This is a genomic window from Ramlibacter sp., from assembly GCF_035548915.1.
GTDB lineage: Bacteria > Pseudomonadota > Gammaproteobacteria > Burkholderiales > Burkholderiaceae_C > Ramlibacter.
Genome location: NZ_DASZSE010000018.1, coordinates 57,672 through 114,128, shown reverse-complemented (window position 1 = coordinate 114,128; position 56,457 = coordinate 57,672). Strand labels below are relative to the sequence as shown.

Here is a 56,457-nt window from a genome sequence, read left to right as displayed (position 1 = left end):
CGCAGCAGCGCCTCCCACCGGGCCTTGCGCACGCCGTTCGGCAGCGACTTGTCGCCCGTGTGATGGTTGTATCCGCTCGGCCGTTGCCTGTGGCCGGGAAGCTTCTTCGTCTTGCTCGATGCGTCTTCGGGCGCACACTTCGCCTCGCCGGCGGCAGCCGCAGGCTCTGCCGCGCCTGCGGCCTCGGCCCGTCGCAGCTTGTTCCTCTTGTACTCGTCCCACTTCAAGCGCCATGCCTGCGGCGAGTACGAGGCATCGGGCTCGGCCGCCGCCGGCACGTCCGTCGCCCGCCCCGCCCCCGCCTTGCTCGCCTCGCGGACCGGTTCGTCTCCAGCCGGCATGTCCTCGTTTCGCGCGGGCCCCGCAGCTTCGACGTCACCGCACGTCAGCGCGCGCGGCGCCGTGTCCGGCGGAAGACCCTCCACTCCCAGGCCCGGGCGCACCGGAACAAACCAGTCGAGCAGGTCCTCGAGCGGTTCCCCGGAGAAGTCGAAGCCGCACGTTGCCTCCAGTTCGACCAGCCGCTCCAGCCGCTCGGCGTTGGCCAGCAGCACCGGCAATGACGCGGTCAGCCACCGGCCGACGATTTGTCCCCGCGCGGTGCCCAGGTCTCTTAGGGCAAGGCGTCCGAACAGGTTCGAGAAGCGGTCGACGTCCGCGGTCTGCTGGATCGCCTGCATTTCCTGCATCGCTTGCGGGTCGCTCTCGCCCGACATGCCGATCAGCACGAGCGCCTGTTCGCCGAGCCAGACCACCTGCTGCCGGGTCAGCATCCATCGCTCCAGATGCGCCACAGGCAGGCTCAGCAGCATCCCCGCTGCCACCGCGTCGATCTGTTCCACGTATTCGCTGAAGTTCGCCACGAGCCACTGGGCACGATCCATCGCCGGCCCGGAAAGGGAAGGCTTTTCACGCAAGGCTCGCAGCAACCCCACGACCTCGGCGGGAGCCGCGACTCTCCTGAACAACATTCGCGCAATGCAAGCATCCATCTCCCGGACACTGCGCACCGGCGCGGCAACGGGTCCACCGCCCGCGAGGCAGTGCACGCCAGCAGCGAAGTGGTCGCAAAGATCCACCGCGGCGCTCGTGCGAGCCAGGACGAGTGAGGCGGCGTGCGAGTGGACCGGGCCCGGCAATCGCTGCACTTCGAGGTCCAGCACGATCGCGGGCAGTCCCTTCAGCGGCTTCAATCTTCCCAGCGCCGTCAGCATTTCGGCGGCGGTGAGGGCCCCGAGTCCCTTCCGTGCCTCGTCCGCGGCCGTGAGACCGGCATTGACTTTGGCGCAATACGCCATGGCACTGTCCCAGAAGGCCAGCCGCTGCGGCAGCGTCGCTGCCGGCGGCTGGGCCATGTCGAGTTCACTCGCGAGCGCCTGCGTGGTCCAGACGAAATCGTCCCTCGTTCCGCGATCGGAACTCAGGAAGAGTCCTCCGTCCAGCGAATAGCGGACATACAGCCGGGCGAGATCTTCCCTGGCCAGGCCTTTGATGCAGGCGGCAAGCGCGATCGCGATCCCGGGTGCATGACCGGCGCCAAGCCCGAGCGGCGGCAAGCCGGCCTGCCGGGACTGCGGGCAAGGCGATTCGAGCTGTGCCGCGGCTGCCGGTACGGAGGAACGCGCCTCCACCCGGACTTTGCCGTCGCAATGCGAGCACTCGTTGGCACGGAGTGGCATGCCCTTCGGCGAAGTGGATTGCATGCCACTCAGTAACGGCTGCGCTCGCGGCGTTCCGCCCGCGCCGCGCGTCGGCTCGATTCCAGTCGATGTCTTCCCGCGCCGGGAGGCGGTCTCCTCCCGAGGAAGGCCGGCCCCTACTTCGGTATCGCCTTCGCCGCGCTCGCGTGCAGGCAGATCGCGGCCGCGGCCGCGACATTCAGCGATTCTTCGCCACCGGGCTGTGCGATGCGCACGCATCCGGTGGCGCGCTCAGCCACCGCACGGCTCACGCCCCGCCCTTCGTGGCCGAACACCCAGGCACACGGCCACGGCAGCCTCGCCTCATGAAGCAGCTCGCCCTCATGCGAGCTGGTGGCCAGCAGCGGCACGCCCAGCGTGGAGAGCGCGCCGGCGTCGAAGCCTTCCAGCAGCGAGAGCGCGAAGTGCGCTCCCATGCCCGCGCGCAGCACTTTCGGACTCCACAGCGCCGCCGTGCCCTTCATCGCGACCACCTGCGCGAAGCCGAACGCCGCCGCGCAACGCAGGATCGAACCGACGTTGCCCGCGTCCTGCACGCCGTCGAGCAGAACCGTGGCGACGCCTGCCCGCATCTGCGCGGGTGAAGGCATGTCGAGGACGAAAGCCATCTTCGCCGGCGAATCGAGCGCGCTCAATCCCGCGAAGATCGCATCGGGCACGACCACGAGGCGTTCGGCCGCGCTTTCCCACTGCGGGTCGAACGCGCTTTCGGCGAACACCGCGATCGCGGCTTTCACGCCGCGCTGCGCGGCCGCGCGGCAGAGATGATCGCCTTCGAGCCACACGCGCTGCTGCCGGCGATAGGCCGTGCTGTCCTGCGAGAGCCGGCGCAAATCCTTCATCAGCGCGTTGTCGCGCGAGGTGACGTGCTGGACCGCGGATGCGCTCACCGGGCCGCGCTCACTCGGGCGCGAAGTCCGCGTCGACCGGCTCACCCATCATCGTGCGCACCGCCACCGGCGCGAAGAACTTGCGATGATGCACGCACGGCCCGTGCACGCGCAGCGCCTCCAGATGTTCGGGCGTGCCGTAGCCTTTGTGCGAGGCAAAGCCGTAAAGCGGGAATTCCTCGTGCAACTGCTTGAGCATGCGGTCGCGCGTCACCTTCGCGACGATGGACGCGGCGGAAATCGACTTCACGATCGCGTCGCCGCCCACCACCGCTTCGCACAGCACGTCGATCTTCGGCAGGCGGTTGCCGTCCACGAGCACCTTGGCGGGCTTCAGCCTCAGGCCGTCCACGGCGCGCTTCATCGCGAGCATCGTCGCGTGGAGGATGTTCAGGTCGTCGATCTCGGCCACGCTCGCCTCGCCCACCGCGCAGCACAGGGACTTCTCGCAGATCTGCTCGAAGAGGCGGTCGCGCTGCAGCGGCGTGAGCACCTTGGAGTCGGCCAGCCCGCGGATGCGCTTGGTGTCGTCCAGGATCACCGCGGCCGCCACGACGGGACCCGCGAGCGGGCCGCGCCCGGCCTCGTCCACGCCCGCCATGAGACCGATCGGGTCCCACTCGAGGCGGCCCTGGCGCGCCCTAGTCCTGGCGGATGGTTTCTTCGATGGCATCGGTCGCCAGCTTCGCGGTGTCGCGCCGCAGTTGGAGATGCAGCGCGCGGAACTCCTCCTGTACGGCCGCCATTCTGTCAGGAGCCGCGAGCCAATCCAACAACGCTCGTACAAGACGCTCGGGTTTTGCGTCCTGTTGCAGCAGCTCCGGCACGACGAAGTCCCCCGCCAGGATGTTCGGCAGGCCCACCCACGGCTGAAGCTTGCGCGGGCGCATGAGCACCCACGAGAACCAGTGCACGCTGTAGGCGATCACCATCGGCCGCTTGAAGAGCGCGGCTTCCAGCGTCGCCGTGCCGCTCGCCACCAGCGCCACGTCGCATGCGGCCAGCACGGTGTGCGACTGGCCGGTCACGATCGTGAGATGGCGCTGCAGACCGGCCGCGCGCGCCGCGGCTTCGATGCGCGCCTTCATCGAAGGCACGGCAGGGACCACGAAGTGCACGCCGCTGCGAAGCTGCGCGAGCTGCAATGCAGCGCGGAAGAACCGTTCGGCGAGATGCTTCACTTCCGAGCCGCGGCTGCCCGGCAGGATCGCAACCACTTCCGCGTCGCCCGGCAGGCCGAGTGCCGCGCGCGCCGCCGACTTGTCGGGATCGAGCGGGATGGCATTGGCAAGCGGGTGCCCGACGTAGGTCGCCGCGATGCCATGCTTTTCGAGCAGCGGCGGCTCGAAGGGAAAGAGGCACAGCACGCGATCGCAGCTCGCCTTGATCTTGTGCACGCGATCGGCGCGCCACGCCCAGATCGACGGGCAGACGTAGTGCACCGTGCGGATGCCGCGCGCCTTCAGCGCGCCTTCGAGGTCGAGGTTGAAGTCCGGCGCGTCGATGCCGATGAAGGCCCGCGGCGGGCTCGCGATCAGCCGCTCGCGCAGTCGCGCGCGGATGCCCACGAGCTCGCGATAGCGCACGAGCGCTTCCGCATAGCCGTGCAATGCCAGCGTTTCGGCGGGCCACCAAGCCTCGAAGCCGCGCTCGATCATCCGCGGGCCGCCGATGCCGTGCGCCGTCGTCCGCGGCCAGCGTGCGAGGAGGCCGTCCATGAGCGTCGCGCCCAGCAGATCGCCGGACGCTTCGCCCGCGACCATCGCGAAGGGCATTTCGCCGTCATTCCCGCGAAGGCGGAAATCCAGGGCGCCACCGGAACGGTGGCGTGCGTCGCCCTGCTCCTTGCCCCACCCTGCGGGGTCTGCGGAGTCCATGAATCAGCGAACGATGCCGCGCTGCGCCACGCCGCGCAGAAAGCCCACCATCATCTCGACGTCGGGCGTGGCTTCGGGCGTCTGGCTCGCGAGGGCGGCGATGCGCTCGGTCGCCTGTTCGAGCGTCAGGCCGTCGCGATAGAGCAGCTTGTGCATCGCCTTCACCGCGCCGATGCGCTCGGGCGAGAATCCGCGGCGGCGCAGGCCTTCGAAATTCATCGAACGCGCCTGGGCCGGATCGCCCTGGCTCATCACGAAAGGCGGCTGGTCGGCGAGCAACACCGAGGAAAGGGCCGTCATGCCGTGCGCGCCGATGCGCACGAACTGGTGCACGGTGGTGAAGCCGCCGAGGATCACCCAGTCGCCGATTTCCACGTGGCCCGCGAGCTGCGCGTTGTTGGCGAAGATCACGTTGTTGCCCACCACGCAGTCGTGCGCGAGGTGCGTGTAGGCCATCATCCAGTTGTCGTTGCCGAGGCGCGTGACGCCGCCGCCTTGGACGGTGCCGATGTTGTACGTGCTGAATTCGCGAATCACGTTGCGCTCGCCGATCACGAGTTCGCACGGCTCGCCTCTGTACTTCTTGTCCTGCGGCGGGCCGCCGAGCGATACGAAGGGCGAGATCACGTTGTCCTCGCCGATCGTCGTGCGGCCGTCGATCACGGTGTGGGCGCCGACGGTCGTGCGCGCGCCGATCTTCACGTGCGAGCCGATCACCGCATACGGGCCGACTTCGACGCCGCTGTCGAGTTCCGCGGCCGGGTCGACGATGGCGGTCGGATGGATGCTCACCGGCGCGCCTTCAATTCCAATGTCCGGTCGGACGCGGACGAGCCGCGGCCGTCATTCTCGCGGAAGCGGGAATCCAGGGCGACGGCAAGCCTCTGGATCCCCGCGTTCGCGGGGATGACACGGCTTGCCGACGACGCGACGATGGCTCGATGCCGCCTCATTTCAGCCCACGCGCCGCATCGTGCACATCAGCTCGGCTTCGACCGCGACTTCGTCGCCCACCCGCGCCACGGCCTTGTACTTGTAGATGCCCGCCTTCGCGCGTTCCAGCGTCACTTCCATCCGAAGCTGATCGCCCGGCTCCACGGGGCGCTTGAAGCGCGCCGAATCGATGCCCGCGAAATAGTAGACCGTCTTCTCATCCGGCTGCACCTCCGCCGCATCGAACGACAGCAACGCTGCCGTCTGCGCCAGCGCTTCGAGCATCATCACGCCCGGCATCACGGGCCGGTGCGGAAAATGCCCCGCGAAGAACGGCTCGTTCATCGTCACGTTCTTGATCGCCTGGATGCGCTTGCCCCTCTCCAGCAGCGTCACCCGGTCCACCAGCAAAATGGGATATCGATGCGGCAGCTGCCGCATGATCTGATGGATGTCCATCGTCTTGATGTCTGATGTCACTCTCTCTTCTCCAGCGCCTTGATGCGCTCGCGCAGGCGGTAGAGCTGCCTCACCGCCGCCGCGTTCTTTTCCCAGTTCGCATTCTCGTCCATGGGAAAGATCCCGGTGTAATGCCCGGGCTGGAGAATGGAGCGGCCGACGAAGGTGCCGGCCGAGACGAAGGTCCGGTCCACGATCGTGATGTGCCCGTGAATCATCGCCGCGCCGCCGATCGTGCAGTGCGCGCCGATGTCGGCGCTGCCCGCGATGCCGGTGCACGCGGCAATCGCCGTGTGCGCGCCGATGCGCACGTTGTGCGCGATCTGGATCAGGTTGTCGAGCTTCACGCCGTCTTCGATCACGGTGTCGCCGAGCGCGCCGCGATCGATGCAGGTGTTGGCGCCGATCTCCACGTCGTTGCCGATGCGCACGGCCCCGAGCTGCTCGATCTTCACCCACACGCCCCGGTCCTGCGCGAAACCGAATCCGTCCGCGCCGATCACGACCCCCGCATGCACGATGCAGCGCTCACCGATCACACAGCCCTCGCCCACGGTCACCCGCGACTTGAGCACCGTGCCCGCTCCGATGCGCGCGCCGCGCTCCAGCACGCAAAGCGGGCCGATCGTCGCCGTCGGGTCGATCTCGGCCGTGGGATGAATCGACGCACTCGGATGCACGCGCAAGCCGTCGGCGCTCGCATGCCTCGACTTCCAGAGCTGCGTGAGCCGCGCGAAATAAAGATACGGATCGGCCGCCACGATGCACGTGCCGCGCGCGAGCGCTTCGGCCTTCATGGCCTCGGCGACGATCACGCAGCCCGCGCGCGAACTCGCGAGCTGCGGCCGATAGCGCGGATTCGAAAGGAAGCTCAGCTCCGACGGGCCCGCCGACTCGAGCGGAGCGAGCCGTTCGATCTCGAGCCCCGAGTCGCCGCACAGTTCGCCGCCGAGCGCCGCGACGATCTCGGCCAGCATCAGGCTCACGGCGCGCCCTTCCCCGCTCGTCCTACTTCGCGCCCGACGCGTTCAGCGCCTTGATCACCTTGTCGGTGATGTCGTACTTCGGGTTGATGTAGACCGCCTCCTGCAGGATGAGGTCGTACTTTTCCTGCTCGGCCACCTGCCGCACCACGCGGTTGGCGCGGTCGAGGACCTGCTGCAGTTCCTCGTTCTTGCGGGCATTCAGGTCTTCCTGGAATTCACGGCGCTTGCGCTGGAACTCGCGGTCCTGGTCGACCAGCCCCTTCTGGCGCTGCTGCCGCTGCGACTCGGCAAGCGTCGGCGCTTCGCGCTCGAACTTCTCCGAAGCCGCCTTCAGGGCGTTGCCCATGTCGTTGAGTTCCTTCTCGCGCCTGGAGAACTCCTGCTCCAGCTTGGCCTGCGCCGCCTTGGCGGTGCTCGCTTCGCGGAAGATGCGGTCGGTGTTCACGAAGCCCACGCGAAAGTCCTCGGCGTGCGCGGGCGCGGCCATCGCCAGCGCTGCGGCCGAGGCGAAGAGAGCGGCGAAGACGGCGGCGAGGCCACGGTGCGACAAATGCTTCATCAGAAGTTGGTTCCGATCTGGAATTGCAGTTTCTGGATTCTATCGCCCGGGAACTTGCGCACCGGCCGGGCAGCCGCGATGCGCAGCGGCCCGATCGGCGAGATCCACGAGATGCCGAGACCCACCGAGGCCCGCAGTTCCTGCGCGCTGAATTTCTCGTTGTCGCCGAACACGTTGCCGGCATCGGCGAAGGCGAACCAGCGCAGCGACTTGTCCTTGCCCGCGCCGGGGAACGGCGCGATGAGCTCCGCGTTCAGCGTGATCTTCTTCGGCCCGCCGATCGAGGAGCCCGTCACGTCGCGCGGGCCGAGCGTGCCCTGCTCGAAGCCGCGCACCGATCCCAGGCCGCCCGAATAGAAGTTCTTGAAGACCGGGAACGGATCGCCCGAGAGCCCCTTGCCCCAGCCGAGCTCGCCGTTCAGCCCGATGGTGAACGTGCGGTTGAGCGGGATGTATTCCTGGTACTGGTAGTTGCCGCGGATGTAGTGCACGTTGCCGAACGCGCCCCATTCGGCCGCGACGCGCTGCATGCGGCCGCGCGTGGGCGTCACGACGCTGTCGCGATCGTCGCGCGCCCAGCCGAGCGTGAGCGGCAGCAGCGTGCTCGTGTTGCCGAAGCGCACGGCGTAGTCGAGGTAGGCCGCGGGAATGTTCGTGCCCGGCTTGATGGTGGTGCGCTCGAGCGCGCCGCCCAGGTAGACCGTGTCGACTTCGCTGAACGGCACGCCGAAGCGCAGCCCCGCGCCCTGCGTCACGAGTTCGTAGTTGCCGCCCTGGTCCTGGTACGGCCTGGAGGCGCGATGATAGAGATCGATGCCGCGCGAGATGCCGTCGGCCGTGAAGTAGGGATCGACCCAGTTGAGGACGAGCGTGCGGTTGTACTTGCTCGTGTTCACTTCCACGCCCATGAAGTTGCCGGAGCCGAACGCGTTTTCCTGGCGCACCGAAAACGAGAGCGACAGCTTCTCCGCGCTCGAAAATCCCGCGCCCACCTGCAGGCTTCCGGTGGGCTTTTCCTCCACCTTCACGTTCAGGTCGACCTGGTCAGGGGCGCCCGGCACGTCGCTCGTCTCCAGGTTCACTTCCTTGAAGAAGCCGAGGCGGTCCACGCGGTCGCGCGAGAGCTTGATCTTTTCCGCGTCGTACCAGCTCGATTCGAACTGGCGGAATTCCCTTCGGATCACTTCGTCGCGCGTGCGGTTGTTGCCCGAGATGTTCACGCGCCGCACGTAGGCCCGGCGCGACGGGTCGGCAAGCAGCACGAGCGCCACGCGGTTGTTCGCGCGGTCGATCTGCGGCCGCGCCTCCACCTGCGCGAACGCATAGCCGAAGTTGCCGAAGTAGTCCGTGAAGGCCTTCGTGGTCTCGGTCACCTGCTCGGCGTTGTAGGGCTCGCCCGGCTTGATCTTCACGAGCGTCTTGAACTCGTCCTCCTTGCCGAGGTAGTTGCCCTCCAGCCGCACGCCCGTGACGACGTACCGGTCGCCCTCGGTGATGTTGATCGTGATCGAGATGTCCTGCTTGTCCGGCGAGATCGCGACTTGCGTGGAGTCGACCCGGAATTCGAGGAAGCCGCGGTTCAGGTAGTAGGACCGCAGGGATTCGAGGTCGGCGTTGAGCTTGGCGCGCGCATAGCGGTCGGACTTCGTGTACCAGCTGAACCAGTTGCCCGGCTCGAGCTCCATCAGCCCCTTCAGCGTCGATTCGCTGAAGGTCTTCGCCCCCACGATGTGGATTTCCTTGATGCGCGCGGGCTGGCCCTCCGTCACGGTGAAGGTGAGGTTCACGCGATTGCGCTCCACGGGCGTCACCGTGGTCACGACTTCGGCGCCGTAGAGGCTCCTGTTGATGTACTGGCGCTTCAGTTCCTGCTCGGCGCGGTCGGCCAGGGCCTGGTCGTACGGCCGCCCCTCGGTGAGGCCGATCTCGCGCAGCGCCTTCTTGAGCGTGTCCTTGTCGAATTCCTTGATGCCCGCGAAATCGACTTCGGCGATCGAGGGGCGCTCCTCGACGATCACGACGAGCACGTCGTCCTGCACCTCGAGCCGCACGTCCTTGAAGAGGCCGAGCGCGAAGAGGGCCCGGATCGCGGCCGAGCCCTTCTCGTCGTTGTACTGATCGCCCACCCGAAACGGCAGCGACGCGAACACGGTGCCGGGCTCCACGCGCTGCAGGCCTTCGAGGCGGATGTCGCGCACCGTGAACGGCTCGACGGCCCACGCGTTGACCGCGAATGCCATCGCCACCACGGCCGAAATGCTGCGGGCGCGGAAGCGCTTGAGATGTTTCTTCATCGAATTCGAGTTATGGCGCGCCCGGCCCCGTCGTGGCGGGACCTCGGGCTGGTTGCAAGATTATCCAAAGAGGCGTGTGACGTCGTTGAAGAGCGCGATCGACATCATCGCCAGCAGCACCGCCACGCCACCGCGCTGCAGGCGCTCCATCCACGCGTCGGAGACGCTGCGGCCGGTCGCGGCCTCCCAAAGATAATACATCAGGTGCCCTCCATCCAATACGGGCAGAGGCAGCAGGTTCAGCACGCCGAGGCTCACGCTGATGAGGGCGAGAAAGAGCATGTACTGCGCAAGCCCGAGGCTCGCGGACTTGCCCGCGTAGTCGGCGATCGTGAGCGGCCCGCTCAGGTTCTTGAGCGACGCTTGTCCGATCACCATGCGGCCCATCATGCGAAGCGTGAGCTCCGACACTTCCCACGTGCGCACCACGCCGCTCGCAAGGCCCTCGAGGGGGCCCTTGCGCACCGTGACGAATTCGGGGGGCGCACCGACATAGGCGCCGATCTTGCCCTTCACAACGCCGGTTTCACCCACCACCGCTTCGGGCGTGACCCGCAGCGCGACCTCGGTGCCGCCGCGCTGGACGCGCCACTCCATCGTGCGGGCCTTGCCGCCTTGCACCGTGCCGCGGATGCGTTCGCGAAGCTGCTGCGCATCGACGATCCGCTCGCCGTCGGCCGTGAGCACCACGTCGTCCTTCGCGAGCCCCGCGCGCTGCGCGGGGCTGCCTTCGAGAATGTCGCCCACCACGGGCTTCGTCCAGGGCCCGACGATGCCGATGCGGCGAAAGAGCTGCGCGTCGGCCTCGCTCACCTTCGTGCCCGCCAGGTGCAGTAGCACGTCGCGTCCGCCGCCCGGGCTCGAAGGCGCGAGCCGCAGGCGCACGTCGCGCCCGTCCAGCGCGCCGCGCGTGAGGAGCCAGCGCACCTCCTCGAACGACGCCATAGGCTTCAGCGCCTCGCCCTCGAAGCCCGCCGCCGCGACGGTTTCACCGCCCACGAGGCCCGCTTTCTGCGCGATGGAGCCCGCCACGGGGCTCGCGAGCACGGGCACGGGCTCCTGCACGCCGTACCAGCCGACGCACGCGTAGAGCAGCACCGCGAGCAGCAGGTTGGCCGCGGGCCCGGCCGCGACGATCAGCGCGCGCGCACCGAGCGGGCGCGTATTGAAGGCGCGGTCGCGTTCCTCGGCGGCCACGGGGCCTTCGCGCTCGTCCAGCATCTTCACGAAGCCGCCGAGCGGGAAAGCGCCGATCACGAACTCGGTGTCCTGCCCCGGGCGCGGTCGGCGCGCCTTCCACTTCGCGAGCGGCCGGCCGAAGCCGATCGAAAATCGCAGCACCTTCACGCCGCACGCGACGGCCACGCGGTAGTGGCCGTATTCGTGGACCGCGATGAGCAGGCCCAGCGCGATGATGAAGGCAACGACGGTGAGCATGGTCCGGCTTTGGCGCCTCAGGTGCCCAGGCGGGCCGCGGCCGAATGCGCCGCCTCGCGCGATTGTGCGTCCAACTCGATCAGATCCTGAAGCGCATGCGGCTTGGAAGGCGCTACGGCCTCCAAAGTTGCAAGATTTACCGAGTGGATATGGTCGAAGCGGATGCGGCCCGCGAGGAAGGCCTCGACCGCGACTTCGTTGGCCGCGTTGAGCACGGCCGTCGTGCCGGGGGCCGCGCGCAGACTGTCCCAGGCGAGCCCGAGACCCGGGAACCGATCGCGGTGGCCGTGGCTGTCCATCGATTCGAAGGTCATGTCGGCCAGTGTGGCGAAGTCGAGCGCGGCGGCGCCCGACGTCACGCGGTCGGGCCAGGCGAGCCCGTAGGCGATCGGCACGCGCATGTCGGGCGTGCCGAGCTGCGCGATCACCGAGGCATCGCGGTACTGCACCATCGAGTGGATCACGCTCTGGGGATGGATCACGACTTCCAGCCGTTCGGGTGCCAGGCCGAAGAGGTGTCGCGCCTCGATCACCTCGAGCGCCTTGTTCATCATCGTGGCCGAGTCCACCGAGATCTTGCGGCCCATCACCCAGTTGGGATGCGCGCAAGCCTCCTCGGGCTTCACGTCGCGCAGCGAGGCCGGGTCGCGCCTGCGAAACGGCCCGCCCGAGGCGGTGAGGACGATCTTCTCCACGCGGTCGGCCCACGTGGCGGGGTCTTGCGGCAGCGACTGGAAGATCGCCGAGTGCTCGCTGTCGATCGGCAGCAGCGTGGCGCCGCCTTGCCGAACCGCCTCCATGAACAGTTCCCCGCCGACCACCAGCGCTTCCTTGTTGGCGAGCAGCAGCCGCTTGCCCGCGCGCGCGGCGGCGAGGCACGAAGCGAGGCCCGCCGCGCCGACGATCGCGGCCATCACGGTGTCGACTTCTTCGTGCGAGGCGATCCGCTCGAGCGCATCCGCGCCCCACAGCACGTGCGTCGGCAGGCGTTCGGCTTCGACGCGCTCGGCAAGCGCCCGGCCCGCGGCTTCCCCCGCCATCACCGCGAATACGGGACGGAACCGGGCGCACTGCTCGAGCATCGGATCGACCCGGCTCGCAGCGCTCAGCGCGAAGACTTCGAAGCGCTCCGGATGGCGGGCGACCACGTCGAGCGTGTTCACGCCGATCGAGCCGGTGGAGCCGAGGACGGCGACTCTCTGTTTCATCGCGCTGCCAGTGTGACCATCATCATCGCCAAAGGCAAGACGGGCAGCAGGGCGTCCACACGGTCCAGCACGCCGCCGTGGCCGGGCAAGAGCCCGCTGGAATCCTTCATGCCCGCCGCGCGCTTCACGAGCGACTCCACGAGGTCGCCCACGACGCTCATCGCGGCGAGGAAGATCGCCGCTGCCACGAGCACGGGCCAGCCGAGCCCCGCGAGGACCGTATAGAGGCTCGGCGCATTGCCGCCGTGGGCGCGGTCGGCGAGCGTCCAGGCGACGGCCAGCACGAGCACGCCGATCATGCCGCCCGCGACGCCTTCCCAGCTCTTGCCGGGGCTGATGGAGGGGGCGAGCTTGCGCTTCACGAATTTCGTGCCGAAAGCGCGACCCGCGAAGTACGCGAAGATGTCCGCGACCCACACGAGAACGAGCACCGACAGGAGGAAGTTGATGCCCAGCATCCGCGCATCGGCCACCGCGAGCCAGGCGACCCACAGCGCGAGCACGCCGCCCACGAGGCGCACGGGCCGCGCGATGCGCGGCCAGCCCGGGACACCTGTGGCGATGAGCGATGCGCCGCCGATCACCCAGGCGACGGCCGCGACGCTCCATAGCAGCGGGCGCGGCTGCGCGAGCGCGCCGCCCGCCCACGCCGCGGCACAGAGCACAAGCAGCACGACGGCGCATGCGATGCTGGCCGGGGACCCGAGCTGGTTCAGCCGCCCCCATTCCCAGCCCGCGGCCGTGAGCAGCACGAGCGTCACGGCCATGAAAGGCTCGGGCGTCTCCCAGAAGAGCGCCGGCAGCAGGATGGCCAGGAGCACGATGGCGGTGATGATGCGCTGCTTGAGCATGGGAGCCCGATCCCTCTCGGTTGTGTCGGCGAGCCCTGGACCTATGCGACCTTGCGGTGCACGGGCGCGAGCTGTTCGGACGTGCGGCCGAAGCGCCGCTCGCGCCTGGCGTAGTCGGCCAGGGCCTCATCGAGTGCCGCATCCCCGAAGTCGGGCCAGAGCGTATCGGTGAAATAGAGCTCGCTGTAGGCGCACTGCCACAAGACGAAGTTGCTGAGGCGCTCCTCGCCGCCGGTGCGGATCAGCAGATCCGGGTCGGGCACGTGCGCGAGCGCGAGCGCGCGGCCGAGCGACTCCTCGGTCGGCGTTTCGCCTTGCTGCGCGAGCTTCGCCGCCGCCTGCGCGATGTCCCATCGGCCGCCGTAGTTGAAGCAGACGTTGAAGACGAGGCGCGTGTTGGCGGCCGTGGCCGCCTCGGCCTGCACGAGCCCCGCGCGGACTTTGTCCGAAAGGCCGGCGCGTTCGCCGACGAAATGCAGGCGCACGCCTTCGGCCTGCAGCTGCGGCACTTCGCGCGCGAGGGCCCCCGCGAGCAGTTCCATGAGGCCAGAGACTTCGTCGGCGGGCCGCTTCCAGTTCTCGGAGGAGAACGCGAAGACGGTGAGCACTTTCACGCCGGTCTCGCCGCAGTGCCGCACGCACTGCCTGAGCGCGTCGAGCCCCTTCTTGTGCCCGGCGACCCGCGGCAGCAGCCGGCGCGTGGCCCAGCGGCCGTTGCCGTCCATGACGATGGCGATGTGGTGGGGAATGCGTCCCGTCATGCCGGTTCAGTGTGGATCGATGGCGTTGAGCGCCGCCGGGCCGCCCCAAGGCGCGAAGGCTCCCTCGGGGGGGCAGCGGACCTCGCGAAGCGGGCAAGCGCGGGGGCTCGTCAAACGGCCATGATCTCCTTTTCCTTCGATTGCACGAGCGCGTCGATGTCCGCGATGTGCCGGTCCGTGACCTTCTGGATCTCGCCTTCCGAACGCTTCAGCTCGTCTTCGGACGCATGCTTGTCCTTCACGAGCTTCTTCAGATGCTCGTTGGCGTCGCGGCGCAGGTTGCGGATCGCGATCTTCGTGTTCTCGCCCTCGTGGCGAACGATCTTGGTCATCTCCTTGCGCCGCTCCTCGCTCATGGGGGGCATCGGCACGCGGATCAGGTCGCCCATCGAGGCGGGGTTCACTCCGAGGTCGCTGTCGCGGATCGCCTTTTCGATCTTGGCGCCCATGCCCTTTTCGAACGGCTGCACCGACAGCGTGCGCGGATCGAGCACCGAGATGTTCGCGACCTGCGAGAGCGGCACCACGGTGCCGTAGTACTCGATGTGCACGGTGTCGAGCAGGCCCGGATTGGCGCGGCCGGTGCGGATGTGGCTGAGCGTCGTCTTCAGCGCGGCGATGGACGCGTCCATCTTGTGCTGTGCCTGCTGCTTGATGTCGGCAATGGTCGTGGCTTGGGCCATCGTCATCTCTCCTCTTTGTGGTTCAGGCGGACACGAGGGTTCCCTCGTCTTCACCGAGCACCACGCGCTTCAGCGCGCCGTGCTTGAAGATCGAGAACACCTTGATCGGCAGCTTCTGGTCGCGGCAGAGCGCGAACGCCGTGGCGTCCATGATGCCCAGGTTGCGCACCATCGCCTCATCGAACGAGATGCGCGTGTAGCGCGTGGCCGACGGGTCCTTGGCGGGATCGGCGGAATAGACGCCGTCGACCTTCGTCGCTTTCAGCACCACTTCCGCGCCGATCTCGGCGCCGCGCAGCGCCGCTGCCGTGTCGGTGGTGAAGAACGGATTGCCCGTGCCCGCGGCGAAGATCACCACCTTCTTTTCTTCGAGGTACTGCAGCGCCTTCGGCCGGATGTAGGGCTCGACCACCTGCTCGATGTTGATCGCCGACATCACGCGCGCGACGAGCCCTTGCTTGTTCATCGCATCGGCAAGCGCGAGCGCGTTCATCACGGTGGCGAGCATGCCCATGTAGTCGGCGGTGGCGCGGTCCATGCCGACCGAGCCGCCCGCCACGCCGCGGAAGATGTTGCCGCCGCCGATCACCACCGCCACCTCGACGCCCATACCCACGACTTCGGCCACTTCCTCCACCATCCGCACGATCGTCGCCCGGTTGATGCCGAACGGATCGTCTCCCATCAAGGCCTCACCGGACAGCTTGAGCAGGATGCGCTTGTGCGCGGGCTGGACGGGCATGGGCGACTTCTCCTGGTCTTGCGAAGCGAAGTGTAGCAATCGGGCGGCGCCCGTCCGGTGGTCGGTCAGGCGTTCTGCTTGGCGGCCGCGACCTGCGCGGCCACTTCGGCGGCGAAGTCGTCGGCCCGCTTCTCGATGCCCTCGCCCACCACGAAGAGCGTGAAGCCCTTGATGGTCGTGTTCGCGCCCTTCAGCATGGCTTGCACCGTCTGCTTGTCGTTCTTCACGAACGGCTGGTTCAGCAGCGACACTTCCTTCAGGTACTTCTGCACCGAGCCTTCGACCATCTTCGAGACGATGTCGGCGGGCTTGCCCGATTCGGCGGCCTTCTGCTGGGCGATCGAGCGCTCCCGCTCGATGAGTTCCTGCGGCACGTCCCCACTCGCCAGCGCGACCGGCTTCATGGCCGCCACGTGCATCGCCACGTCTTTGGCGGCGACGTCGTCGCCTTCGAACTCCACGACCACGCCGATGCGCGTTCCGTGCAGGTAGTGCGCGAGCTTCGCGCCCCCGCCGAAGCGCTTGAAGCGCCGGAAGGTCATGTTCTCACCGATCTTGCCGACGAGCCCCTTGCGGACGTCTTCGAGCGTCGGGCCGAAGCCGTCCTGGCTGTAAGGCAGCGCGCCGAGCGCGGCGACGTCGGCGGGGCCGTGCTTCGCGATGAGTTCTGCGGCGGCCTGCGCCATCCGGATGAAGCTCTCGTTCTTCGTCACGAAGTCGGTTTCGCAGTTGACTTCGACCATGGCGCCGGACGTGCCGTCGCGGTAGGCGGCCACCACGCCCTCGGCGGTGATGCGCGAAGCGGCCTTGCCCGCTTTGTTGCCGAGCTTCACGCGGAGGATCTCTTCGGCGCGGTCCATGTTGCCTTCGGCCTCGGTGAGCGCCTTCTTGCACTCCATCATCGGGGCGTCGGTCTTGGCGCGCAGTTCGGCGACCATGCTTGCGGTGATTGCAGCCATATTGCTGTGACCTCTCTCAGTTTTCGTATCTGTTCAGTTGGTGTTCCTGTGCAAAGGGGGCTCGAGAGCCCCCTTTTCGTCGCGCTGACCGATTCGCTCGCTTCGCGCTGTCCGGCGGGGGCCGCTCAGCTCGCGGCGCCTTCCTCGACCTCGACGAACTCGTCGCCGCCGCCTTCGCGCACGGCGCGCTGCACGTCGGTCACGGCGTTGGCCTTGCCCTCGAGCACGGCGTCGGCGATGCCGCGCACGTACAGGGCCACGGCCTTGGCGGAGTCGTCATTGCCCGGGATCACGTAGTCGATGCCTTCGGGCGAATGGTTGGAGTCGACCACGCCGATGATCGGGATGCCGAGCTTCTTCGCCTCGGCGACGGCGATCTTGTGGTAGCCCACGTCGACCACGAAGAGCGCGTCGGGAAGGCTGCCCATGTCCTGGATGCCGCCGATGTCCTTCTCGAGCTTGGCCATCTCGCGCGTGAACATGAGCTGCTCTTTCTTCGACATGGACTCCAGGCCGGCTTCCTGCTGGGCCTTCATGTCCTTCAGGCGCTTCAGCGACGTCTTCACGGTCTTGAAGTTGGTGAGCATGCCGCCGAGCCAGCGCTGGTCGACGAAGGGCATGCCCGCGCGCTGCGCTTCGGAGGAGACGAGTTCGCGCGCCTGGCGCTTGGTGCCGACCATCAGGATGGTGCCGCGGTTGGCCGAGAGCTGGCGCGCGAACTTCATCGCGTCCTGGAACATCGGCAGCGTCTTTTCCAGGTTGATGATGTGGATCTTGTTGCGGTGCCCGAAGATGTAGGGTGCCATCTTGGGGTTCCAGAAGCGCGTCTGGTGTCCGAAATGGACACCGGCTTCCAGCATCTGACGCATGGAGACGGTCATGAGAAACTTTCGAAGGTTGGGTCTAGAATCCGCACCGAAAATCGCTGCGCCCGATGGAGCCCTGGAGGGTTCCCACCGCGCCTGGCGACACCTCGAGAGGGCGGATTCGCGTTTCGCTTCGCTGACAGCGCCGGCACATCTTGTGCGAGCACCCAGCGAAACCCAAAGAGTATAGCACGAAGCCCCATGCATCCCGACCTCCACGACACTCGACAGCGCATTCGCGAAGGCGCTACGCGCGCCACCGATGAGCTCGAGCGGGCGCAGGCGGCCGCCCAGTCGCCGGCGTGCCGCCACGCGTTCCTGAAGACCTCGTTCGACTCGGCGCGCGAGGTGGCGAGCAATGCCGCCCTGGCCGCGCGGCCGCTCGCGGGCCTCGCGGTGTCGGTGAAGGACCTCTTCGATGTCGAAGGCGAAGTGACCGCCGCCGGATCGCGCGCGCTTGCCGACAGGCCTGCCGCGGAGCGCGACTGTCCCGCCGTCGCGCGGCTGAAGGCGGCGGGCGCGGCGATCGTGGGCCGCACGAACATGACGGAGTTCGCATTCTCGGGCGTGGGCGTCAATCCGCATTTCGGCACACCCGTGAACCCTTGCGATCCGGCGGTGGAACGCATCCCCGGCGGCTCGTCCTCGGGCGCGGCCGTGTCGGTGGCCACCGGCGCGGCGTTCATCGGGCTCGGCTCGGACACGGGCGGCTCCATCCGCATCCCGGCGGCGCTCACGGGCCTCGTCGGCTTCAAGAACACGGCACGGCTCGTGCCGGCCGACGGCGCGATCCCGCTTTCGACCACGCTCGATACGGTCTGCGCCATGACGCGCTCGGTGCGCGACGCGATCCTCGCGCATGAAGTCCTCGCCGGGCGCGTCGTGACGCGCGCGGTCGTGCCGATGTCGGCCTATCGCCTCGCCATCGCGAAGACGCAGATGCAAGACGGCCTCGATGCGACCGTCGCCCGCGCGTTCGAGCGCGCCGTGAAGCGCCTCGCCGAAGCCGGCGCGCGCATCGAGGAGATCGCGCTGGACGAAATCCGCGACCTCGGCACGCTCCAGGCGACGGGCGGCTTCTCCGCCGCCGAGAGCTTCGCCTGGCACCGGCAGCTTCTCGCGGACCGGGGCGACTCGTACGACCCGCGCGTGCGGCATCGCATCGAACGCGGCGCGGACATGTTGGCCCACGAGTACATCGAGCTCGTTCACGCGCGCGCCTCGTGGATCGCGCGGGTTGCGCAGGCGCTGCGAGGCTTCGACGCGGTGCTGTCGCCAACGCTTCCGATCGTGGCCGCGCCGATCGCGCAGGTCGCGCCCGGCGCCGAACGCGACGAAGCGTTCTTCCGCATCAACGCACAGCTGCTGCGCAACACGAGCGTCGTGAACATGCTCGATGGCTGCGCGATCTCGCTGCCCTGCCACGCGGCCGGCGAGCTGCCCGTCGGCATGATGCTTTGGCACGGGCCGCTGCATGACGATACGATCCTCAACATCGCCCTTCGCGCCGAGCCGCTTGTGAAGAGCTGACGCCCACGCCCCATCGACCCCTCGCCCTCATCGACACGCCCGCCCGAACCGCTCAACCGAACGCAGCCTTTTCGACAACAACAATGAGAATCGCCATCGTGGGCGCCGGCATCGTCGGCGTCACCACCGCCTGGGAGCTGGCCGCGGACGGGCATGAAGTGACCGTGTTCGAACGTCGCGGCGCCGCGGCGCTGGAGACGAGCTTCGCGAACGCCGGCGTGGTCGCTCCGGGCTACGTCACGCCGTGGGCCGCGCCCGGCATGGTCGCCAAGATCGGCCGCTATGTGCTGAGCCGCCACGCGCCCGTGCGTTTCGCCTGGCCGATCACGATGCGCGAGCTCGCGTGGATGTGGGCGTGGCGGCGCGCCTGCCGGCTCGAGACCTACCTCGCGAACCGCGCGCGGATGCAGCGGCTTGCGTTCTACAGCCGCGAACGCCTGCACGCGGTGACGGAGCGGCTGCAGCTGGAATACGACCGGAGCGCGGGTTACATGGTGATGCTGCGAACCGAGCGCGACCGCCGGCTCGCGCAGCCAGGGCTGCAGGTGCTGCGCGACGCGGGGGTGAGGTTTCGCGAGATCGAAGCGGACGAGGCCCGCGCGATCGAGCCCGCGATCAATCCCGACACGCCGTTTTCCGGTGCGATCCATCTGCCGGACGACGAAGTCGCCAATTGCCGGCAGTTCGCGCTGCTGCTGAAGAACCAGGCGCAGGCGCGGGGCGCGCGCTTCGAGTTCAACGTGACGGTGGCGCCGCTGTCGGCGGCCGAACCGACATCGCTCGTGTTCACGTCGAACGACACGGGTGCGACGGGTGCGCATCGCTTCGATGCGGTTGTCGTGTGCGGCGGCCTCGATGCGGCGCAGATGGTGCGCCCGCTCGGCCTGCGCATTCCGCTTGCGGCCGTGCACGGCTATTCGATCAGCGCGCCGATTCGCGATCGGCTGAACGCGCCGCGCAGCGGCATCATGGACGAGCGCTACAAGGTCGCGATCTCGCGTCTGGGCAATCGCGTGCGCGTGGCGGGCAGCGCCGAGATCGGCGGCCGCCCGGATGTGAAGCGCGCATCGGCGATCCAGACCCTCTACAAGGTGCTGCACGACTGGTTTCCCGGCGCGGCGCAGCTTGCCAACACCGGTGCGGCGGTGCAGGAGTGGAAGGGTGCGCGGCCGATGATGCCGGACGGGCCGCCCGTGATCGGCGCGACGGGCGTGCGGGGGGTGTGGCTGAACCTCGGGCATGGGTCGAGCGGCTGGGCGCTTTCGTGCGGCAGCGCGCGGGTGGTGGCGGATCTGATCTCGGGGCGTGCGCCGGAAGTGGACATCGAGGGGCTGGGAGTCGAGCGGCTGGGTTGACAGACGCATCGGCCCGCCGGGCTCTCACCGCCACCCCGCGCGCAAGCCGCATCGAGCGATGCCAGAATGCACGCATGCAGCGCATCACGCCCGAGCGCGCCTGGCCGCTCTTCGACATCGCCGCCCTGCGCGGCTTCGAAGCCAGCGCCGCGGCGCGCCTGCCACCGCACACCTTGATGCAGCGAGCGGGCTTCGCCACGGCACGGCTCGCGGCCGCGATCGCTCCGCACGCCCGCGCGATCTGGATCGCCTGCGGCCCCGGCAACAACGGCGGCGACGGCCTCGCCGCGGCGGTCTACCTGAAGCAGTGGGGACGCAGCCCGCTCGTCACCTGGCTCGGCAACGAACGCAAGACACCGCACGACGCCATGGCGGCGCTCGAGCTCGCGCGGGAAGCCGGCGTCGAATTCATCGAGCATCCACCCACGCAATGGGACCTCGGCATCGATGCGCTCCTGGGCATCGGCGGCACGCGCGCGCCCGAAGGCCGCGTACTCGGCGCGGCCGACTGGCTCAACCGCGGTGCCGCGCCCGTGCTCGCGATCGACATCCCCACGGGCCTCATGGCCGACACCGGCGCCGGCATGCACGTCCGCGCCGCCCACACCCTCACGATGATCGGCCTGAAGCCGGGACTCTTCACGGCGCAAGGCCGCGACGCGGCAGGCGTCGTGTGGCTCGACGACCTCGGTGTGGAGACGCCATCGGGGATGTGCGCGATGCTCTCCGGCCCGCCCACCGTGCCGCGCCGCCTCCATGCCTCGCACAAGGGCAGCTTCGGCGACGTGGCCGTGATCGGCGGCGCGCCCGGCATGACGGGGGCGGCCCTGCTCGCGGCAACCTCGGCGCTGCATTCGGGTGCGGGGCGCGTCTACGTGTGCCCGCTCGACGACGCCGCACCGCGAGTCGACATCGCGCAGCCCGACCTCATGTTCCGCGCATGGGACTCGCTCGATCTGGCATCGATGGCGGTCGCGGCCGGTTGCGGCGGCGGCGACGCGGTGCGCGGCGCGCTGCCGAAGGTGCTGTCCACCGCGAAGTCGCTCGTGCTCGATGCGGACGCGCTCAACGCGATCGCGGCAGACCCGCAGCTGCAGTCACTGCTGCGCGCACGCGCTCAGCGCGCGCAGCCGACCGTTCTCACCCCGCATCCGCTGGAAGCCGCTCGCCTGCTCGAGACCGGGACCGAGGACGTGCAGTCGCGCCGGCTCGCCTGCGCACGCGAGCTCGCGCAGCGCTGGGGCTGCGTCGTCGTCTTGAAGGGGTCGGGCACGGTGATCGCCGCGAACGGGCAGATCCCGCGCATCAATCCCACCGGCAACGCGCGGCTCGCGACGGCCGGCACGGGCGACGTGCTCGCGGGAATGGTCGTGGCACGGCTTGCGCAGGCGGCCGCCGACCCGTTCGAGGCGGCCTGCGCGGCCGTGCGCGATCACGGCTCGGCCGCCGACGCGTGGCCCCGCGATCGCACGCTCACGGCGAGCGCACTGGCGAGCTCACTCGCGGGCTCACTGATGGGGCACTGATCCCTCGCCCGCTCGCTTCGGGACCGCGCTGCCCGCTCGCGGGGCCGCACTTCCTCGCCGCGCCGGAAGGGAGCGGGCCCGTGCCGGTGGCAGTTGTCCGATCGGGTCCTTCGAGTGCTGATCGATCAGCGATGTCAGTGTGGCGGTGAGATCGGAGTACATGGGCATCGCGAGTTCTCCTCTGAGTCTGTCCACCATCTTCCGGTGAAGCTCGGCGCCCAGCACGGCATCCGACGCATGCACGGCGTGGATGTCGGCCATGACGCGGGCGCAGCACAGGCGAAGCATTTCCACGCGCCGCGCGCACTGCGTGGTCATGTCTTTGCCCACCTCGATCTCGGGAATCACGGACATGAAGCGCCGGATGCGCTGGGACAGGACGCTCTTCAGATAAGCCTGCTCGTGGCTTTGCCGGAAAGCAGCGCTTCGGTCCGCGAACAGCTCCTGCACGCCCGGAGGAATCCTGCCTGCGCCGACGCACGCCGCCATCAGATGCAAATCCGCTTCACGGTACTTCTCACCCATCGCGTCGGGCGTGGCGAGACGCGAGAAGTGCCTGAGCCACGCGTCTCTGCGCTCCTGGGTCATCACAGCCGACAGCGCGCGCGAGCGAAACCGTTCGATCCTTCCGAGCAGATCGGCTCTTCGCACCGTCACAAGCGGATTGGCCGGCTGCAAGGCGCTCACTGCCTTCGCGAGGCCGCCATCCAGCACATCCGCGGCGAACGCCATGCGGCCTTCGGCATCCGCGTCGGTCGGGCCCGGCGCGATGAGTCCATCGACCAGCCGTCCCAAGCGGTCGATCCTGTATTCATTCGAAGGCTGGTGGGCGATCCGGCCGATCACGGTGCGGAAGTCGCCGAGCAAGTCCGCCGGCCATGGGGCCTTGCGGTGCGAAGCGAACCGCTGCAGGCAAGCGTCGACCATCCGATCGAGCGTCGCAAGCACCGAACCATCTTGACCGGATGGCTCGGGAATGACCGCCGTGCCTCCGATCGAGGCACGCGGGGACGTCGTGAGCGCGACCTGCATCGCGAGGGCCGCGTCCGACGCAACCGCGGCCTCCGCATCCGGCGATGCGGCCGCGTGCGCTGTCGGGTCGGGTGCAAGTTCGACTGCAGGTTCGACTGCAGGTTCGACTGCAGGTTCGACTACCGGTTCGGCTACTTGGTGCGCGGTGTCCGCGACCTGCTCGGAAGGCATAGCGCCCACAGGCACATCGCACGCGGATTGAAGACGGCAATGCCCGCCGGAAGCGACAGCGGCTGGAAACATGGAATCCCTTTTCTTCTTCTTGAATTCGATGGGCTCGCCTGCCGGCGAGCCCCCATCGGCATCTACGCGCAGGCCATCACCCGCGGCCCACGAAGGGCATCTTGGTCGCCATCACCGTGTGAAAGAGCACGTTCGCCTCCAGCGGGAGGCTCGCCATGTAGAGCACCGAACGTCCGACGACGTCCACGTCCATCAGCGGCTCCGCTTTCGTTTCGCCATTGGCCTGCAGCGCGCCCACGCCGAGCCTCGCGGCCAGTTCGGTCGCCGCGTTGCCGACGTCGATCTGGCCGACCGCGATGTCGTACTTGCGCCCGTCGAGCGCGGCGGTCTTCGTGAGGCCCGTCACCGCGTGCTTCGTCGCCGTGTAGGCGATCGAGTTCGGCCGCGGCGCATACGCCGAGATCGATCCGTTGTTGATGATGCGCCCGCCCCGCGGCGACTGCGCCTTCATCGCGCGGAAGGCTTCGCGCAGGCAATAGAACATGCCGTTCAGGTTGGTGTCGACGACGCTCTTCCAGTCCTCGATCGCGAAGTCCTCGATGGGCGCGCCGATCGAGACTCCCGCATTGTTGAAAAGCAGATCGACGCGGCCCCACCGCTGGGTCACCTGCGCGAAAAGCGCCTCGACGGACGCGGGATCGGTCACGTCGGTCGCGATCGGCAGGCCGCGCTCGGCGGCGCCCGATTCACCGATCGCGTCGCGCAGCGGCTCGATGCGCCGCCCCGCGAGCGCCACGCGCCAGCCCGCACCGAGCAGCGCGAGCGCCGCGGATTTGCCGATGCCCGTGCCCCCGCCGGTCACGATCGCCACCTTGCCTTCGTTGCCTGCCGTCATGTCGATTTCCTTTCATCGCCGAGTCTTGCGCGCCTTCGCTTTCGCACCGGCCTTCTTCGCCGCCGGCTTGAGCGAGGCAAGCGGCGACTTGACCCCGCGCGTGCCGGGCTTGCGCGCCGTGCCCTTCGGTTTCTTCGCCGCGCCCCGCTCGCCCTCGGCCACGCCCTTGTCCTTCATCGCGCGCGCCGCGAGATCGTCGCCTTCGCGCACGAGACGGAAATCGATCTTTCGCCCGTCGAGATCGACGCGGCTCACCTGCACGCGCAGCCGCGTGCCGATCGCGTAGCGGATGCCCGTGCGCTCGCCGCGCAGTTCCTGCCGCGCCTCGTCGAACTTGAAGTATTCGCCGCCGAGCTCCGTGATGTGCACGAGGCCTTCCACGTACATCGCATCGAGCGTGACGAAGATGCCGAACGTGGTCGCGGCGGTGACGACGCCGCCGTATTCCTCGCCGAGGTGGTCGCGCATGTACTTGCACTTGAGCCAGGCCTCGACGTCGCGGCTCGCTTCGTCGGCGCGGCGTTCGTTGGCGCTGCAGTGCAGGCCCGCGGCCTCCCATGCCTGCACTTCGCGGCTGAGCACCGGGGCGGGCTTGCGGGTGCGAAGCCCGGGCGGCGCCACGCGAGCGGCGAGCCTGCGCGCGAGCTTCTCGTGCGCCTCGCCGGGCGTGGGCAGCGCGGGCAACTCGTAGCGTTCGTTCGCGAGGATCGCCTTGATCACGCGGTGCACGAGCAAGTCGGGGTAGCGGCGGATCGGGCTCGTGAAATGCGTGTATGCCTCGAACGCGAGCCCGAAATGGCCGCTGTTGACCGGGGTGTAGATCGCCTGCTGCATCGAGCGCAGCAGCATCGTGTGGATCTGCTGCGCGTCCGGCCGCTCCTTCGTCGCCTCGGCGATCTTCTGGAAGTCACGCGGCGACGGGTCCTCGCCGATGCTCGCGTTCACGCCCATCGCCTTCAGGTAGTTGCGCAGGATCTCCTTTTTCTCCGGCGTCGGCCCCTCGTGCACGCGATAGAGCCCCGGGTGGCCGCTTTGCTGGATGAATTGCGCCGCGCAGACGTTGGCGGCGAGCATCGACTCCTCGATGAGGCGGTGCGCGTCGGTGCGCACGCGCGGCACGATCTGCTCGATGCGGCCGTTGTCGTCGCAGACGATCTGCGTCTCCACGGTCTCCAGATCGAGCGCCCCGCGCGCGTTGCGCTCCTTCAGGAGCGCGCGATAGACGTCGTGCAGGTTCAGCAGGTGCGCAACGAGATCCCTGCGGCGCGTGGCTTCGGGCCCGCGCGTGTTGGCGAGTATCGCGGCCACTTGCGTGTAGGTGAGCCGCGCGTGGCTGTACATCACCGCCGGGAAGAATTGGTACGCATGTATCTCGCCCGACGCGCCGATCAGCATGTCGCACACCATGCACAGGCGATCCACTTCGGGGTTGAGCGAGCACAGGCCGTTGGACAGTTTTTCCGGCAGCATCGGAATCACGCGCCGCGGAAAGTACACGCTCGTCGCGCGGTCGTACGCGTCGACGTCGATCGCGTGGCCGGTCTCGACGTACGAGCTCACATCCGCGATCGCCACGAGCAGCCGCCAGCCCTTGCCGCGGCCCACGCGCGCGGGCTCGCAATACACGGCGTCGTCGAAATCGCGCGCATCTTCGCCGTCGATGGTGACGAGCGGAATGTCCGTGAGGTCCACGCGGTGCTTGCGATCCTGCGGCCGCACCTTGTCCGGCAGCGACCGCGCCTCTCCGATGCACGCGTCGGAGAACTCGTGCGGCACACCGTACTTGCGCACGGCGATCTCGATTTCCATCCCCGGGTCGTCGATCTCGCCGAGCACTTCCTTCACGCGTCCCACGGGCTGGCCGTAGAGGCTCGGCGGCTCGGTGAGTTCGACGACGACGACCTGGCCCGCCTTCGCGAGGCCCGTGGCGCCTTTGGGGATCAGGACGTCCTGGCCGAAGCGCTTGTCTTCCGGCGCGACGAGCCACACGCCGCTTTCGTGCAGCAGCCGTCCGATGATGGGCTGCACGGGCCGTTCGATGATTTCGACGACGCGGCCCTCGGGGCGGCCCTTGCGGTCGTAGCGGACGATGCGCGCCTTCACGCGGTCGCGATGCAGCACCGCGCGCATTTCGTTGGGGGGAAGATAGATGTCGGTTTGGCCGTCGTCCCGCACCACGTAGCCGTGGCCGTCGCGATGGCCCTGGATCACGCCTTCGATCTCATCGAGGAGGCCCGTGGTCCGTTCGAAATTATTTTTGATATACAATCCTTGGTTCCTGAAAGCCCAGGTGGCGGAATTGGTAGACGCACTAGTTTCAGGTACTAGCGACGAGAGTCGTGGGGGTTCGAGTCCCTTCCTGGGCACCAGATGCGAATGATAAGCCGGAGCAATCGAGAGATTGGCCGGCTTTGTTGTTTGTGCCGGGGTTGCCGTTGTTGCCGTTGTTGCCGTGCCGGCGCGATGGGTGGCGGGCCCTTCGGTGAGCCCGGCTTGTCACACCGGCATCCCGATGAGGTCATGCCCCTCGGCCGCGACGATTCTCGCCTGCGTGAACTCCCCCGCCCGCAGCTGCTTGCTCGGCTTTCCAGGCGGCAGCAGCTTCACTGTCCCATCGATTTCCGGCGCGTCGGCATAGCTGCGTCCCACGCCGCCTTTTCGGCCGAGCGACGGCGCTGAATCCACGAGGACTTGCATCGTCGAGCCGATGCGCTCGCGCAGCTTGCCGGCCGAGACTTCCTCCGCCACGGCCATGAAGCGCGCGCGGCGTTCCTCGCGCAGTTCGGGCGCCACCCCGCCCGCCAGCTCGTTGGCGGCCGCGCCTTCGACCGGGCTGTACGCGAAGCACCCCGCGCGATCGATGCGCGCCTCGCGCATGAAGTCGAGCAGGTGCTCGAACTCTTCATCCGTCTCGCCGGGAAAGCCCGCGATGAAGGTGCTGCGGATCACGATCTCGGGACACGCTTCGCGCCAGCGGCGGATGCGCTCGAGGTTTTTCTCGCCGCTCGCCGGCCGCTTCATGCGCTTCAGCACGTCGGGGTGACTGTGCTGGAACGGCACGTCGAGGTATGGCAGCACCCTCCCCGCGGCCATGAGCGGGATCACTTCGTCCACGCTCGGATACGGATACACGTAGTGCAATCGCACCCACGCGCCGTAGGGCTCGGCGAGGTCGCCGAGCTGCCGCACGAGTTCGAGCATGCGAGTCTTCACCGGACGCCCGTCGAAGAAGCCGGTGCGGTACTTCACGTCGACGCCGTAGGCCGACGTGTCCTGGCTGATCACGAGGAGTTCCTTCACGCCGCCTTCGAAGAGCGCTCGCGCTTCCTTCAGCACGTCGCCGATGGGCCTGCTCACCAGATCGCCGCGCATCGAGGGGATGATGCAGAACGTGCAGCGGTGGTTGCACCCTTCGCTGATCTTGAGGTAGGCGTAGTGCTTCGGCGTGAGCTTCACGCCCGCCGCGGGCACGAGATCGGTGAAGGGGTCGTGCGGCTTCGGCAGGTGAGCGTGCACCGCATCCATCACTTCCTGCGTCGCATGCGGCCCCGTCACCGCGAGCACGGAGGGATGCATCTCCTTCACGAGGTTGCCGCCCGCACGGCCCGCCTTCGCGCCGAGGCAGCCGGTGACGATCACCCGGCCGTTGGCGTTCAGCGCCTCGCCGATGGTGTCGAGGCTTTCGGCCACGGCGTCGTCGATGAAGCCGCACGTGTTGACGATGACGAGGTCCGCGCCCTCGAAGGTCCTCGCGGTCGCGTAGCCTTCGGCGCTCAGCTGCGTGATGATGAGTTCGGAGTCCGTGAGCGCCTTCGGACAGCCGAGGCTCACGAAACCGACCTTGGGGGCGTCATTGCTCATGGGACCACCCTACGAGACGATCCAGAGCAGCGCAAGCCCGATCGCGATGCTCGCGAGTCCGAAGAACCTGAGCTGCCCGTCCTTCAGCTGCAGCAGCCGCGTGAAGGTCTGGCGCCACGCACCGGGGGCGAGGAAGGGAAACGCACCCTCCAATACCAGCATCAGGGCCAGTGCGGCCCAGAACACGTCGCTGTCCAAAGCCGTTACTTCTTTCCTGGTGCAGCCGTGGCGCCGCTGCCGCGGAACGCCTTGAAGAATTCGGAGCCTTGCGGGTCCACCACCAGCACGTCGCTCTTGCGGTTGAAGCTTGCGCGATACGCCTCCAGGCTGCGATAGAACTGAGCGAACTGCGGGTCCCGCCCGAACGCTTCCGCATAAATCGCGGCGGCCTGCGCATCGCCCTCACCCTTGGCCTTCTGCGCGTCGCGGTAGGCGTTGGCCACCGTGATCTCGCGCTGCCGCTCGGCGTCGGCGCGGATCTTCTCGCCCTCGGCGCCGCCGGTCGAGCGCAGTTCGTTGGCCACGCGCTTGCGCTCGGCCTCCATGCGGCGATAGACGGATTCGGTGATCGCCTCCACATAGTCGGCGCGCGTGATGCGCACGTCGACCACGTCGATGCCCCAAGGCTTTTCACCTTTCACGGCGCTCGTCACTTCGCGCTTCACGTCGGCCATGAGCTGCTCGCGCTTGGTCGACAGCAGCTCGCGCACGGTGAAGCGGTTGATCTCTTCCTGAAACGAGTTGCGCAGCACGCGGTTCAACTGGTTGGCGCCCGCGGCCTCGTCGAGGCCGACGTTGCGGATGTACTGCGACGGGTCGGCGATGCGCCAGCGCACGTACCAGTCGATCACGACGCGTTGCTTTTCCGCCGTGAGCATCGACTCCGTGTCCGCGCTTTCGAGCGTGAGCAGGCGCTTGTCGATGTAGGTCACGTTCTGAAAGGGCGGCGGCAGCTTGAAGTGCAGCCCGGGCTCGGTGATCACTTCCTTGATCTGTCCGAGCGAATAGACCACGCCGAACTGCCGCTGGTCCACCACGAACAGCGTGGAGCTGAGCAGCGCGAGCGCGATGAGCAGCGTGGAGACGATGAATCCGATCCTGTTCATGTCCGCTTCCTCACCGGGATTCCCGATCGCGGCTGCGCGCGTTGTCGCGCGTTCGCGAGTCGCTCGTGGCGCCGCCGGGCGCCATCGCCGAAGACGACGACGTGTCGGGCGCCGTCGTGGCGGCCGCGGGCGCGGCGGGCGCGGCCACGCCGGCTTGCGACACCTGCTGCAATATCTTGTCGAGCGGCAGGAAGAGCAGGTTCGAGCCCTGCCGCGACTCCACCATCACCTTCGTGACGTTGGAATACACCTGCTGCATCGTTTCGAGGTACATGCGGTCGCGCGTCACCTGCGGCGCCCGCTGGTATTCGGTGAGCACCTGCTTGAAGCGCTGCGCGTCGCCTTGCGCCTGCGCGACCACGCGGCCCTTGTAGCCTTCGGCTTCCTCGGCCAGGCGCGCGGCCGCGCCGCGCGCGCGCGGAATCACGTCGTTCGCATAGGCCTGCGCCTCGTTCTTCGCGCGCTCGCGTTCCTGTCCGGCCTTCAGCACATCGTCGAACGCAGCCTGCACCTGCTCGGGCGGGCGCACGCCGCCTTGCTGCAGGTTCACCGAGACCACTTCCACGCCGACTTTGTAGCGGTCGAGGATCGTCTGCATCAGCTGTCGCACGCGCGGTGCGATCTGGTCGCGTTCCTCGGCGAGCGCCGAATCCATCCGCATCTTGCCCACCACTTCGCGCACGGCCGATTCGGCCGCCTGCACCACGGCTTCGCCGGGGTTCTTGCTTTCGAAGAGCCACGCGCGAGCGTCGTTCAGGCGGTACTGCACGGCGAACTTGATCTCGACGATGTTCTCGTCCTCCGTGAGCATCGCCGACTCCTTGAGTCCCGTCGCGCGGATCACCGCGTCGCGCCCGACGTCCACCGAGCGGATCTGCGTCACGTACACCACTTCATGGCGCTGGATCGGATAAGGCAGCCGCCAGTTGAAGCCCGCGCCCACGGTCGCCTTGTAGCGGCCGAACTGCGTGATCACGGCCTGCTGGCCTTCCTGCACGATGAAAAAGCCCGTGCCGAGCCAGATCAGCACCACCACGGCCGCGATCAGGCCGGCGCCGACGCCGGCGCTGCGCATGTCGGGCTGGAAGTTGCCGCCATTGCCGCCACCCCCGCCGCCGCCGAAGCCGCCACCGCCGCGCCGCCGGCCGCCGAAGAGACCACCGAGCTTGCGGTTGAAATCGCGCCACAGCTCGTCGAGGTCGGGCGGACCCTGGTTCGGTCCGCGGCCATTGCCGTCGCTTTCACGGTCGGGACGGTCGGGACGGTCGGGCCGGTCCGGGCGGTCGGGCCGGTTGCCCCCTTCGGGCGGCTTGCCGTCGTCGCCCCGGCCCCAGCGCGGATCGTTCAGGTTGAACATGCCCCGGATGCGGCCTTTCAGCCGCGCCCAGGACATGCTGCGGAGTGGGAGGTTCATGCGCGTTGCGTTGTTTTCTTCGTCTTGAGGCGCATTGTGCCCAATCACGCGGGCAGGAGCGGACGCTCGCGCGCGGCGGCCTCCGCCAGCTTGCCGCGCAGCACGTCGAGCCCGAGTCCCGCCCGAGCGCTCACGAAAAGACGCGGCACCTGCACGCCATCCAGCTCGAAGGTGTCGCTCGCGTTGCGCGGCTGCCGGCCGGGCGCGAGTGCATCGATCTTGTTGAAGACGAGCAGCCGCGGCACGCCCGCGGCGCCGATTTCTTCCAGCACGCGTTCGACTTCGCCGATCTGCTCCAGGTGGTGCGGGTTGGCGACATCGACCACGTGCAACAGCAAGTCGGCATCGGCCGCCTCCTGCAAGGTCGCCTCGAAGGCGTCGATCAGCGTGTGCGGCAGGTCGCGGATGAATCCGACCGTATCCGACAGCGAAATCGATCGGCCCGCCGCCTGCAGGTACAGCTCCCGCGTGGTGGTGTCGAGCGTCGCGAAGAGCTGGTCGGCCGCGTAGGCGCGAGCCTTCACGAGCGCGTTGAAAAGCGTCGTCTTGCCCGCGTTCGTGTAGCCCACCAGCGACACCTTGAAGCTCTCGCGGCGCTCGCGCTGGCGGCGCTGCGTCTGCCGCTGCCGCTTCACTTTTTCCAGGCGCTCGCGCGTGCGCTTGATCGCTTCGCCGATCATGCGGCGGTCCAGCTCGATCTGCGTTTCGCCCGGGCCGCCGCGCGAGCCGATGCCGCCGCGCTGGCGTTCCAGGTGCGACCAGCGCCTCACGAGCCGCGTGCTCAGGTACTGCAGCCGGGCCAGCTCGACTTGCAGCTTGCCTTCGTGGCTGCGCGCGCGCTGCGCGAAGATTTCGAGGATGAGGAGCGTTCGATCGTTGACGGGCAGCTCGAGGTGCTTTTCCAGGTTGCGCTGCTGCGCGGGCGAGAGCGACTGGTCGAAGAGGATTTCGGTGGCGCCCGTTTCTTCGGCGAGCGCCTTGATCTCGTCGGCCTTGCCGCGACCCACGAAGAGCGCCGCATCGGGCGCGCGCCGCTTCGCCGTGACGCGTGCCACGGGCTGCATCCCGGCCGTCTCGGCCAGCTGGCCAAGCTCCTCGAGCTCGGAATCGAAATGGGGCAGGCCCAAGTCCACCCCCACGAGGATCGTAGCGGCGGCAGGGCGTCGGGAAGTGGAACTCAAATTCGGATGGGGAGCGGTTCGCGTCGCGCCGCTGCCTGCAAGGCAGCTGAAGGCTTCGAATGAATCGGCCGGATCAGCTTCCGGCCGCCTCGCCTTCCTGGGCCGGCGAGAAATTCACCGCCCGGCCGGGCACGATGGTCGAGATGGCGTGCTTGTACACCATCTGCGTCACCGTGTTGCGCAGCAGCACGACGTACTGGTCGAAGGATTCGATCTGGCCCTGCAGCTTGATGCCGTTGACCAGGTAGATCGAAACCGGTACGTGCTCGCGGCGCAGGGTGTTCAGGAACGGGTCTTGTAGTAGCTGCCCTTTGTTGCTCACGATATTCTCCGTGTTCTGGAATGTTGTTGGAGCTTGCACATTACCACAGCAGGGGGGCAGCGCAAGTAGGCCGAAGCGGCCTGCCGAGCTCATTTGGAGCGGTTTCGGGTTCTTTTCAAGGTCTTGTCCCGCGCTTGCGTGTTGCCGGGTTGGCGGGTGGCCGCCCTACTCTTTTTGCGCGTACGGATTCTTCGACGTGCGCATCTCGATCCTGAGCGGCGTGCCGGCCAGGTGGAATTCCTTCCTGAAGCGGCCCTCGAGGAAGCGCTTGTACGCATCGGTGACGTGTTCGAGCGAATTGCCGTGCACGACGACCACGGGCGGGTTCATCCCACCCTGATGCGCGTAGCGCAGCTTCGGCCGGAACATGCCCGATCGCTTGGGCTGCTGGAACTGCACGGCTTCGTGCAGCAGCCGCGTGAGCACCGGCGTGCTCATCTTCACCATCGCCGACTTGTAGGCCTGGGTGATCGAGCTCCAGAGCGGTGCGATGCCCTGGCGCTTCTTCGCCGAGATGAAGTGCAGGTCGGCGAACTTCAGGAAGGCGAGGCGCCCCTCCACCTGCCGGCGCACCAGTTCGCGCTGGTAGTCGTCCACCGCGTCCCACTTGTTGATGGCCAGCACGACCGCGCGGCCCGATTCGAGGATGTAGCCCGCGATGTGCGCATCCTGCTCGGTCACGCCCTGCGTCGCATCCAGCAGCAGCAGCACGACGTTGGCCGACTCGATCGCCTGCAGCGTCTTCACGACCGAGAACTTCTCGATCGCCTCGAACACCTTGCCCTTGCGGCGCAAGCCGGCCGTATCGATGAGCTCGAACTTCTGGCCGTGGCGCTCGAACGGCACCGAGATGGCATCGCGCGTCGTTCCGGGCTGGTCGTAGGCGACGAGCCTTTCCTCGCCGAGCCAGGTATTGATGAGCGTCGACTTGCCGACGTTCGGCCGGCCCGCCACGGCCAGCTTCACGATGCCGCTTTGCTGCGCCTCGGCGGCCTGGTCGTCGATCTCGGGCAGATTCAACGGCTCGAACGCCTGCTCCACGAGACTTCGGATGCCCTGCCCGTGCGCCGCCGAGACGGGCATGACCTCGCCGAGCCCGAGCTCGTAGAACTCCGTGAGCTGCACGCCTTCCTGCATGCCTTCGGCCTTGTTGGCCGCGAGCACCGTGGGCTTGCCGAGTTTGCGCAGGTAGCCCGCGATGTCGTGGTCCTGCGCCGAAAGGCCCGCCCGCGCATCGAGCACGAAGACGACGACGTCGGCTTCGGCCACGGCCTGGCGAGTCTGCTTGGCCATCTCGCTGTAGATGCCGGTTTCCGCCGTCGGCTCGAAGCCGCCGGTATCGATCACGATGAATTCGTAGCGGCCCTGCTTCGCGTTGCCGTAATGCCGGTCGCGCGTGAGTCCCGCGAAGTCCGCGACGATCGCGTCGCGCGACTTCGTGAGCCGATTGAAGAGCGTCGACTTGCCGACGTTGGGGCGGCCCACGATGGCCATGACGGGTTTCACGGTGACCGCCCGGAAATTTCTCTACTGGGGAACGAAGCCGTACACGCCGCCGTTGCGCGTGACCACGACGAGCGTGTTGCCCGCGACCACGGGAGCGGCCGCGATCGCCGAGCCGTCGGTCGCGAGGCGATTCAGCAGCGTCCCGTTTTCCCTCGAGAGAAGGTGCACGTAGCCGAAGCTGTCGCCCACGATGACCGAGCGGCCGAGCACGAGCGGCGCGGTGAGGCCGCGATGCAGGAGCGCATCGACGACCCAGGCGCGCTGGCCGCTGTCGCGCTTCCAGGAGATCACCTTGCCGTCGCTTTCGGTCCCGAACACGTTCGTCGCGTCGCCGTGGATGCCTTCGGCGCCATCGGCCTTCTGCGTCCACAGCAGCGTGCCTCTCGACGCTTCGACGCAGCCCACGGCCGTCTGGAACGCACGCGCGCAGACCACGTTGCCGACCCGGCTCACCCGGCCCACGAGGTCCACGAGCCGCTCGACGTCGTTGATGCCCCGCGGGCTCGCGATCGCCGCTTCCCAGCGCGCGCTGCCGCTGGCGGGATTGAGGCCCGCGAGCCGGCCGCTTTGCCCCACCACGAGCGTGTCGCCCACCGCGAGCATCACGCCCGCCTGGTGCAGCACGAGCGGCTCGCCGGGCCTTTGCGTGGACCAGAGCTTCGCGCCGGTGCGGCCGTCGAAAGCCGTCACGGACCGGTCGGCCGCGAGCACGAAGACGCGCGCGCCCGCCACGAAAGGCGGCGTGTAGCCTTGGGCCGGCAGCCGCTGGCGCCAGAGTTCCTTGCCGTCGGCGAACGTCACGACTTCGTTGGCGTGCGTCACGACGGAGGTGAGCGTTCCGTCGCTGCCGACACCCGCGGCGATGGGCGCGCCCGCGCTCGCACGCCAGAGCTCGCGCCCGCTCGCGGCATCGAGCGCGATCACCGTGCCCGCACCGTTGGCGAGATAGGCGGTTTCGCCCACCACCTGCACGGACAGCGGGAAGTCCACCTTGCCGATGGCCGCCGTCCACGCCTGGCGCACCTGCAGCGTATTGGGGTTGGGCTGCAGTTCCGCGGGCTTCGGCAGGTCGGAGCCCGCGAGCTTGCCGATGAGCGGCAGCGACTTCAGCTGCGAGCAGCCGGCCACGAGCGCGAACGCCGCGGCCAGGAGGATCGAGCGGGAAAGAAACGGAATTCGAATCATGACTTCGCCTGCGCGGCTTCGTTGTTCTTCTGGGCGCGCGGGTCGACGCCCAGCGCGTTGAGTTTCACCTCGACGAGGTTGCGGTAGTCCGCTCGCTCGTCCATGCCCTGCCAGGCCTTCAGGTATTCGCTCCTCGCCTCGGCCGGCTTGCCCTGAAGCGAATAGATGTCGCCGCGGCGGTCGGCCGCGAGCGCCTCGAAGGATTTCGGCATGCCCGAGAGCTGCTTCAAAGCCTCGTCGTACTGTTTCGCATCGGCGAGCACGCCCGCGAGCCGAAGCTTCGCCACGGCCTGGTAGCCTTCGTCCGACGACTTCTCGGCGACCCAGGCGAGATCGGCCCTCGCTGCGTCGGGCTTGCCCTTGTCCATCATCACCTTCGCCGCGGCCAGGCCCGCTTGCTGCGCGAAGACCGTGCGGCCGAACTTGTCCCGGATGTCGCTGAAGGCGCGCTCGACGCGCGCCGTGTCCCCGGCGGCGGCCGCGCGCTCGACCTCGTCGTAGAGCGCCGAAGCCTGCGCCGCCTGCGTGCGCTGCCAGTACTGCCAGCCGTTCCAGCCCGCGATGGCCGCGAACACGGCGATCAGCACCCAGGTGATGAAGTCGCCGTACTGGTTCCAGAAGTGCTTGAGCTGGTCAAGCTGTTCCTGTTCTTCGAGGTCGAGGTGTCGGGAGGACATGCGTTACCTTGCCCCGGGAGCCCGGGGGAGTCGAGCCTGCGATTGTATTCAGGACTTCAGGGAGGCGGCCCACGCCGCCACGTCGGCCATCGGCCTTGGCCATTGCGCGCCGGTGCCGTCGCGAAGTGCCTTCACCGTCACCTGGCCGCTCGCCAGTTCGTCGGCGCCGAAGATGAGCGCATAAGCCGCTCCGCTCGCATCGGCGCGCTTAAGCTGGTTCTTGAGCGCTCCGCCGCCTGCGTGGGCCACCACGTCGAGCCCCGCGGCGCGCAGCGCTTCGAGCACCGGCAGGGCGCGCACGGGCGCGTCGTCCGCGGCGAAGACGGCATAGGCATCGGGCGCGGCGTCCGGCCCTTGCAGACCGAGCGCTTCGAGCAGCAGCAAAAGCCGCTCGATGCCCAGCCCGAAGCCGATGGCAGGCGCGCTCTTGCCGCCCATCTGCTCGATGAGGCCGTCGTAGCGGCCGCCGCCGCAGATGGTGCCCTGCGAGCCCAGGCGGTCGGTGATCCACTCGAACACGGTGCGGTTGTAGTAGTCCATGCCGCGCACGAGCCGCGGGTTCACCCGGTAGGGTTGGCCCGCCGCCTCGAGCATGCGGCAAAGCGAATCGAAGTGCGCGCGCGAAGCTTCTCCGAGGAAGTCGATCAGCTTCGGCGCGGATTCCACCGCCTGCTGCATCGCCGGGTTCTTGGTGTCGAGGATGCGCAGCGGGTTCGTGTGCAGCCGCGCCTTCGCCTCCGCGTCGAGCGCGTCGGCGTGCCGCTCGAAGTGGCGCACGAGCGCTTCGCGGTGCGCCCGGCGCTCCTCGGGGTCGCCGAGCGTGTTGATCTCGAGCCGGTAGTGGTCGCCCTCGATCAGGCCCAGTTCGCGCCAGAGCGCGCGGCCCGCGAGGATCAGCTCGGCATCGACGTCCGGCCCGGCAAGGCCGAGCGCCTCCACGTCGAGCTGGTGGAACTGGCGGTAGCGGCCCTTTTGCGGCCGCTCGTGGCGAAACATCGGCCCGGCCGTCCAGATGCGCAGCGGCCCGTTGTAGAGCGCGTTGTGCTCGACCACCGCGCGCACGATGCCCGCCGTCGCCTCCGGGCGCAGCGTGAGGCGGTCGCCGTTCATCGAGTCGACGAAGGAATACATCTCCTTCTCGACGATGTCGGTCACCTCGCCCAGGCCCCGCACGAAAAGCTGCGTGGGCTCCACGACCGGCGTCACGATGTACTGGTAGCCGTAGCGGGCCATCACGCGGCGCACCACGTCGTCGAACCACGCCCAGGTGGTGTTGCGCGGCAGGACCTCCTTGCGCGGCACGCTCGCGGGCAGGATGTCGTTCATGCCTTTGACGGCACTCAGTTTCTCGGCCATGGGATGTCGTCGCCTCAGGCGTTCGCGTTCGCGTGCCCGAAGCGCTTTTCGATGTAATTCTCGACGATGCGGTGGAATTCGGCGGCGATGCCCTCGCCGCGCAAGGTGAGCGCCTTCTGGCCGTCGATGAAGACGGGCGCGGCCGGCGACTCGCCCGTGCCCGGCAGGCTGATGCCGATGTCGGCGTGCTTGCTCTCGCCGGGGCCGTTCACGATGCAGCCCATCACGGCCACCTTCATCTTCTCGACGCCCGGGTACTTCGCGCGCCACACGGGCATGTTGGCGCGCAGGTGATCGTCGATCTGCTTGGCGAGTTCCTGGAATGTCGTGCTCGTCGTGCGGCCGCAGCCCGGACACGCCGTCACGCTCGGCACGAAGCTGCGCAGGCCGAGCGCCTGCAGTATTTCGGAGGCGATCACCACTTCCTGCGTGCGCGACTCGCCCGGCTGCGGCGTGAGCGACACGCGGATCGTGTCGCCGATGCCTTCTTGCAGCAGGATGCCGAGCGCCACCGACGACGCGACCGTGCCCTTCGTGCCCATGCCGGCTTCGGTGAGCCCGAGGTGCAGCGGATGGTCGCAGCGGCGCGCGAGCTCGCGATAGACGGAGATGAGGTCCTGCACGCCGCTCACCTTGCACGAGAGGATCACCTGCTCGGGCCGCATGCCCAGTGCCACGGCCTCGCGGCCCGATTCGATCGCGGACGTGACGAGCGCCTCGTACATGACGAGCTTCGCGTCCCACGGATCGGCGCGCAACGCGTTTTCGTCCATGAGGTGCGCGAGCAGTTCCTGATCGAGGCTGCCCCAGTTCACGCCGATGCGAACGGGCTTGTCCCACTGCAGCGCGGCCTCGACCATCTGCGCGAACTGCCGGTCGCGCTTGTCGCCCTTGCCGACGTTGCCCGGGTTGATGCGGTACTTCGACAGCGCCTCGGCGCAGGCCGGATAGTCGGTGAGGAGGCGGTGTCCGTTGTAGTGGAAGTCGCCGATGAGGGGCACGTCGATGCCCATGCGATCGAGCTGCTCGCGGATGTAGGGCACCTGCTGGGCGGCTTCGGGTGTGTTGACCGTGATCCGCACGAGTTCGGAGCCCGCGACGGCGAGTTCCTTCACCTGGATCGCGGTGCCGATCGCATCGACCGTGTCCGTGTTGGTCATCGACTGCACGCGCACCGGCGCGTCGCCGCCGACCGTGACCACGCGCGAACCCCACGCCACGCGGCCCTGGCGCGAGCGGCGCGGCTGCGGCAGCGCGGCGTCGATCGGCAAGCAATCCATTGAGTCCATCAATTCACCTCGAACCGGGCTACATTGTCGCGCGTGACCGGGGTCGTGTCATAAGGCTTGCCGCGCACGAGGACATCGGTGGCCGGCGCGCTGCCCACGATCACCTTCAGCGGCAGGCTGCCGCTCGCGCCGGCCGTTTCGCCGGCTTCCATGAGTCTGCGCAGGACGGTGGTGCCGTTCGCATCGCGCACTTCGACCCATGACTGCGAATGGGCGCGGAACACGACGACGCCGCTGGCGGCGGCCTGCAGCGCCGAAGCGGAGGAAGAAGCGGAGGAAGAAGGCGCGGCCGATGCGGGCTGGACGGGCATCGGCACGGATGCAACGCTTGCACCGTTGGCCGGCGGCATGGCTGCGGCAGGCGCGGCTGCCACGGTCGAAGGCGCGGGCGAAGGGCTCGCGTTCGAAGGTGTCGCAGCCGCGGGCTGCGCGGGCAAGGGCGTCGCAGCCGATGCGCCCGCCGCCGGCGCGAGCGACGGCGCGGCGGCTTCGGGCGGCGGCACCGGTGCCGTCTGCGCCGAAGACGGCTTCGGCCCTTGCGCCGTCCGCACGGCCTGGGCATCGTCGCGGCGCATCGTCGGCAGAAAGAGGATCACGAGCGAGCCGACGAGCAGCGCCACGACGGCCAGCACCACGGGCCGCGAGAGCTGGTCCGTCCAGGTCTGGCTCGGGCCGTCGCCCGGCGCGCGGAACGGCTCGTTGATGCCGTCTCCCGTCTGCACGAGCCGGGGCTTCGCGCCCTGCGGCAGCCGTTCGAGCACGGGCTGCGGATCGATCTTCAGCGTGCGGCACACGCTGGAGGCCAGCGCCCGCACGAAGACGGCGTCCGACAACTGGTCGTAGCGGTCTTCCTCCAGCGCCTCGAGCTTGCGCACCGGCACTTTCAACGACACCGCGAGCGTCGCGATGTGAAGCCCCGCCGCCTCGCGCGCGCGGCGCATCATCGCGCCGGCGCTGTCGCCCTCGGCCGGCCCCGCGGCCTGGGCCGCGTCATTCATCGAAGGCACCCCGGTCGTAGGCCTCGCGTTCGTGCGACTGCGGAAAGCGCCTGCGCAGCACGTCGCCGAGCTGCTGCATCGCGCGCTCGTCGTTCATGCGCCGCTCGACCTTGATGCCGAGCCAGAGCGACTCCGCGTTGGCGAGTTCGCTGTTGTTGAGGCGGCGGATGTAGAACTGGGCTCGCTTGAAGTCGCCGCGCTTGAAAAGCAGGTTCGCGAGGTTGTAGCCGGTGACGGGATTGCCCGCGTCGAGCTCGTAGGCCCGCGCGAGGCTGCGCTCGGCCTCCTCGTTGCGGCCGCCGCGCGCCTGGCACACGCCGAGCGCCATCAGAGTCTTCGCCCGCTCCGCGTACAGCGGATTCGCGAGCGCCGCGTCGAAGCTGCGGATCGACTCGTCGTAGCGCTTTTCCTGGCACTGCAGCCAGCCCAGGTTGTGCAGCGTGTTCGGGTCGCGCGAGTTGAGGGCGAGCGCGCGCCTGAAGCTGTCCTCGGCCTGGCGCATGTCGTTCAGGCGCATGAAGATGAGCCCGCGCAGGTTGTAGACGTCCGGGTAGCTCGGGTCGGCCGCGAGCGCCTGCTTCACCTCGTCGAGGGCGACATCCGTCTTGCCCTGCTGGAAGTAGCCGGTGGCGAGCTCGAGGCGGATGCGCGCGCGGCGGCGGCTTTCGGGTTCGTCCGAAGACGTCATCACGTCGGCGCTGGCCGTCGTCTGCTGCTGCGATGCGCACCCGCAGAGCGTGAAGGCGCCCGCGAGCGCGGCGCCTGCGGCGAGGACCGCCACGCCGCGCCGCAACCATGGCCGCCATCGCTGCCGTCCCCAAGTGCTCGTCATACGCTCTTTCCGTCTCCAACGTGTCCGCGCACCGGCTTCAGCATCACGGTGCGCTGGCGCGCGATGCGCTCGTCGACCCGCGTGCGGTCCCGCACGTCGCCGGCCAGCTGGCCGCAAGCGGCGTCGATGTCGTCGCCGCGCGTCTTGCGCACAGTGGTGACGATACCAGCATCGAGCAGGATTTTCGCGAATGCCTGCACGCGCTGTTGCGGCGAGCGCACCAGGCCCGATGCGGGAAACGGATTGAACGGGATCAGGTTGAACTTGCACGGGATGCCGCGAGCGCGCACGAGCGCGACGAGCTCGCGCGCATGTTCGGCCGTGTCGTTCACGCCGTCGAGCATGCAGTACTCGAACGTGATGAAGTCGCGCGGCGCGGCTTCGAGATAGCGCATGCACGCATCCAGCAGCTCGCCGATCGGGTGCTTGCGGTTCAGCGGCACGAGCTTCTCGCGCAGTTCGTCGCTGGGCGCGTGCAGCGACACGGCCAGCGCCACGGGGCAATCCGCGCGCAGTCGGTCGATCATGGGCACCACGCCGGAGGTCGAAACCGTGAGGCGGCGGCGCGAGAGGCCGTAGCCGTGGTCGTCGAGCATCGTGCGCAGCGCGGGCACGAGCGCGCCGTAGTTCTGCAGCGGCTCGCCCATGCCCATCATCACCACGTTGGAGATGACGCGGTCCTGCGTGCCGAGCTCGCGGCGCAACGTGTGCTCGGCGTACCAGAGTTGCGCCACGATCTCGCCCGTGGTGAGGTTGCGCGAGAAGCCCTGGTGCCCCGTGGAGCAGAAGCGGCAGCCGACCGCGCAGCCCGCCTGCGAGGAGATGCAGAGCGTCGCGCGGTCGTCTTCGGGGATGTACACGGATTCGACCGCGTTGCCGCCGCCCACGTCGAAGAGCCACTTGATGGTGCCGTCGGCGGAGTCGTGCCTTTCGAGCACGCGCGGCGCTTCCACGCGCGCCGCGGATTTCAGCTTCTCGCGCAGCGACTTCGCGAGCTCGCTCACGCGCTCGAAGTCGGATTCACCGCGCTGGTGTATCCAGCGAAAGAGCTGGACGGCGCGAAAGCGCTTCTCGCCCAGCTGCTCGCAGAATGCGGCCAGACCCTCGAGATCGAAGTCGAGCAGGTTGGCCGTCATCGCATGGGGGTCAGCGTGAATAGATGCTCATGCCGGGAAAGAAGAAGCTCACTTCCACGGCGGCGGTCTCGGGCGCGTCGGAGCCGTGGACCGCGTTCGCGTCGATGCTCTCGGCGAAATCGGCACGGATGCTCCCGGCGGCGGCCTTCTTCGGATCGGTCGCGCCCATCAGGTCGCGGTTCTTCTGGATCGCGCCTTCGCCTTCGAGCACCTGGATCATGACCGGGCCGGAGATCATGAACTCGACCAGGTCCTTGAAGAAGGGACGCTCCCGGTGCACGGCATAGAACTGCTCGGCCTCGCGGCGCGACAGGTGGGCCATGCGGGCGGCAACGATCTTCAGGCCGGCCGCTTCGAAGCGCGCAAGGATCTGGCCGACGACGTTCTTGGCCACGGCGTCGGGCTTGATGATGGAAAGGGTGCGTTCGAGGGCCATCGTGTTCTTCCGTGAGCGGTGTTCTGTTGAGGCGGTGTTTTGTTGGGGTTTCACCGCCGGTGAAAAGTTCGGCAAAGCCCGTGATTTTAGCAGTAAGGAGAAATGACTCGCCCGGATGAGCCACCGAAGGCGCGACTCATCGGCCGCGCCCGCCGCGGCGCTGTCCGCCGCCGCCTCCACCACCGCCGCCTCCACCACCGCCGCCTCCACCACCACCGCCTCCACCCGCACCCCCGCCTCGACCCCCACGGCCGCCGCCTTGCCCCTGGCGATGCCGCGTGAAACTGTCTGCGCCGATGTAGCCGAACGAGGTCTTCATCGGATCGGGCTGGCCCGCGCCCGCGCCACCACCACCGCCGCCGCCGCCACCTTGCTTGCGGCGGTTCTGGTTGCCAGCGGCCTTCGGCGAGGGCTGCCCGCCGCCTTGCGGGCGCGGGCCGCCGTCATTGCGGTCACCCCGGTTGCCGCCGCGCCGTCTCCTGCCGCGACCACCCGGCCCGTGCTCGGCTTCGCCCTCGCCTTCATGGCGGGACACCCCGGGCCCGCCCGCCGCGTGCGTGAGCGCGCGGATGTCGCGATCGTCCAGCTCCACCCAGGCGCCGCGCTTCAGCCCGCGCGGCAGCACCATGGCGCCGTAGCGGATGCGGATGAGCCGGCTCACCGCGTGGCCCGTGGCTTCGAAAAGGCGCCTTACCTCGCGATTGCGCCCTTCGCTGATCGTCACGCGGTACCAGACGTTCGAGCCTTCGCCGCCGCCATCGTCGATCGAGCTGAACTGCGCGCGGCCGTCCTCGAGGTCGACGCCTTCGAGGAGCCTTTGCTTCTCCTCGGCCGCGAGCGCACCGAGCACGCGCACCGCGTATTCGCGCTCGAGCCCGAATCGCGGATGCATGAGCCTGTTGGCGAGTTCGCCCGAATTGGTGAAGAGCAGCAGCCCTTCGGTGTTGAGATCGAGCCGTCCCACCGACTGCCACTTGCCCTGCGGCAGTTTCGGCAGCTTGCGAAACACCGTCGGCCGGTTCTGCGGATCGTCGTGCGTCACGACTTCGCCCACGGGCTTGTGATAGGCGATCACGCGCGCGGGCGGCGGTGCGATGCGCACGCGGATCGGCTTGCCGTTCACCTTGATCTGGTCGCCGAACTGGATGCGCTGGCCGATGTGCGCGGGTTCGTTGTTGACGGAGATGCGCCCTTCCATGATGAGCTGTTCCATCTCCAGGCGCGAGCCGAGCCCCGCCTGCGCGAGCACCTTGTGCAGCTTGGGCGTCTCGGGCTGCGGCGTGAGCACGCGCTTGGGCGGCGCGGCGTCGCCCTCATCCTCGGCATCGAAGCGGCCGGACACGACGTCGGCGAACCGGTCGGCGGGTTGCGCGGCCGCCTTCGCTTGCACGGGCTGCGCCTCTTGCAATGCTTCCTCGCCTTCCTCGCCTTCCTCGCCTTCCCGGCCTTCCTGCGCGCCCTCTTCGGCGGCGAGCGGATCCTCGGGCGCTTCGGCTTCGGCGACGCGTTCCGGCGGCTCGGGATGGGCCCGGCCGGCGACCGCGGCTTCTTCGGCATCGATGGCGGGGACGGCGGGGACGGCGCTGTCGCCGGCAGGGATCGGGTTCATGCTCTGAGCGGTTCGGCGTCGGGCGCCTCGGGGTGGGGTTCGTCTTGCGTGGGCGCGGGCGCGGCGGCAACCGCTTCGTCCGGCGTCACTTCGATCGCGAGCGCGGGCTGCAGCGGCTCCCCGCTGGCGTTGCCGAGGGCCTCGACAATGCCCGCGTGCTGTCCGGGAGCCGGCAGCTCGGGCAGCTGGTCCAGCGAGTGCAGGCCGAGATCGTCCAGGAACTGCCGCGTGGTCGCATACAGGGCCGGGCGGCCCGCGGCCTCGCGGTGGCCGATGACTTCGACCCAGCCGCGGTCTTCGAGCTGCTTCAGGATCTGCGTGTTGATCGTGACGCCGCGGATTTCTTCCATGTCGCCGCGCGTGACCGGCTGGCGGTAGGCGATGATCGCGAGCGTCTCGAGCGTGGCGCGGCTGTATTTGGGCGGCTTCTCGGGATGCAGCCGGTCGAGGAATTCACGCATCTCGGGCCGGCTCTGGAAGCGCCAGCCGCTCGCCACGCAGACGAGCTCCACGCCGCGCTGCGTCCACTCGTCGCGCAGTTCTTCCAGCAGCGCCTTCACGCTGTCCGCGGCGAGCTCGTCGTTGAAGAGCGTGCGCAGCTCGCGCAGCGAAAGCGGCTGCTGCGTGCAGATCAACGCGGTTTCGAGGACGCGCCTGGCATCCGCCGTATTCATGTCTTTGTCGGTGATCCGTCGAAGGCGCCTTCAGGCGCTCATCTTTTCAAGGCCAAAGGGGGCAAGGTCTACCGGCGGCACGCGCCGCTCGCGGCGGCCGCCAAGGGGACGGGCTCATCCACCGTTGCCGTGTTCAGGAGCCGTCCGGTTCATTGTATCGCAGGCCCCAGGAATGCAAGGCCTCCCGCAGGTCGGCGGGCAACGCGGAATGGAACGCGAGCGGCTCGGCCGTCACGGGGTGCTCGAAGGCGAGCCGATACGCGTGCAGCGCCTGGCGCGTGAGCCCCGCGGCAGGCGCGCCTCCATAGAGCGCATCCGCCACCAGCGGATGCCCGATGTGCGCCATGTGCACGCGGATCTGATGCGTTCGGCCGGTTTGCAGCGTGGCGCGCACGCAGCAGCCGGATTCGCCGTTGGCAAGCAGCTCGATCGACGTGGATGCGGGCTTGCCCGGATGGCGCGCGGTGTCGACCACCGCCATGCGCAGGCGATTGCGCGGATCGCGGCCGATGGGTGCGTCCACGAGACGCTGCGCGGGGCCTTCCCAGGCGCGATGCGCGAGCGCGATGTACTGCCTCGCCACCTTGCGCGCGCCGATCATCGCGACCAGACGATCCATCGCCTCTCGCGAACGCGCGACGACCATGAGGCCGCTCGTGTCCTTGTCGAGCCGGTGCACGATGCCCGCGCGAGGCAGCGCCGCGAACCGCGCGTCGCGAGCCAGGAGCGCGTTCAGCAGCGTGCCGCTCCAGTTGCCGGGCGCCGGATGCACGACGAGCCCCGCGGGCTTGTCGATGACGAGCAGATGCCTGTCTTCGTGGACGACCGCCAGCGCGATCGCTTCCGGGCGAAAGGCCTGGCTCTGCGGCGTGGGCCGCAGCACGACGGCGAGCGAATCGCCCGCGCGCACTTTCTGCGAGGCCCGGCCGGCGGCCTTCTCGCCCAGCGTGACTGCGCCGCCGTCGATGAGCTGCCGCAGATAGCTGCGGGAGAATTCGGGCACGAGCGCGGCGAGCGCCCGGTCGAGCCGCTCGCCGTGCTGGGACGCGGCGATCGTGAATGCGCGGACTTCCGAGTCGGCCCAGGCTTCGACAGCGATATCCGCTTCGGCGTCGGCCGCTTGTCGGTCGTCGGCTCCTATAATGGCCCGGCCCTGTTTCAAGAGAGTTGCGCGTGATGTTTCGAGGCGGATTATCGATGGTCGCCCTGTCGGGTGCGCTGGCTTGCGTCTTTTCCGCCGGCTGCGCGAGCACGGACGACGACAAGACGGCGCAGTGGAGCCCGAACAAGATCTACGCCGAGGCGAAGGACGAACTGAGCTCCGGCAGCTACGACAAGGCGATTCCGCTTTTCGAGAAGCTCGAGGGCCGCGCCGCGGGCACGCCGCTTGCGCAGCAAGCTCAGCTCGAACGCGCGTATGCGCAGTGGAAGTCGAACGACCAGGCCGCGGCGCTCGCGACGCTCGACCGCTTCATGAAGCTGCACCCGGCCAGCCCCGCGTACGACTACGCCCTCTATCTGAAGGGCGTCGTGAACTTCAACGACAACCTCGGGATCTTCGGCTTCATCGCCCGCCAGGACCTGTCCGAGCGCGACCAGATGGCGTCCAAGGAAGCGTTCGAGTCCTTCAAGGAACTCGTGACGCGCTTTCCCGACTCGAAGTACACGCCCGACGCGCGCCTGCGCATGACGTACATCGTCAACTCGCTCGCCGCGTACGAGGTGCACGTCGCGCGCTACTACTACGCCCGGGGCGCTTACGTGGCCGCGATCAACCGCGCCCAGGCAGCGCTCACGGACTACCGCGAAGTGCCCGCGCTGGAAGAGGCGCTCTTCATCATGATGAAGTCCTACGATGCGCTCGGGATGACGCGCCTGCGCGACGACACGCGCCGCGTGATGGAGCAGAGCTACCCGAAGAGCGACTACCTCACCAAGGGCGTCAAGTCCACGCAGGCGCCGTGGTGGAAGTTCTGGTGAGCGCGGCAAGCGCTTCAAGGTAAGCCTCGCGCGTTTCGAGCCGCCGCATCGGCGGCAAAGCCGCCATGAGGCGGCGTCCGTACGACATCGTCGCGAGCCGCGTGTCGCACACCGCCAGCACGCCCTTGTCGGTTTCGCGCCGGATGAGGCGCCCCGCCCCCTGCTTCAGCGCGACGGCCGCTTCGGCCACGAAATACTCGTTGAAGGGATTGCGGCCCTGCGACTGCAGCCGCTCGGTGCGCGCTTCCACGAGCGGATCGTTCGGCGGCGGAAACGGGAGCTTGTCGATGATGACGAGCTGCAGTTCGTCGCCGGGGACGTCCACGCCTTCCCAGAACGACGCGGACGCCACGAGCAGGCAACCGGGCGCGCCGTGGGTGGCGCCTTCGCGGAAGCGTTCGATGAGCCGGCGCTTGGGCCACTGACCCTGCACCAGCACCTCGAGCGCGGGAGACCCTTCGTAGCGGCGCTGCAGCGCTTCGCCGATGGTGCGCAGCGCCCTGAGCGTCGTCGTGAGCACCATCGTGCGTCCGCCCAGCCGTTCGGCGCTCTCGGCCGCGAGCGCGGCCACGGCCTCGCTGTGGCCCGCCTCGCTCGGCCGGGGCATCTCGCGCGGCACGTAGACGCCCGCCTGCGACGGATAGTCGAAGGGGCTTGCGACGCGCCTCACTTCGGCGTCGCCCAGGCCGCAGGGTTCGGTGAACCACGATAGGCGCTCGTCGTCGCCGAGCGTGGCCGACGTGAATATCCAGGACCGTCGCGACGGCTCGGCATCGTTCTTCGCGCCGAGCATCTTGCCTTGCACCGCTTCCGCGATGTCGAGCGGCGACTCCACGAGCCGCAGCTGCGTGCCGACGTCGAGCCACCGCACCGAACCCTCGGCCGCGCGCCGCTGGAACTGATCGCAGCGTTCGGCGAGCGCCGCGGCGCGTTCGTGCAGGCGGACGAACTCCGGCGAGAGCTCGCTTACCGTGTCGAGCCCGGCGCGCGCTTCTTCCAGCGTGCGCGCGAGCTCGCCGAGCGCGCCTTCCCATGCGTCCTCGCGCACTTCGTCCGGCGCGCGCCCGAGCCAGCGCAGGCGCGTGCCGTTGCCCTGCCGCCCGACCGCGAGGCGCAGGTCGCGCGTCGCTCGCTCGACGGCGCCCGCGAGATGCTGCCAGTCCACGAGCCCCCGCGCATGCTGCAGGCCCGCGGCCAGCATGTCGCGCGCGAAATCGATGAGCTGCCCCGTGCCGAGCTGCCGCCCGAGAAACTGCACGCCCGTCTCGTTGAGCTGGTGCGCCTCGTCGAAGATCGCCACCCGCACGGTGGGCAAAAGCTCCGCCATGCCCGATTCGCGCACCGCGAGGTCGGCGAAGAAGAGATGGTGATTCACGACGACGACGTCCGCGGCGAGCGCGTCGCGGCGGGCGATGTTCACGTGGCAGGAGCGGAACTTCGGACACTGCGAGCCGAGGCAGTTCTCCCGCGTGGACGTGACGAGCGGAATCACGCTCGAGCGTTCGTCGAGCCCGGGCATCTCCGCGAGGTCGCCCGTGCGGGTGGCCTTCGCCCACTCCTCCACCTTGGCGAGCGCGCGCTCCCCGAACCGGTCGAGCCCGGCGTCGTGCCGGGCCTGCTCCATGCGATGCAGGCACAGGTAGCTGCCGCGTCCTTTCAGCAGTGCCGTGCGCACGGGCAGCCCGAGCGCCTGCGCGAGTCGCGGGAGATCGCGGCCGTAAAGCTGGTCCTGCAGGGTCTTGGTGGCGGTGGAAAGCAGCACCTTCTCGCCGCAGAGCAGCGCCGGAACGAGGTACGAAAAGGTCTTGCCGACGCCCGTTCCGGCTTCCACGACGAGCGCGCCGCCCGACTCGATGGTGCGCGCGACGGCCAGCGCCATCTCGGTCTGCCCCGAGCGCGGACGGAAATGTTCGGCCGCCCGCTCGAGCGCGCCCCCGGGCGCGAAGGCCTCGAGGGCCAGAGCTTGCAGGCCCATCACGCGGGCTCTTTGGGGTCGAGGATCAGTTCCAGCCGCGAGATCTCGTCGCGCAGGGCGAGCCGGCGCTTTTTCAGCCGTCGCATCATCAGTTCGTCCATCGGGCTTTGTTCGGATGCCCGGTCGATCAGGGCATCGAGGTCGGCATGCTCCATCCTGAGCTCGATCAGGCGCCTCTCGGGAGAATGCAGGTTGGATTCCAAGGAATGTCGTGCGGGCGCGGCACCCGGTCGGGTACATTCGATAATACGTCTTTCGAAGGTAATAATCGAGCGCAGCGTCCGGCGACGCATTCCACACGCAGCATGGCATCCAAAGGCTATCGACTCACCGCTTCCACGGGCATCCACAAGGGAGACCGCGAGTACCAGCAGGACCAGCTCGCGCTCCTGTCGCACCCGCGCGTGAGCGGCTGCGTGTTCGGCGTGATCGCCGACGGCATGGGCGGCCGCAGCGGCGGGCGCAAGGCCTCCGACCAGGTGATGCTCACCTGCAAGCAGCTCTTCGAGCGCTATTCCCCCGACCATGACGACGCGCCGTCGCTGCTCAAGCAGATCGTGCAGGAGGCGCACCTCGTCATCAAGCTCACGGCGATTTCGTCGGAGCAGGAGCCCCACAGCACGATCGCCGCGTTCCTCATCAATCCCGACGGCGAATGCCACTGGGTGCACGCGGGCGACTCGCGCATCTACCACTACCACGGCAACCGGCTCGTGAAGCGCACGATGGATCACTCCTACGTGCAGACGCTCGTGGACCGCGGCGAGCTCACCGAGGAAGAAGCCAACGTCCACCCGCAGTCGAACATCCTGATGGGATGCCTGGGCGCCGAGGAGGACCCGCCCGCGGACCTGCACACGATCGAGCAGCTGAAGCCCGGCGACATCCTGCTCGCCTGCAGCGACGGCGTGTGGCACTACTTCAGCCCCAACGAGCTCGGCTCCGTGCTCTCGTCGCTTTCGGCGCGCGAGGCGACCGAGTTCCTCATCGAGAAGGCCCGTTCGCGCGCGCGAGGCGGCGGCGACAATCTGTCGCTCTTGGTCGTCAAGCTGGAACCCCTCGAAAGCTGAAAGCGGATTCATGAAAGTCACAGTCATCGGGACCGGCTACGTCGGTCTCGTCACCGGAGCCTGCCTCGCCGACGTCGGCAACGAGGTCATGTGCCTCGACGTCGACCCGGCACGCATCGCCGCGCTGAAGGACGGCATCGTGCCGATCCACGAGCCCGGCCTGCCTGAAATCGTCGGACGCTGCGCGGCGGGCGGCCGCCTGCACTTCACCACCGACACGGCCGAAGCCACCGCCTTCGCCGAACTGCAGCTCATCTGCGTGGGCACGCCGCCGGATGAGGACGGCTCCGCCGACCTGCGCTACGTGCTGGCGGCGGCACGCTCGATCGCCGAGCACGCGCACGGCTACAAGGCCGTCGTGACGAAAAGCACCGTGCCCGTGGGCACGGGCGACCGCGTCGCGGCCGCGCTGCGCGAAGTGCTTGAGTCTCGCGGGCTCGAGGCCGACTTCGACGTGGCCTCCAACCCCGAATTCCTGAAGGAAGGCGCGGCGGTGGAGGACTTCATGCGGCCCGACCGCATCGTGGTCGGCGCGGATACGCAGCGCATGGTCGGCCTGCTGCGCCAGCTCTACGCGCCTTTTCAGCGCAATCACGAACGCATGGTCGTGATGGACGTGAAGAGCGCCGAGCTCACCAAGTACGCGGCCAACGCGATGCTCGCCACGCGCATCAGTTTCATGAACGAGATGGCGAACCTCGCCGAACTCCTGGGCGCCGACATCGAGATGGTGCGCAAGGGGATCGGCTCGGACCCGAGGATCGGCTTCGACTTCCTCTATCCCGGCTGCGGCTACGGCGGCTCGTGCTTTCCGAAGGACGTGCAGGCGCTCCTGCGGCTCTCGCACGGTCACGAAGACGGCGAGCTGCGCGTGCTCGACGCCGTCCACCGCGCCAACGCCGCGCAAAAGCAGGTGCTGCCGCGCAAGGTGCTGCGCGAATTCGGCGGCGACATCCGCGGCAAGCGCATCGCGATCTGGGGGCTCGCCTTCAAGCCGAACACCGACGACATGCGCGAAGCCCCCAGCCGCGACATCGTGCGGACCCTGCTCGACGCAGGCGCTTCGATCTCCGCCTACGATCCCGTGGCCCGCAAGGAAGCCGAACGCGTGATGGCGGGTCTGCCGCGCCTCACGCTCGCAGATTCCGCGATGGAAGCCGCGACGGGCGCCGACGCGCTGGTCGTGGTGACGGAGTGGAAGGAATTCCGCAGCCCCGACTTCGCGCAGCTGAAGTCCGTGCTGAAGCGGCCGCTCGTTTTCGACGGCCGCAACATCTTCGATCCCGCGACGATGCGGCAACTCGGGTTCCGCTATTTCGGCATCGGCCGGCCGTGAAGCTGCTCGTCACCGGCGTCGCAGGGTTCATCGGCATGCACGCGTGCCGCCGGCTTGTGGCCGACGGCCATGAAGTCACGGGCATCGACGACCTCAACGCGTACTACGATCCGGCGCTGAAGCACTCGCGCCTCGAGCAGCTGCAGGGCCTGCCGCGCTTTCGCTTCGAGCGAGCGGACATCGCTCACCGCGAGGCGATGGAGGCGCTCTTCGCCGAAGGCGGCTTCGAAGCCGTGGTGCACCTCGCCGCGCAAGCGGGCGTGCGCTATTCGCTCGACGCGCCCTTCGCGTATGCCGACAGCAACCTTCGCGGCATGCTGTGCGTGCTGGAAGGCTGCAGACGCCAGGCGGTGAAGCATCTCGTGTACGCGAGCAGTTCCAGCGTCTACGGCCGCAACACGAAAGTTCCGTTCAGCGAAACGGATGCCGTGGACCATCCTTCGAGCCTCTACGCGGCGACGAAGCGGGCCGACGAGCTGATGGCCGAGGCCTACAGCCACCTCTATCGCATTCCGGCGACGGGCCTGCGCTTCTTCACCGTGTACGGCCCTTGGGGGCGCCCGGACATGGCGTATTTCCTGTTCACGCAGGCGATCCTCGCGGGCCAGCCCATCAAGGTGTTCAACGAAGGCCGCATGCAGCGCGACTTCACGTACATCGACGACGCCGTCGAAGGCATCGTGCGCGTGCTCGCCCTGCCGCCGCAAGGCGCGGAAGGCGCGTCACCCCATCGCGTGCTGAACCTGGGCAACAGCCGCCCGCAGCCGCTCGACACCTTCATCGCGCTGCTGGAAAAGCATCTCGGCCGCACCGCCCAGCGCGAACTGCTGCCGATGCAGCCGGGCGACGTGGAGAGCACGTTCGCGGACATGAGCGCGATGCGCGCGCTCACCGGGTTTCATCCGGCGACGGCGCTCGACGAAGGGCTCGGGCGCTTCGTGGCGTGGTATCGGCAGCACTACAACGTCTGATACGCCCTAAGACGACGCCGCGGCCTTCGGCAGAGGCGCCGCCAGTGGTTTCTTGCGATCGGCCTCGCGCTTTTGCGCGCGCGCACGGTGCTCGGCCGCTTCGCGCTGCCGCTTTTCGAAAGCCCGGCGGTTTTCTTCGGCCTTCGCCGCCTGCGCCGCGGCATCCTTCGCCTTGGCCTTGCGTTCGCTCGCCGGCGGCTTCGCCGCGTGGCCGCTTTCTTCGCGCTGCTTCCTGGCCGCCTTGTCGGTCTGGCGCGATTCACGCTCGCGGAACTGCTGCAGCGATTCGTCGCGCTTGCGCAGCGCGTCGTGCTCGCGCGAGGAAGTCTCGCGTTCCTGCAGGTCCCGCAGCTTCTCGGCGGCCTTGCGCTTTCTCTCCATGTCATTCAGCGTGATCTCCTGCCGGCGCAGTTCGGCCATCGCCTCGCGATGGCGCGCGCGCGCGGCGGCCACGCAATCCGTCACCGCGAATTTCGCGCGGCACTCCTTTTCCTCGGCCGCCAGCCTGGCTTCGATGGCCTCGCGTTCGCTCGCGATGCGGTTGCGCTCCGCGGGCACGTCGATGCCCTGGGCGGCCGCGGCGAGCGCACCGAAGCAAGCGAAGCAAGCGAAGCAAGCGATGGCGATCTTCTTCATGTGAGGCGCGTGTCGACGGCCCGGTGCTCCAGCGCGAGGAATTCGGCCGACTGCATCTCGTGCAGCCGCGACACCGTGCGCGGGAACTCGTGGGCGAGCGGTCCTTCGGTATACAACGCTTCGGGCTCGACCTGCGCCGACAGAATCAGCTTGACGCGGCGGTCGTACAGCACATCCACGAGCCAGGTGAAGCGCCGCGCCTCCGACGCGAATCGCGCCGACATCCGCGGCACGTCGCTCAGCAGCAGCGTGTGGAACTGCGTCGCGATCTCCAGATAGTCGTTCTGCGAGCGCGGGCCGCCGCAAAGCGTCCTGAAATCGAACCACACCACGCCGCCCGCGCGCCGGCGCGCGCGGATTTCACGATGCTCGATGTGCAGCACCGGGCTTTCGTCGCGCATTTCCGCCAGGCGTGTGAAGGCCGCGTCCATCGCCGCGTCGGCCTCGGGCCCGAGCGGTGCGTGGTAGAGCTTCACCTGCTCCATCGTGCGGCGCCGGTAGTCTGTGCCATTGTCCACGTCGATGACTTCCAGCTTCTCGTTCAGGAGCGCGATGGCCGGCAGGATGCGGTCGCGATGCAGGCCGTTGGGGTAGAGGTCGTCCGGCTTGAAGTTGGACGTGGTGACGAAGCCCACGCCGTTGCTGAAGAGGGCATCGAGCAGCCGGTGCAGGATCATGGCGTCGGTGATGTCGGCCACGTGGAATTCGTCGAAGCAGATGAGCCGGTGGCGCCGCGCGATGCGCACGCCCAGCTCGTCGAGCGGATTGACGGTGCCTTGCAGCTCCGCGAGTTCGCGGTGCACCTCGCGCATGAATTCGTGGAAGTGCAGCCGCGTCTTGCGCGCGACCTGCACGGCCTGGAAGAAGCAGTCCATGAGGAAGCTCTTGCCCCGCCCCACCCCGCCGTACATGTAGACGCCGCGCGGGATCTCGGGGCGGTGGATCAGCTTCTTGAAGAGGTTGGACCGCTGCTCGCTGAACTCGGCCCAGTCGTGCGCGCAGCGGTCGAGGGCGTCGACAGCTCGCAACTGCGCGGGGTCGCTCTCGTAACCCCTTGCGGCGAGTTCGGCCTCGTATACTGCCTTGACACTCATTCGGGTTCTGGACGCGGAGGACGCAGAGGTTGCGCAGAGGACGCGGAGGAATGCATCGGGAAGATTCTCTGCGCCCTCTGCGGATACTTTGCGATCTCTGCGTGCGAAGGCCGTCAGAAATTCAGCGTGCGTTTGTCGACGGCCAATGCCGCTTCCTTCGTGGCCTCCGACAGCGACGGATGCGCGTGGCAAATCCGCGCGATGTCTTCCGACGAGGCGCGGAACTCCATCGCGACCACCGCTTCGGAGATCAGCTCGCTTGCCATCGGGCCCACGATGTGCACGCCGAGGATCTCGTCGGTCTTCGCGTCGGCGAGGAATTTCACCATGCCCGTCGTGTCGCCGAGCGCACGCGCGCGCCCGTTCGCCATGAAGGGAAACGTGCCGGCCTTGTAGGCGATGCCCGCGGCCTTCAGCTGCTGCTCGGTCTGGCCGACCCACGCGATTTCCGGGCTCGTGTAGATCACCCACGGAATCGTGTTGAAGTTGACGTGGCCGTGCTGCCCCGCGATACGCTCGGCCACTGCCACGCCCTCTTCCTCCGCCTTGTGCGCGAGCATCGGGCCGCGCACCACGTCGCCGATCGCCCACACGTTGGCGAGGTTCGTGCGGCACTCGTCGTCCACGACGACGGCCCCGCGCTCGTCGAGCTTCAGGCCCACGGCCTCGGCATTCAGCCCGATCGTGTTGGGCACGCGGCCAATGGAGACGATCAGCTTGTCGACTTCGAGCGTCTGCGCTTCGCCCTTCGCGCTGGTCCACGCGACGCTCACGCCCTTGGCCGAGGTCTTCACCTCGCCCACCTTCACGCCGAGTTCGATCTTCAGGCCCTGCTTGTCGAACGCCTTCTTCGCTTCCTTCGCGATCTGCTCGTCCACCGCGCCCAGGAACGCCGGAAGCGCTTCGAGCACGGTGACTTGCGAGCCGAGCCGGCGCCAGACCGAGCCCATCTCCAGGCCGATCACGCCCGAGCCGATCAGGCCCAGGCGCTTCGGCACGCCCGGAATGCGCAGCGCGCCGTCGTTGGAGAGGATGTTCTCCTCGTCGAACGGCGCGCCCGGCAGCGCGCGCGGGCTGGAGCCCGTCGCGACGATCACGTGCTTCGCGGTCACGGTCTCCTCGCCCGCCTTCAGCTCCCAGCCGTCGGCACTTGCCTTCACGAACGAGCCGCGGCCGTGGAAGAACGTCACCTTGTTCTTCTTGAAGAGATACTGGATGCCGTCGTTGTTCTGCTTCACGACGGCGTCCTTGCGTCCGAGCATCGTGGCGACGTCCAGCGTCATGCCGCTGAACTTGATGCCGTGGTCCGCGAAGTGCTTGCCCGCGTGTTCGAAATTCTCCGACGACTGCAGCAGCGCCTTCGAGGGAATGCAGCCGACGTTGGTGCACGTGCCGCCGAGGGCGGGCTTGCCGTCCTTCGTTTTCCATTCGTCGATGCAGGCGGCGTTGAATCCCAGCTGCGCCGCGCGGATGGCGGCGATGTAGCCGCCGGGGCCGCCGCCGATCACGACGACGTCGAATTGTTTGCTTGTCATTCCTGGATGCCCGATCTGATCAACCTGTCTTCAGCTGTTCGGCTTCTTGCCCGCGCTCAGATATCGAAGAGAAGACGTGCCGGATCCTCCAGCGCTTCTTTCATCGCCACCAGCCCGAGCACGGCTTCGCGCCCATCGATGATGCGGTGGTCGTAGCTCATGGCAAGGTAGTTGATCGGCCGGATCACCACCTGGCCGTTCTCCACCACAGGGCGATCCTTCGTCGCATGCACGCCGAGGATCGCCGACTGCGGCGGGTTGATGATCGGCGTCGACAGCATCGAGCCGAACACGCCGCCGTTGGAGATGGAGAAGGTCCCGCCCGCGAGTTCCTCCAGCCCCAGCTTGCCATCGCGCGCCTTCACGCCGTATTCGGCGATCTTCTTCTCGATGGCCGCGAAGCTCATCTGGTCGGCATTGCGCAGGATCGGCACCACCAGCCCGCGCGGCGAGCCGACCGCGATGCCGATGTCGAAGTAGCCGTGATAGACGATGTCGTTGCCGTCCACCGAGGCATTGAGGATCGGGTACTTCTTGAGCGCATGCACCGCGGCCTTCACGAAGAACGACATGAAGCCGATCTTCACGCCGTGCTCTTTCTCGAAACGGTCCTGGAAGCGCTTGCGCATCTCCATCACGGGCGCCATGTTCACTTCGTTGAACGTCGTGAGGATCGCGTTGGTGGATTGCGATTGCAAGAGGCGCTCGGCGATGCGCGCGCGCAGTCGCGTCATCGGAACGCGCTGCTCGGGGCGGTCGCCGAGGTCCGGCGCGCCCACGGGCGCGGCCACCTGCGGCAGCGCGGCCTTCGGCGCGGTGGCGACCGGCACGGGCGCGCCGGCGGAAGGCTTCGCCGCGGCGCCGCCGGAAAGCGCGCCGAGCACGTCGCCCTTGGTCACGCGGCCGTCGCGGCCGGTGCCGGGCACCGAGCCCGGCGCCATGGCGTTGTCGGCCATGATCTTCGCGGCAGCGGGCATCGTGACGCCCGACTTGCCGCCGCCCGTGGACGCCGAAGGAGGCGTGGCGGCCGGGGCAGCCGCGGGCGCCGGGGCTGCGGCAGGCGCGGCTGCGGCCGCCTTGCCTTCGGTGTCGATCTTCGCGATCACCTGCTCGGCAACGACCGTCGCGCCGTCGCCGGCGACGAGCTCCGCGAGCACGCCGGCTTGCGGCGCGGGCACCTCGAGCACGACCTTGTCGGTCTCGATCTCGACGAGGATCTCGTCCATCGCCACGGCTTCGCCGGGCTTCTTCTTCCACTGCAGGAGGGTCGCTTCGGCAACCGACTCGGACAGTTGCGGGACCTTCACATCAACGATAGCCATTTTGTTTTTCCTGGGATGTCTTTTTGTATGCGCGGCGCTGCGTCATTCCCGCGTATGCGGGAATCCAGGGGCTTTCGCTGCGCAAAGTCACTGGATCCCCGCCTGCGAGGGGATGACGACGGGCGGGCACTACTTCGTGAGCACGAAGCCCTTCAGCTTCGCGAATGCCGCATCCACGAGCGCCTTCTGCTGCTCCACGTGCAGGTGCGAATACCCCACCGCCGGAGACGCCGAGGAGGCGCGCCCGGCATAACCGAGCTTCTGGCCCTCGGCCATGTTCTCGTGGATGTTGTGCTGGATGAAGAACCACGCGCCCTGGTTTTGCGGCTCGTCCTGGCACCACACGATGTCGGTCGCGTTCGGATACTTCTTCAGTTCCGCGGCGAACACCTTGTGCGGAAACGGATAGAGCTGCTCCACGCGCAGGATCGCGACCTCGTCCGCGCCCTTTTCCTCGCGCTTCTTTGCGAGGTCGTAGTAGACCTTGCCCGAGCACACGACGATGCGCTTCACCTTGTCGGCCTTCAGCTCCCTGTTCTCGGGAATCACGGTCTGGAAACCGCCCTTCGTGAATTCCGACAGCGGCGACGTCGCGTCCTTGTGCCTCAGAAGCGACTTGGGCGTCATGATGACGAGCGGCTTGCGAAGATTGCGCACCATCTGCCGGCGCAGCAGGTGGAAGATCTGGCTTGCCGTGGTGGGCTGGCACACCTGCATGTTGGTGTCGGCCGACAGCTGCATGAAGCGCTCGAGCCGCGCCGAGCTGTGCTCGGGCCCCTGGCCCTCGTAGCCGTGCGGGAGCATGAGCGTGATGCCGTTCACGCGGCCCCACTTCACCTCGCCCGCGGCGATGAACTGGTCGATCACGACCTGCGCGCCGTTCGCGAAATCGCCGAACTGCGCCTCCCAGATCACGAGCGTGTGCGGGTCGTTGGAGGCGTAGCCGTACTCGAAGCCGAGCACCGCCTCTTCCGACAGGATCGAGTCGATCACGACGAAGGGCGCCTGGTTTTCCGCCACGTTCTGCAGCGGCACGTAGGTGCCTTCGCTCCACTTCTCGCGGTTCTGGTCGTGCAGCACCGAGTGGCGGTGCGTGAACGTGCCGCGGCCCGAATCCTCGCCGGAAAGCCGCACGGCATAGCCGCTCGCCACGAGCGAGGCAAAGGCCATGTGCTCGCCCATGCCCCAGTCGACGTTCATCTCGCCGCGGCCCATTGCCGCGCGATCGTC

At 68.2% G+C, this 56,457-nt stretch carries 52 protein-coding genes and 1 tRNA gene (2 of these 53 running past the window's edge); 8 read left to right on the top strand and 45 right to left on the bottom strand.

Features of this window, described 5'->3' with window-relative positions; all coding sequences use genetic code 11:
• The 17 genes from VHA82_RS04655 to rpsB form a co-directional block, all read right to left on the bottom strand.
• Positions 1 to 1,679, bottom strand: the 5' portion of a protein-coding gene (locus VHA82_RS04655; RefSeq protein WP_325540738.1) for a hypothetical protein. The gene continues 88 nt to the left of window position 1, outside the view; the window shows 1,679 of its 1,767 coding nt (coding positions 1-1,679); it begins with the start codon at positions 1,677 to 1,679; its stop codon lies off the left edge, out of view.
• Positions 1,680 to 1,816: 137 nt separating this feature from the next.
• On the bottom strand, positions 1,817 to 2,590 hold the full coding sequence (locus VHA82_RS04650) for an RNA methyltransferase (RefSeq protein ID WP_325540736.1): 774 nt from the start codon (positions 2,588 to 2,590) through the stop codon (positions 1,817 to 1,819).
• Between the two features lie 10 nt (positions 2,591 to 2,600).
• Positions 2,601 to 3,263, bottom strand: a complete 663-nt coding sequence (gene rnhB, locus VHA82_RS04645; RefSeq protein WP_325540734.1) for a ribonuclease HII — start codon at positions 3,261 to 3,263, stop codon at positions 2,601 to 2,603.
• The gene (lpxB, locus tag VHA82_RS04640; RefSeq protein ID WP_325540732.1) at positions 3,232 to 4,365 is read right to left on the bottom strand and encodes a lipid-A-disaccharide synthase; all 1,134 of its coding nucleotides are present in this window, start codon (positions 4,363 to 4,365) and stop codon (positions 3,232 to 3,234) included. The genes rnhB and lpxB overlap by 32 nt, the downstream gene beginning before the upstream one ends.
• Positions 4,366 to 4,470: 105 nt before the next feature.
• The gene (gene lpxA, locus VHA82_RS04635; RefSeq protein ID WP_325540730.1) at positions 4,471 to 5,259 is read right to left on the bottom strand and encodes an acyl-ACP--UDP-N-acetylglucosamine O-acyltransferase; all 789 of its coding nucleotides are present in this window, start codon (positions 5,257 to 5,259) and stop codon (positions 4,471 to 4,473) included.
• Between the two features lie 162 nt (positions 5,260 to 5,421).
• Entirely contained in the window at positions 5,422 to 5,859 is a 438-nt protein-coding gene (gene fabZ, locus VHA82_RS04630; RefSeq protein WP_325541065.1) for a 3-hydroxyacyl-ACP dehydratase FabZ, read from the bottom strand.
• A gap of 17 nt (positions 5,860 to 5,876) precedes the next feature.
• Complete coding sequence (gene lpxD / locus VHA82_RS04625; RefSeq protein WP_325540728.1) at positions 5,877 to 6,845, bottom strand: UDP-3-O-(3-hydroxymyristoyl)glucosamine N-acyltransferase; 969 nt, start codon at positions 6,843 to 6,845, stop codon at positions 5,877 to 5,879.
• Between the two features lie 22 nt (positions 6,846 to 6,867).
• Positions 6,868 to 7,332, bottom strand: a complete 465-nt coding sequence (locus VHA82_RS04620; protein ID WP_414708629.1) for an OmpH family outer membrane protein — start codon at positions 7,330 to 7,332, stop codon at positions 6,868 to 6,870.
• Positions 7,333 to 7,403: 71 nt separating this feature from the next.
• Positions 7,404 to 9,698, bottom strand: a complete 2,295-nt coding sequence (gene bamA, locus VHA82_RS04615) for an outer membrane protein assembly factor BamA (protein WP_325540724.1) — start codon at positions 9,696 to 9,698, stop codon at positions 7,404 to 7,406.
• 60 nt (positions 9,699 to 9,758) lie between these two features.
• Positions 9,759 to 11,135, bottom strand: a complete 1,377-nt coding sequence (gene rseP / locus VHA82_RS04610) for an RIP metalloprotease RseP (RefSeq protein ID WP_325540722.1) — start codon at positions 11,133 to 11,135, stop codon at positions 9,759 to 9,761.
• Between the two features lie 17 nt (positions 11,136 to 11,152).
• Positions 11,153 to 12,343: a 1-deoxy-D-xylulose-5-phosphate reductoisomerase gene (gene ispC / locus VHA82_RS04605; RefSeq protein WP_325540720.1), complete on the bottom strand. Its 1,191-nt coding sequence runs from the start codon at positions 12,341 to 12,343 to the stop codon at positions 11,153 to 11,155.
• Positions 12,340 to 13,194: a phosphatidate cytidylyltransferase gene (locus tag VHA82_RS04600; protein WP_325540718.1), complete on the bottom strand. Its 855-nt coding sequence runs from the start codon at positions 13,192 to 13,194 to the stop codon at positions 12,340 to 12,342. The genes ispC and VHA82_RS04600 overlap by 4 nt, the downstream gene beginning before the upstream one ends.
• Positions 13,195 to 13,235: 41 nt before the next feature.
• Complete coding sequence (gene uppS / locus VHA82_RS04595; RefSeq protein ID WP_325540716.1) at positions 13,236 to 13,955, bottom strand: polyprenyl diphosphate synthase; 720 nt, start codon at positions 13,953 to 13,955, stop codon at positions 13,236 to 13,238.
• 110 nt (positions 13,956 to 14,065) lie between these two features.
• On the bottom strand, positions 14,066 to 14,638 hold the full coding sequence (gene frr / locus VHA82_RS04590; protein ID WP_325540714.1) for a ribosome recycling factor: 573 nt from the start codon (positions 14,636 to 14,638) through the stop codon (positions 14,066 to 14,068).
• A 22-nt stretch (positions 14,639 to 14,660) separates the two neighbouring features.
• Positions 14,661 to 15,380, bottom strand: coding sequence for a UMP kinase (pyrH, locus tag VHA82_RS04585; protein WP_325540712.1), 720 nt, complete (start codon positions 15,378 to 15,380; stop codon positions 14,661 to 14,663).
• A 65-nt stretch (positions 15,381 to 15,445) separates the two neighbouring features.
• A complete protein-coding gene (tsf, locus tag VHA82_RS04580) occupies positions 15,446 to 16,339 on the bottom strand; it encodes a translation elongation factor Ts (RefSeq protein WP_325540710.1) in 894 nt (297 codons plus the stop codon).
• Between the two features lie 125 nt (positions 16,340 to 16,464).
• Positions 16,465 to 17,220, bottom strand: coding sequence for a 30S ribosomal protein S2 (gene rpsB, locus VHA82_RS04575; RefSeq protein ID WP_325540708.1), 756 nt, complete (start codon positions 17,218 to 17,220; stop codon positions 16,465 to 16,467).
• Between the two features lie 186 nt (positions 17,221 to 17,406).
• Between rpsB and VHA82_RS04570 the strand changes: the two genes are divergently transcribed.
• From VHA82_RS04570 to VHA82_RS04560, 3 genes are all read left to right on the top strand, one after another.
• On the top strand, positions 17,407 to 18,735 hold the full coding sequence (locus VHA82_RS04570) for an amidase (protein WP_325540706.1): 1,329 nt from the start codon (positions 17,407 to 17,409) through the stop codon (positions 18,733 to 18,735).
• A gap of 83 nt (positions 18,736 to 18,818) precedes the next feature.
• The gene (locus VHA82_RS04565) at positions 18,819 to 20,090 is read left to right on the top strand and encodes a D-amino acid dehydrogenase (protein ID WP_325540704.1); all 1,272 of its coding nucleotides are present in this window, start codon (positions 18,819 to 18,821) and stop codon (positions 20,088 to 20,090) included.
• Positions 20,091 to 20,164: 74 nt separating this feature from the next.
• Complete coding sequence (locus tag VHA82_RS04560) at positions 20,165 to 21,616, top strand: NAD(P)H-hydrate dehydratase (protein ID WP_325540702.1); 1,452 nt, start codon at positions 20,165 to 20,167, stop codon at positions 21,614 to 21,616.
• Here the strand turns inward: VHA82_RS04560 and VHA82_RS04555 are convergent.
• The 3 genes from VHA82_RS04555 to rnr all read right to left on the bottom strand — a co-directional run bounded on the left by VHA82_RS04555 (position 21,599) and on the right by rnr (position 25,994).
• Positions 21,599 to 22,648 carry a hypothetical protein gene (locus tag VHA82_RS04555; RefSeq protein ID WP_325540701.1) on the bottom strand — a complete coding sequence of 350 codons (1,050 nt, stop codon included), beginning with the start codon at positions 22,646 to 22,648 and terminating at the stop codon, positions 21,599 to 21,601. The genes VHA82_RS04560 and VHA82_RS04555 overlap by 18 nt on opposite strands.
• 319 nt (positions 22,649 to 22,967) lie before the next feature.
• Positions 22,968 to 23,726, bottom strand: a complete 759-nt coding sequence (locus tag VHA82_RS04550) for an SDR family oxidoreductase (protein WP_325540699.1) — start codon at positions 23,724 to 23,726, stop codon at positions 22,968 to 22,970.
• Positions 23,727 to 23,738: 12 nt separating this feature from the next.
• A complete protein-coding gene (rnr, locus tag VHA82_RS04545; RefSeq protein WP_325540697.1) occupies positions 23,739 to 25,994 on the bottom strand; it encodes a ribonuclease R in 2,256 nt (751 codons plus the stop codon).
• Positions 25,995 to 26,010: 16 nt separating this feature from the next.
• Between rnr and VHA82_RS04540 the strand changes: the two genes are divergently transcribed.
• Positions 26,011 to 26,095: transfer RNA gene (locus VHA82_RS04540), tRNA-Leu, on the top strand.
• Between the two features lie 127 nt (positions 26,096 to 26,222).
• Here VHA82_RS04540 and rimO read toward each other — a convergent pair.
• The 18 genes from rimO to VHA82_RS04450 form a co-directional block, all read right to left on the bottom strand.
• Positions 26,223 to 27,587: a 30S ribosomal protein S12 methylthiotransferase RimO gene (rimO, locus tag VHA82_RS04535; RefSeq protein ID WP_325540696.1), complete on the bottom strand. Its 1,365-nt coding sequence runs from the start codon at positions 27,585 to 27,587 to the stop codon at positions 26,223 to 26,225.
• Positions 27,588 to 27,596: 9 nt separating this feature from the next.
• Positions 27,597 to 27,785, bottom strand: a complete 189-nt coding sequence (locus tag VHA82_RS04530; protein ID WP_325540695.1) for a DUF2065 domain-containing protein — start codon at positions 27,783 to 27,785, stop codon at positions 27,597 to 27,599.
• Positions 27,786 to 27,790: 5 nt separating this feature from the next.
• Entirely contained in the window at positions 27,791 to 28,693 is a 903-nt protein-coding gene (locus VHA82_RS04525) for a protease modulator HflC (protein WP_325540694.1), read from the bottom strand.
• A gap of 10 nt (positions 28,694 to 28,703) precedes the next feature.
• On the bottom strand, positions 28,704 to 30,107 hold the full coding sequence (gene hflK, locus VHA82_RS04520; RefSeq protein WP_325540693.1) for an FtsH protease activity modulator HflK: 1,404 nt from the start codon (positions 30,105 to 30,107) through the stop codon (positions 28,704 to 28,706).
• Between the two features lie 44 nt (positions 30,108 to 30,151).
• Positions 30,152 to 31,246, bottom strand: a complete 1,095-nt coding sequence (hflX, locus tag VHA82_RS04515) for a GTPase HflX (RefSeq protein ID WP_325541063.1) — start codon at positions 31,244 to 31,246, stop codon at positions 30,152 to 30,154.
• A gap of 115 nt (positions 31,247 to 31,361) precedes the next feature.
• Positions 31,362 to 31,610: an RNA chaperone Hfq gene (gene hfq / locus VHA82_RS04510; RefSeq protein WP_325540692.1), complete on the bottom strand. Its 249-nt coding sequence runs from the start codon at positions 31,608 to 31,610 to the stop codon at positions 31,362 to 31,364.
• A 165-nt stretch (positions 31,611 to 31,775) separates the two neighbouring features.
• On the bottom strand, positions 31,776 to 33,116 hold the full coding sequence (der, locus tag VHA82_RS04505) for a ribosome biogenesis GTPase Der (RefSeq protein ID WP_325540690.1): 1,341 nt from the start codon (positions 33,114 to 33,116) through the stop codon (positions 31,776 to 31,778).
• A 21-nt stretch (positions 33,117 to 33,137) separates the two neighbouring features.
• Positions 33,138 to 34,301, bottom strand: a complete 1,164-nt coding sequence (gene bamB, locus VHA82_RS04500) for an outer membrane protein assembly factor BamB (RefSeq protein WP_325540688.1) — start codon at positions 34,299 to 34,301, stop codon at positions 33,138 to 33,140.
• Entirely contained in the window at positions 34,298 to 34,978 is a 681-nt protein-coding gene (locus VHA82_RS04495; RefSeq protein ID WP_325540686.1) for a tetratricopeptide repeat protein, read from the bottom strand. Before VHA82_RS04495 ends, bamB begins: the two co-directional genes overlap by 4 nt.
• Positions 34,979 to 35,026: 48 nt before the next feature.
• Complete coding sequence (hisS, locus tag VHA82_RS04490) at positions 35,027 to 36,334, bottom strand: histidine--tRNA ligase (protein WP_325540684.1); 1,308 nt, start codon at positions 36,332 to 36,334, stop codon at positions 35,027 to 35,029.
• 14 nt (positions 36,335 to 36,348) lie between these two features.
• Entirely contained in the window at positions 36,349 to 37,614 is a 1,266-nt protein-coding gene (ispG, locus tag VHA82_RS04485) for a flavodoxin-dependent (E)-4-hydroxy-3-methylbut-2-enyl-diphosphate synthase (RefSeq protein WP_325540682.1), read from the bottom strand.
• Between the two features lie 8 nt (positions 37,615 to 37,622).
• A complete protein-coding gene (locus VHA82_RS04480) occupies positions 37,623 to 38,621 on the bottom strand; it encodes a helix-turn-helix domain-containing protein (RefSeq protein ID WP_325540680.1) in 999 nt (332 codons plus the stop codon).
• A complete protein-coding gene (gene pilW / locus VHA82_RS04475; protein WP_325540678.1) occupies positions 38,614 to 39,453 on the bottom strand; it encodes a type IV pilus biogenesis/stability protein PilW in 840 nt (279 codons plus the stop codon). The genes VHA82_RS04480 and pilW overlap by 8 nt, the downstream gene beginning before the upstream one ends.
• Positions 39,450 to 40,589, bottom strand: a complete 1,140-nt coding sequence (rlmN, locus tag VHA82_RS04470) for a 23S rRNA (adenine(2503)-C(2))-methyltransferase RlmN (RefSeq protein WP_325540676.1) — start codon at positions 40,587 to 40,589, stop codon at positions 39,450 to 39,452. Before rlmN ends, pilW begins: the two co-directional genes overlap by 4 nt.
• A 10-nt stretch (positions 40,590 to 40,599) precedes the next feature.
• A complete protein-coding gene (gene ndk, locus VHA82_RS04465) occupies positions 40,600 to 41,025 on the bottom strand; it encodes a nucleoside-diphosphate kinase (protein ID WP_325541061.1) in 426 nt (141 codons plus the stop codon).
• 136 nt (positions 41,026 to 41,161) lie between these two features.
• A complete protein-coding gene (locus tag VHA82_RS04460; protein ID WP_325540673.1) occupies positions 41,162 to 42,634 on the bottom strand; it encodes a pseudouridine synthase in 1,473 nt (490 codons plus the stop codon).
• Positions 42,631 to 43,308 carry an SMC-Scp complex subunit ScpB gene (gene scpB, locus VHA82_RS04455; RefSeq protein WP_414708623.1) on the bottom strand — a complete coding sequence of 226 codons (678 nt, stop codon included), beginning with the start codon at positions 43,306 to 43,308 and terminating at the stop codon, positions 42,631 to 42,633. The genes VHA82_RS04460 and scpB overlap by 4 nt, the downstream gene beginning before the upstream one ends.
• 133 nt (positions 43,309 to 43,441) lie before the next feature.
• Entirely contained in the window at positions 43,442 to 44,470 is a 1,029-nt protein-coding gene (locus tag VHA82_RS04450; RefSeq protein ID WP_414708622.1) for an RluA family pseudouridine synthase, read from the bottom strand.
• A 14-nt stretch (positions 44,471 to 44,484) separates the two neighbouring features.
• Between VHA82_RS04450 and VHA82_RS04445 the strand changes: the two genes are divergently transcribed.
• Positions 44,485 to 45,288, top strand: coding sequence for an outer membrane protein assembly factor BamD (locus tag VHA82_RS04445; RefSeq protein ID WP_414708621.1), 804 nt, complete (start codon positions 44,485 to 44,487; stop codon positions 45,286 to 45,288).
• Here VHA82_RS04445 and VHA82_RS04440 read toward each other — a convergent pair.
• Both VHA82_RS04440 and VHA82_RS04435 read right to left on the bottom strand, forming a co-directional pair.
• Positions 45,251 to 47,263, bottom strand: coding sequence for an ATP-dependent DNA helicase (locus tag VHA82_RS04440; protein WP_325540669.1), 2,013 nt, complete (start codon positions 47,261 to 47,263; stop codon positions 45,251 to 45,253). The two genes, VHA82_RS04445 and VHA82_RS04440, sit on opposite strands and share 38 nt — an antisense overlap.
• Complete coding sequence (locus VHA82_RS04435; RefSeq protein ID WP_325541057.1) at positions 47,263 to 47,466, bottom strand: YdcH family protein; 204 nt, start codon at positions 47,464 to 47,466, stop codon at positions 47,263 to 47,265. Before VHA82_RS04435 ends, VHA82_RS04440 begins: the two co-directional genes overlap by 1 nt.
• A 102-nt stretch (positions 47,467 to 47,568) precedes the next feature.
• Between VHA82_RS04435 and VHA82_RS04430 the strand changes: the two genes are divergently transcribed.
• From VHA82_RS04430 to VHA82_RS04420, 3 genes are read left to right on the top strand one after another with little or no spacing between them, the layout of a single operon-like run.
• Positions 47,569 to 48,333 carry a PP2C family protein-serine/threonine phosphatase gene (locus VHA82_RS04430; RefSeq protein ID WP_325540667.1) on the top strand — a complete coding sequence of 255 codons (765 nt, stop codon included), beginning with the start codon at positions 47,569 to 47,571 and terminating at the stop codon, positions 48,331 to 48,333.
• 10 nt (positions 48,334 to 48,343) lie between these two features.
• The gene (locus VHA82_RS04425; protein WP_325540665.1) at positions 48,344 to 49,669 is read left to right on the top strand and encodes a UDP-glucose/GDP-mannose dehydrogenase family protein; all 1,326 of its coding nucleotides are present in this window, start codon (positions 48,344 to 48,346) and stop codon (positions 49,667 to 49,669) included.
• Positions 49,666 to 50,640: an NAD-dependent epimerase/dehydratase family protein gene (locus VHA82_RS04420; RefSeq protein WP_325540663.1), complete on the top strand. Its 975-nt coding sequence runs from the start codon at positions 49,666 to 49,668 to the stop codon at positions 50,638 to 50,640. Before VHA82_RS04425 ends, VHA82_RS04420 begins: the two co-directional genes overlap by 4 nt.
• 6 nt (positions 50,641 to 50,646) lie before the next feature.
• On the opposite strand, the gene VHA82_RS04415 is transcribed toward VHA82_RS04420, so the two are convergent.
• The 5 genes from VHA82_RS04415 to VHA82_RS04395 form a co-directional block, all read right to left on the bottom strand.
• Positions 50,647 to 51,276, bottom strand: coding sequence for a hypothetical protein (locus tag VHA82_RS04415; RefSeq protein WP_325540661.1), 630 nt, complete (start codon positions 51,274 to 51,276; stop codon positions 50,647 to 50,649).
• Positions 51,273 to 52,370, bottom strand: coding sequence for a cell division protein ZapE (gene zapE, locus VHA82_RS04410; protein WP_325540659.1), 1,098 nt, complete (start codon positions 52,368 to 52,370; stop codon positions 51,273 to 51,275). Before zapE ends, VHA82_RS04415 begins: the two co-directional genes overlap by 4 nt.
• A 113-nt stretch (positions 52,371 to 52,483) precedes the next feature.
• The gene (gene lpdA, locus VHA82_RS04405) at positions 52,484 to 53,905 is read right to left on the bottom strand and encodes a dihydrolipoyl dehydrogenase (protein ID WP_325540657.1); all 1,422 of its coding nucleotides are present in this window, start codon (positions 53,903 to 53,905) and stop codon (positions 52,484 to 52,486) included.
• 56 nt (positions 53,906 to 53,961) lie between these two features.
• A complete protein-coding gene (gene odhB / locus VHA82_RS04400; RefSeq protein WP_325540655.1) occupies positions 53,962 to 55,227 on the bottom strand; it encodes a 2-oxoglutarate dehydrogenase complex dihydrolipoyllysine-residue succinyltransferase in 1,266 nt (421 codons plus the stop codon).
• 129 nt (positions 55,228 to 55,356) lie between these two features.
• A protein-coding gene (locus VHA82_RS04395; protein ID WP_325540653.1) for a 2-oxoglutarate dehydrogenase E1 component crosses the window boundary here: on the bottom strand, positions 55,357 to 56,457 show its 3' portion. Its footprint extends 1,773 nt past the window's final position; 1,101 of the gene's 2,874 nt are visible here — the last part of the coding sequence; its start codon lies off the right edge, out of view — the gene reads right to left on this strand; the stop codon is at positions 55,357 to 55,359.

Bases quoted from the DNA above. Each gene is read 5' to 3' on its own strand.
- VHA82_RS04415 (WP_325540661.1), bottom strand. From the start codon at position 51,276: ATGAAGAAGATCGCCATCGCTTGCTTCGCTTGCTTCGCTTGCTTCGGT.
- tsf (WP_325540710.1), bottom strand. From the start codon at position 16,339: ATGGCTGCAATCACCGCAAGCATGGTCGCCGAACTGCGCGCCAAGACC.
- pilW (WP_325540678.1), bottom strand. From the start codon at position 39,453: ATGACGAGCACTTGGGGACGGCAGCGATGGCGGCCATGGTTGCGGCGC.
- VHA82_RS04560 (WP_325540702.1), top strand. From the start codon at position 20,165: ATGCAGCGCATCACGCCCGAGCGCGCCTGGCCGCTCTTCGACATCGCC.
- lpxB (WP_325540732.1), bottom strand. From the start codon at position 4,365: ATGCCCTTCGCGATGGTCGCGGGCGAAGCGTCCGGCGATCTGCTGGGC.
- VHA82_RS04525 (WP_325540694.1), bottom strand. From the start codon at position 28,693: ATGAACAGGATCGGATTCATCGTCTCCACGCTGCTCATCGCGCTCGCG.
- VHA82_RS04600 (WP_325540718.1), bottom strand. From the start codon at position 13,194: ATGCTCAAGCAGCGCATCATCACCGCCATCGTGCTCCTGGCCATCCTG.
- frr (WP_325540714.1), bottom strand. From the start codon at position 14,638: ATGGCCCAAGCCACGACCATTGCCGACATCAAGCAGCAGGCACAGCAC.
- ispG (WP_325540682.1), bottom strand. From the start codon at position 37,614: ATGGATTGCTTGCCGATCGACGCCGCGCTGCCGCAGCCGCGCCGCTCG.
- odhB (WP_325540655.1), bottom strand. From the start codon at position 55,227: ATGGCTATCGTTGATGTGAAGGTCCCGCAACTGTCCGAGTCGGTTGCC.
- rimO (WP_325540696.1), bottom strand. From the start codon at position 27,587: ATGAGCAATGACGCCCCCAAGGTCGGTTTCGTGAGCCTCGGCTGTCCG.
- hisS (WP_325540684.1), bottom strand. From the start codon at position 36,334: ATGGCCGAGAAACTGAGTGCCGTCAAAGGCATGAACGACATCCTGCCC.
- VHA82_RS04565 (WP_325540704.1), top strand. From the start codon at position 18,819: ATGAGAATCGCCATCGTGGGCGCCGGCATCGTCGGCGTCACCACCGCC.
- VHA82_RS04430 (WP_325540667.1), top strand. From the start codon at position 47,569: ATGGCATCCAAAGGCTATCGACTCACCGCTTCCACGGGCATCCACAAG.
- rpsB (WP_325540708.1), bottom strand. From the start codon at position 17,220: ATGACCGTCTCCATGCGTCAGATGCTGGAAGCCGGTGTCCATTTCGGA.
- bamA (WP_325540724.1), bottom strand. From the start codon at position 9,698: ATGAAGAAACATCTCAAGCGCTTCCGCGCCCGCAGCATTTCGGCCGTG.
- ispC (WP_325540720.1), bottom strand. From the start codon at position 12,343: ATGAAACAGAGAGTCGCCGTCCTCGGCTCCACCGGCTCGATCGGCGTG.
- ndk (WP_325541061.1), bottom strand. From the start codon at position 41,025: ATGGCCCTCGAACGCACCCTTTCCATCATCAAGCCCGACGCCGTGGCC.
- VHA82_RS04570 (WP_325540706.1), top strand. From the start codon at position 17,407: ATGCATCCCGACCTCCACGACACTCGACAGCGCATTCGCGAAGGCGCT.
- VHA82_RS04460 (WP_325540673.1), bottom strand. From the start codon at position 42,634: ATGAACCCGATCCCTGCCGGCGACAGCGCCGTCCCCGCCGTCCCCGCC.
- zapE (WP_325540659.1), bottom strand. From the start codon at position 52,370: ATGAGTGTCAAGGCAGTATACGAGGCCGAACTCGCCGCAAGGGGTTAC.
- VHA82_RS04425 (WP_325540665.1), top strand. From the start codon at position 48,344: ATGAAAGTCACAGTCATCGGGACCGGCTACGTCGGTCTCGTCACCGGA.
- bamB (WP_325540688.1), bottom strand. From the start codon at position 34,301: ATGATTCGAATTCCGTTTCTTTCCCGCTCGATCCTCCTGGCCGCGGCG.
- rseP (WP_325540722.1), bottom strand. From the start codon at position 11,135: ATGCTCACCGTCGTTGCCTTCATCATCGCGCTGGGCCTGCTCATCGCG.
- VHA82_RS04620 (WP_414708629.1), bottom strand. From the start codon at position 7,332: ATGGCCGCGCCCGCGCACGCCGAGGACTTTCGCGTGGGCTTCGTGAAC.
- uppS (WP_325540716.1), bottom strand. From the start codon at position 13,955: ATGACGGGACGCATTCCCCACCACATCGCCATCGTCATGGACGGCAAC.
- VHA82_RS04555 (WP_325540701.1), bottom strand. From the start codon at position 22,648: ATGCAGGTCGCGCTCACGACGTCCCCGCGTGCCTCGATCGGAGGCACG.
- rnhB (WP_325540734.1), bottom strand. From the start codon at position 3,263: ATGCCATCGAAGAAACCATCCGCCAGGACTAGGGCGCGCCAGGGCCGC.
- pyrH (WP_325540712.1), bottom strand. From the start codon at position 15,380: ATGCCCGTCCAGCCCGCGCACAAGCGCATCCTGCTCAAGCTGTCCGGT.
- hflK (WP_325540693.1), bottom strand. From the start codon at position 30,107: ATGAACCTCCCACTCCGCAGCATGTCCTGGGCGCGGCTGAAAGGCCGC.
- rlmN (WP_325540676.1), bottom strand. From the start codon at position 40,589: ATGACGGCCAACCTGCTCGACTTCGATCTCGAGGGTCTGGCCGCATTC.
- VHA82_RS04480 (WP_325540680.1), bottom strand. From the start codon at position 38,621: ATGAATGACGCGGCCCAGGCCGCGGGGCCGGCCGAGGGCGACAGCGCC.
- scpB (WP_414708623.1), bottom strand. From the start codon at position 43,308: ATGAATACGGCGGATGCCAGGCGCGTCCTCGAAACCGCGTTGATCTGC.
- lpdA (WP_325540657.1), bottom strand. From the start codon at position 53,905: ATGACAAGCAAACAATTCGACGTCGTCGTGATCGGCGGCGGCCCCGGC.
- fabZ (WP_325541065.1), bottom strand. From the start codon at position 5,859: ATGGACATCCATCAGATCATGCGGCAGCTGCCGCATCGATATCCCATT.
- VHA82_RS04550 (WP_325540699.1), bottom strand. From the start codon at position 23,726: ATGACGGCAGGCAACGAAGGCAAGGTGGCGATCGTGACCGGCGGGGGC.
- VHA82_RS04445 (WP_414708621.1), top strand. From the start codon at position 44,485: ATGTTTCGAGGCGGATTATCGATGGTCGCCCTGTCGGGTGCGCTGGCT.
- VHA82_RS04495 (WP_325540686.1), bottom strand. From the start codon at position 34,978: ATGTCCTCCCGACACCTCGACCTCGAAGAACAGGAACAGCTTGACCAG.
- VHA82_RS04440 (WP_325540669.1), bottom strand. From the start codon at position 47,263: ATGGGCCTGCAAGCTCTGGCCCTCGAGGCCTTCGCGCCCGGGGGCGCG.